45 protein-coding genes (2 of these 45 cut by a window edge) are annotated in these 57,671 nt (G+C 71.9%); 23 read left to right on the top strand and 22 right to left on the bottom strand.

Annotated elements, in window-relative coordinates:
- The 4 genes in view from ACIOC1_RS06730 to ACIOC1_RS06745 are tightly spaced (at most 36 nt apart) and all read left to right on the top strand, a layout consistent with a single transcriptional unit that may run on beyond the window.
- A protein-coding gene (locus ACIOC1_RS06730) for an ATP-binding protein (protein ID WP_401852395.1) crosses the window boundary here: on the top strand, positions 1–1,305 show its 3' end. The gene continues 1,368 nt to the left of window position 1, outside the view; the window shows 1,305 of its 2,673 coding nt (coding positions 1,369–2,673); its start codon lies off the left edge, out of view; the stop codon is at positions 1,303–1,305.
- Positions 1,302–1,793 (top strand): roadblock/LC7 domain-containing protein, encoded by a 492-nt coding sequence (locus tag ACIOC1_RS06735; protein WP_355344344.1) that lies wholly within the window; start codon positions 1,302–1,304, stop codon positions 1,791–1,793. The genes ACIOC1_RS06730 and ACIOC1_RS06735 overlap by 4 nt, the downstream gene beginning before the upstream one ends.
- A 36-nt stretch (positions 1,794–1,829) precedes the next feature.
- Positions 1,830–2,270, top strand: coding sequence for a DUF742 domain-containing protein (locus ACIOC1_RS06740; protein ID WP_188280651.1), 441 nt, complete (start codon positions 1,830–1,832; stop codon positions 2,268–2,270).
- Complete coding sequence (locus tag ACIOC1_RS06745) at positions 2,257–2,871, top strand: GTP-binding protein (RefSeq protein ID WP_401723706.1); 615 nt, start codon at positions 2,257–2,259, stop codon at positions 2,869–2,871. The genes ACIOC1_RS06740 and ACIOC1_RS06745 overlap by 14 nt, the downstream gene beginning before the upstream one ends.
- 81 nt (positions 2,872–2,952) lie before the next feature.
- Here the strand turns inward: ACIOC1_RS06745 and ACIOC1_RS06750 are convergent, their stop codons facing one another.
- Genes ACIOC1_RS06750 through ACIOC1_RS06760 form a run of 3 tightly spaced genes read right to left on the bottom strand, consistent with a single transcriptional unit; the run spans position 2,953 to position 5,581 of the window.
- Positions 2,953–3,621, bottom strand: coding sequence for an ABC transporter permease (locus ACIOC1_RS06750; RefSeq protein WP_355344351.1), 669 nt, complete (start codon positions 3,619–3,621; stop codon positions 2,953–2,955).
- A complete protein-coding gene (locus tag ACIOC1_RS06755; RefSeq protein ID WP_355344354.1) occupies positions 3,618–4,355 on the bottom strand; it encodes an ABC transporter permease in 738 nt (245 codons plus the stop codon). The genes ACIOC1_RS06750 and ACIOC1_RS06755 overlap by 4 nt, the downstream gene beginning before the upstream one ends.
- Positions 4,352–5,581 (bottom strand): ABC transporter ATP-binding protein, encoded by a 1,230-nt coding sequence (locus ACIOC1_RS06760; RefSeq protein ID WP_355344357.1) that lies wholly within the window; start codon positions 5,579–5,581, stop codon positions 4,352–4,354. The genes ACIOC1_RS06755 and ACIOC1_RS06760 overlap by 4 nt, the downstream gene beginning before the upstream one ends.
- A gap of 287 nt (positions 5,582–5,868) precedes the next feature.
- On the opposite strand from ACIOC1_RS06760, the gene ACIOC1_RS06765 reads away from it, so the two are divergent.
- Positions 5,869–7,362, top strand: coding sequence for a glycoside hydrolase family 76 protein (locus ACIOC1_RS06765; protein ID WP_391044815.1), 1,494 nt, complete (start codon positions 5,869–5,871; stop codon positions 7,360–7,362).
- A 141-nt stretch (positions 7,363–7,503) separates the two neighbouring features.
- Here the strand turns inward: ACIOC1_RS06765 and ACIOC1_RS06770 are convergent, their stop codons facing one another.
- Positions 7,504–10,923 carry a glycoside hydrolase family 3 C-terminal domain-containing protein gene (locus ACIOC1_RS06770; RefSeq protein WP_401852400.1) on the bottom strand — a complete coding sequence of 1,140 codons (3,420 nt, stop codon included), beginning with the start codon at positions 10,921–10,923 and terminating at the stop codon, positions 7,504–7,506.
- A 304-nt stretch (positions 10,924–11,227) separates the two neighbouring features.
- Here ACIOC1_RS06770 and ACIOC1_RS06775 point away from each other — a divergent pair, with 304 nt between their 5' ends.
- Positions 11,228–11,968 (top strand): glutamine amidotransferase-related protein, encoded by a 741-nt coding sequence (locus ACIOC1_RS06775; protein WP_391161574.1) that lies wholly within the window; start codon positions 11,228–11,230, stop codon positions 11,966–11,968.
- 118 nt (positions 11,969–12,086) lie between these two features.
- On the opposite strand, the gene ACIOC1_RS06780 is transcribed toward ACIOC1_RS06775, so the two are convergent.
- On the bottom strand, positions 12,087–12,359 hold the full coding sequence (locus ACIOC1_RS06780; protein WP_355344366.1) for a LuxR C-terminal-related transcriptional regulator: 273 nt from the start codon (positions 12,357–12,359) through the stop codon (positions 12,087–12,089).
- A gap of 693 nt (positions 12,360–13,052) precedes the next feature.
- On the opposite strand from ACIOC1_RS06780, the gene ACIOC1_RS06785 reads away from it, so the two are divergent.
- Positions 13,053–14,918 carry a M1 family aminopeptidase gene (locus ACIOC1_RS06785; RefSeq protein ID WP_401306402.1) on the top strand — a complete coding sequence of 622 codons (1,866 nt, stop codon included), beginning with the start codon at positions 13,053–13,055 and terminating at the stop codon, positions 14,916–14,918.
- Between the two features lie 255 nt (positions 14,919–15,173).
- Positions 15,174–18,053 (top strand): AAA family ATPase, encoded by a 2,880-nt coding sequence (locus tag ACIOC1_RS06790; RefSeq protein WP_401852404.1) that lies wholly within the window; start codon positions 15,174–15,176, stop codon positions 18,051–18,053.
- A 212-nt stretch (positions 18,054–18,265) separates the two neighbouring features.
- On the opposite strand, the gene ACIOC1_RS06795 is transcribed toward ACIOC1_RS06790, so the two are convergent.
- Positions 18,266–18,505, bottom strand: a complete 240-nt coding sequence (locus ACIOC1_RS06795) for a hypothetical protein (RefSeq protein ID WP_355344375.1) — start codon at positions 18,503–18,505, stop codon at positions 18,266–18,268.
- 191 nt (positions 18,506–18,696) lie between these two features.
- Entirely contained in the window at positions 18,697–20,022 is a 1,326-nt protein-coding gene (locus ACIOC1_RS06800; RefSeq protein WP_401852406.1) for a Gfo/Idh/MocA family protein, read from the bottom strand.
- Between the two features lie 451 nt (positions 20,023–20,473).
- Between ACIOC1_RS06800 and ACIOC1_RS06805 the strand changes: the two genes are divergently transcribed.
- The gene (locus ACIOC1_RS06805) at positions 20,474–21,481 is read left to right on the top strand and encodes a LuxR C-terminal-related transcriptional regulator (protein ID WP_188281775.1); all 1,008 of its coding nucleotides are present in this window, start codon (positions 20,474–20,476) and stop codon (positions 21,479–21,481) included.
- Between the two features lie 134 nt (positions 21,482–21,615).
- Positions 21,616–22,050, top strand: coding sequence for a hypothetical protein (locus ACIOC1_RS06810; RefSeq protein WP_391044452.1), 435 nt, complete (start codon positions 21,616–21,618; stop codon positions 22,048–22,050).
- 153 nt (positions 22,051–22,203) lie between these two features.
- On the opposite strand, the gene ACIOC1_RS06815 is transcribed toward ACIOC1_RS06810, so the two are convergent.
- From ACIOC1_RS06815 to ACIOC1_RS06825, 3 genes are all read right to left on the bottom strand, one after another.
- On the bottom strand, positions 22,204–22,650 hold the full coding sequence (locus ACIOC1_RS06815) for a hypothetical protein (RefSeq protein ID WP_188281773.1): 447 nt from the start codon (positions 22,648–22,650) through the stop codon (positions 22,204–22,206).
- A 126-nt stretch (positions 22,651–22,776) separates the two neighbouring features.
- Positions 22,777–23,277: a glutathione peroxidase gene (locus ACIOC1_RS06820; RefSeq protein ID WP_401852410.1), complete on the bottom strand. Its 501-nt coding sequence runs from the start codon at positions 23,275–23,277 to the stop codon at positions 22,777–22,779.
- A gap of 12 nt (positions 23,278–23,289) precedes the next feature.
- Positions 23,290–23,943 (bottom strand): pentapeptide repeat-containing protein, encoded by a 654-nt coding sequence (locus ACIOC1_RS06825; protein WP_401852413.1) that lies wholly within the window; start codon positions 23,941–23,943, stop codon positions 23,290–23,292.
- 107 nt (positions 23,944–24,050) lie between these two features.
- Here ACIOC1_RS06825 and ACIOC1_RS06830 point away from each other — a divergent pair, with 107 nt between their 5' ends.
- Together ACIOC1_RS06830 and ACIOC1_RS06835 are read left to right on the top strand one after the other, a co-directional pair.
- A complete protein-coding gene (locus tag ACIOC1_RS06830) occupies positions 24,051–25,445 on the top strand; it encodes an FtsW/RodA/SpoVE family cell cycle protein (protein WP_401852416.1) in 1,395 nt (464 codons plus the stop codon).
- Positions 25,442–26,902: a peptidoglycan D,D-transpeptidase FtsI family protein gene (locus tag ACIOC1_RS06835; protein ID WP_401852417.1), complete on the top strand. Its 1,461-nt coding sequence runs from the start codon at positions 25,442–25,444 to the stop codon at positions 26,900–26,902. The genes ACIOC1_RS06830 and ACIOC1_RS06835 overlap by 4 nt, the downstream gene beginning before the upstream one ends.
- 34 nt (positions 26,903–26,936) lie before the next feature.
- On the opposite strand, the gene ACIOC1_RS06840 is transcribed toward ACIOC1_RS06835, so the two are convergent.
- The 3 genes from ACIOC1_RS06840 to ACIOC1_RS06850 all read right to left on the bottom strand — a co-directional run bounded on the left by ACIOC1_RS06840 (position 26,937) and on the right by ACIOC1_RS06850 (position 30,319).
- Complete coding sequence (locus ACIOC1_RS06840) at positions 26,937–27,818, bottom strand: polysaccharide deacetylase family protein (RefSeq protein WP_391161581.1); 882 nt, start codon at positions 27,816–27,818, stop codon at positions 26,937–26,939.
- 176 nt (positions 27,819–27,994) lie between these two features.
- Positions 27,995–29,179: a CapA family protein gene (locus ACIOC1_RS06845; RefSeq protein WP_401852420.1), complete on the bottom strand. Its 1,185-nt coding sequence runs from the start codon at positions 29,177–29,179 to the stop codon at positions 27,995–27,997.
- Positions 29,180–29,209: 30 nt separating this feature from the next.
- Positions 29,210–30,319 (bottom strand): ferritin-like domain-containing protein, encoded by a 1,110-nt coding sequence (locus tag ACIOC1_RS06850; RefSeq protein WP_355344403.1) that lies wholly within the window; start codon positions 30,317–30,319, stop codon positions 29,210–29,212.
- 105 nt (positions 30,320–30,424) lie between these two features.
- Here ACIOC1_RS06850 and ACIOC1_RS06855 point away from each other — a divergent pair, with 105 nt between their 5' ends.
- From ACIOC1_RS06855 to ACIOC1_RS06875, 5 genes are all read left to right on the top strand, one after another.
- Complete coding sequence (locus tag ACIOC1_RS06855) at positions 30,425–31,318, top strand: diiron oxygenase (RefSeq protein ID WP_401852423.1); 894 nt, start codon at positions 30,425–30,427, stop codon at positions 31,316–31,318.
- A gap of 89 nt (positions 31,319–31,407) precedes the next feature.
- Positions 31,408–32,142, top strand: coding sequence for a TetR/AcrR family transcriptional regulator (locus ACIOC1_RS06860; RefSeq protein ID WP_355344409.1), 735 nt, complete (start codon positions 31,408–31,410; stop codon positions 32,140–32,142).
- A gap of 46 nt (positions 32,143–32,188) precedes the next feature.
- The gene (locus ACIOC1_RS06865) at positions 32,189–32,452 is read left to right on the top strand and encodes a hypothetical protein (RefSeq protein ID WP_355344412.1); all 264 of its coding nucleotides are present in this window, start codon (positions 32,189–32,191) and stop codon (positions 32,450–32,452) included.
- Positions 32,453–32,652: 200 nt separating this feature from the next.
- On the top strand, positions 32,653–34,329 hold the full coding sequence (locus ACIOC1_RS06870) for a chitinase (protein WP_401852426.1): 1,677 nt from the start codon (positions 32,653–32,655) through the stop codon (positions 34,327–34,329).
- 268 nt (positions 34,330–34,597) lie between these two features.
- Positions 34,598–35,956 (top strand): NlpC/P60 family protein, encoded by a 1,359-nt coding sequence (locus ACIOC1_RS06875; RefSeq protein WP_391044431.1) that lies wholly within the window; start codon positions 34,598–34,600, stop codon positions 35,954–35,956.
- 37 nt (positions 35,957–35,993) lie between these two features.
- Here the strand turns inward: ACIOC1_RS06875 and ACIOC1_RS06880 are convergent, their stop codons facing one another.
- Genes ACIOC1_RS06880 through ACIOC1_RS06900 form a run of 5 tightly spaced genes read right to left on the bottom strand, consistent with a single transcriptional unit; the run spans position 35,994 to position 41,327 of the window.
- Positions 35,994–37,250, bottom strand: a complete 1,257-nt coding sequence (locus ACIOC1_RS06880) for a styrene monooxygenase/indole monooxygenase family protein (RefSeq protein ID WP_401852429.1) — start codon at positions 37,248–37,250, stop codon at positions 35,994–35,996.
- A gap of 52 nt (positions 37,251–37,302) precedes the next feature.
- Positions 37,303–37,911, bottom strand: coding sequence for an ATP/GTP-binding protein (locus ACIOC1_RS06885; protein ID WP_355344424.1), 609 nt, complete (start codon positions 37,909–37,911; stop codon positions 37,303–37,305).
- Positions 37,892–38,284, bottom strand: a complete 393-nt coding sequence (locus ACIOC1_RS06890) for a DUF742 domain-containing protein (protein WP_188281760.1) — start codon at positions 38,282–38,284, stop codon at positions 37,892–37,894. The genes ACIOC1_RS06885 and ACIOC1_RS06890 overlap by 20 nt, the downstream gene beginning before the upstream one ends.
- Entirely contained in the window at positions 38,284–38,772 is a 489-nt protein-coding gene (locus tag ACIOC1_RS06895) for a roadblock/LC7 domain-containing protein (RefSeq protein ID WP_355344428.1), read from the bottom strand. Before ACIOC1_RS06895 ends, ACIOC1_RS06890 begins: the two co-directional genes overlap by 1 nt.
- Before the next feature lie 26 nt (positions 38,773–38,798).
- A complete protein-coding gene (locus ACIOC1_RS06900) occupies positions 38,799–41,327 on the bottom strand; it encodes a nitrate- and nitrite sensing domain-containing protein (RefSeq protein WP_401852433.1) in 2,529 nt (842 codons plus the stop codon).
- 400 nt (positions 41,328–41,727) lie between these two features.
- Between ACIOC1_RS06900 and ACIOC1_RS06905 the strand changes: the two genes are divergently transcribed.
- Entirely contained in the window at positions 41,728–42,486 is a 759-nt protein-coding gene (locus ACIOC1_RS06905; protein WP_391044423.1) for a hypothetical protein, read from the top strand.
- A 16-nt stretch (positions 42,487–42,502) separates the two neighbouring features.
- Here the strand turns inward: ACIOC1_RS06905 and ACIOC1_RS06910 are convergent, their stop codons facing one another.
- On the bottom strand, positions 42,503–42,916 hold the full coding sequence (locus tag ACIOC1_RS06910; RefSeq protein WP_355344462.1) for a MarR family transcriptional regulator: 414 nt from the start codon (positions 42,914–42,916) through the stop codon (positions 42,503–42,505).
- Between the two features lie 239 nt (positions 42,917–43,155).
- Between ACIOC1_RS06910 and ACIOC1_RS06915 the strand changes: the two genes are divergently transcribed.
- Complete coding sequence (locus ACIOC1_RS06915; protein ID WP_355344437.1) at positions 43,156–44,028, top strand: lysozyme; 873 nt, start codon at positions 43,156–43,158, stop codon at positions 44,026–44,028.
- 138 nt (positions 44,029–44,166) lie between these two features.
- Here ACIOC1_RS06915 and lon read toward each other — a convergent pair whose 3' ends face one another.
- Both lon and ACIOC1_RS06925 read right to left on the bottom strand, forming a co-directional pair.
- A complete protein-coding gene (gene lon, locus ACIOC1_RS06920; protein ID WP_401852436.1) occupies positions 44,167–46,641 on the bottom strand; it encodes an endopeptidase La in 2,475 nt (824 codons plus the stop codon).
- Positions 46,642–46,811: 170 nt separating this feature from the next.
- Positions 46,812–47,762: a class I SAM-dependent methyltransferase gene (locus ACIOC1_RS06925; RefSeq protein WP_401852438.1), complete on the bottom strand. Its 951-nt coding sequence runs from the start codon at positions 47,760–47,762 to the stop codon at positions 46,812–46,814.
- 146 nt (positions 47,763–47,908) lie between these two features.
- Here ACIOC1_RS06925 and ACIOC1_RS06930 point away from each other — a divergent pair, with 146 nt between their 5' ends.
- The 4 genes from ACIOC1_RS06930 to ACIOC1_RS06945 all read left to right on the top strand — a co-directional run bounded on the left by ACIOC1_RS06930 (position 47,909) and on the right by ACIOC1_RS06945 (position 54,651).
- On the top strand, positions 47,909–48,643 hold the full coding sequence (locus tag ACIOC1_RS06930; RefSeq protein WP_401852440.1) for a spermidine synthase: 735 nt from the start codon (positions 47,909–47,911) through the stop codon (positions 48,641–48,643).
- 60 nt (positions 48,644–48,703) lie between these two features.
- Positions 48,704–49,417 carry a response regulator transcription factor gene (locus ACIOC1_RS06935; RefSeq protein ID WP_188281597.1) on the top strand — a complete coding sequence of 238 codons (714 nt, stop codon included), beginning with the start codon at positions 48,704–48,706 and terminating at the stop codon, positions 49,415–49,417.
- On the top strand, positions 49,414–50,505 hold the full coding sequence (locus ACIOC1_RS06940; protein WP_355344450.1) for an ATP-binding protein: 1,092 nt from the start codon (positions 49,414–49,416) through the stop codon (positions 50,503–50,505). Before ACIOC1_RS06935 ends, ACIOC1_RS06940 begins: the two co-directional genes overlap by 4 nt.
- 249 nt (positions 50,506–50,754) lie before the next feature.
- Positions 50,755–54,651 carry a multifunctional oxoglutarate decarboxylase/oxoglutarate dehydrogenase thiamine pyrophosphate-binding subunit/dihydrolipoyllysine-residue succinyltransferase subunit gene (locus ACIOC1_RS06945; RefSeq protein ID WP_391044415.1) on the top strand — a complete coding sequence of 1,299 codons (3,897 nt, stop codon included), beginning with the start codon at positions 50,755–50,757 and terminating at the stop codon, positions 54,649–54,651.
- A gap of 121 nt (positions 54,652–54,772) precedes the next feature.
- Here the strand turns inward: ACIOC1_RS06945 and fxsT are convergent, their stop codons facing one another.
- Positions 54,773–57,671 carry the 3' portion of an FxSxx-COOH system tetratricopeptide repeat protein gene (fxsT, locus tag ACIOC1_RS06950; RefSeq protein WP_355347232.1) on the bottom strand. The gene runs 110 nt beyond the window's last position, so only the last 2,899 of its 3,009 coding nucleotides appear in the window; the start codon falls outside the window, past its right edge — the gene reads right to left on this strand; its stop codon occupies positions 54,773–54,775.

Here is a 57,671-nt window from a genome sequence, read left to right on the forward strand (position 1 = left end):
CGTCAACTCACCCTGATCGACGCCCTGGAGCGCGGCGAGACCGACCCCGCGCTGCTCGACCGGCTGTACCGGATCGACCACCTGGCCGTACGCCTCCAGCGCAACGCCGACAGCCTGATGCTGCTCGCCGGTATCCGCGAGGCGGGCCTGGACGCCAGCCCCACCGCGCTGACCAACGTCGTACGCGCCGCGCTCGGCCAGATCGAGGGCTACCAGCGGGTCTCGCTGCTCGCGGACACCGACGTCACGGTCGCGCCGGACATCATCGCCGACCTGACGCTGATGCTGGCCGAACTCCTGGAGAACGCCGTGGCGTTCTCCCCGGCCCGCAGCCCCGTCGAGGTGTCGGTGCGCGACGGCGCCGAGGGCGCGCTGATCGAGATCACCGACCACGGCCTGGGCATGAGCGCGGAACGGCTGGCGGAGGAGAACGCCCGGCTGATCCGCCGCGAGCGCCTCGACCTGGTGCCGACGAAGGTGCTCGGCCTGTTCGTGGTCGGCAGCCTGGCCCGGCGCTGGGGCGTACGGGTCACGCTGACGCGGACGCCCGGCGGCGGTGTCACCAGCCGGGTGACGATCCCGGCGACGCTGCTGCTGCTCATGAGCCCGTTCGCGGAGCCCGTCGCCGAGGGGGCGGCTCCGGCCGCCAAGGCCGTCGGCGGCGCGCGGGAGGCCGTCGCGGCTCCCCGCCACGTCGAGGCCGAGGAGACGGTCGCGCTGCCCGAACGCCGTACCGCGCCGTCGTGGGCCGGTACGTCCGCGGCAGGCTCCCCCACGACACCCACGACACCCACGACACCCGCGGGCCCCGCCCCGGTGCCCGCGCCGCGCGCGCCGGAACCGGCGGCAGGACGCGACGACGGACGCGACGGATCAGGATCAGCCGGACCGGACGAACCCGGCGGCTTCGGCGGACCGGGCGACGGCCGCGACGGCCTGACCCCGCTCCCCCGCCGCGTCCCGCAGCGCCAGGCGGCCGAGGAGACCCCGGCCGCCCCGGCGCCCGCGGCGGGCGGACCCACCGCCCCCCACTCCGAGCAGGACCGGCCCCCGAGCGACGGCGAGGACGGCGGCGCCCGTCCGCTGCGCCGCCGGGTGCGCGGTGCCACGCTCGCCACCACACTGACCGACGCGGGACGCGCGGCCGCGCGCCGGGCCCCCCGTCAGACAGACGCAGAAGAAGTCCGCTCGGAACTCGACGAGTTCGAGGCCGCAGTGGAGCGGGCCAACCGTGACGTCGCGAGCGGCACGGCACCCGGTACGACGAACAGCCAAGCAGGGCTTCCGGAAGGAGCGGACCAGTGACATCGCCGACAGGTGGGACCCCGGCCGGACAGGACCCGCCCGCCGATCTGCGCGCCGCCGCAGCCGACTTCACCTGGCTGCTGAACCGTTTCGCCACCGAGACCGCGGGCGTGGTCGACGCCATCGCCGTATCCTCCGACGGCCTGCTCATCGCCGTCTCGCAACTGCGCGACGCGGCCGACTCCGAGCGGCTTGCGGCCATCGTCTCCGGCATCACGAGCCTGGCGGCGGGCGCGGCGGGCAACTACGGTCTCGGCGGCCTCAACAAGGTGATCATCGATCTGGAGGACGGCCATGTGCTGGTCTCCGCGATCGGCAGCGGCGCGGTGCTCGGCGTCGTCACCTCCAAGGAAGCCAAGCTCGGCAACATCGCCTACGAGATGACGGTCTTCGCCAACCGCGCGGGCGCCGCCCTCAGCCCGCAGCTCGTCCTCGAACTCAAGAACAGCGTCGCCGTTCCGTCCCCGCGCGGCCGGTCCTGGGACTAGCAAAAGGCGAGGAGAGCAGAAGGAGGAGGCAGGCACATGGCGGCCGGTGACACGCCAGTCGGCGAGGGGTCCCGTACGGGCTCCGCCGACGACCCGGTCGGCCGGGCACCCGCGGTACGGCCGTTCCTGGTCACCGCGGGCCGGGTGGCCGGCACCAGGTCGGGACCGCCGATCCCGGTCGAGACCCAGGTGGTGACGACCGCGGCCGGTGTCGGGGCGCTCGACGGGCTCTCCTTCGAGGAGCACGACATCGTCGCGCTCTGCCGCGTGCCGCAGTCGCTGGCGGAGATCGCGGCCAAGCTCCGCCTGCATCTGAACGTGGTCCGCGTGCTGGCCGAGGACCTCCAGTCCGGCGGCCATCTGTCGGTCTACGTTCCCAGCTCCGACATCGCCCAGGACATCTCCGTACTGCGAAGGGTTATCGATGGGCTCCGCACCATCCCCGACTCCAGGGGGGCATTACGTGACACCGAGTGAGCCGGCGGGCCGGGGCGCCCGCAGGACCGACTCAGGGCTGCCGACCGCCGTCCGGCCGCCGCTGCCGGTGAAGATGGTGATCGCGGGCGGCTTCGGTGTCGGCAAGACCACCACCGTCGGGTCGATCTCCGAGATCAGGCCGCTGACCACGGAGGCGGCCATCACCGAGGTCGCCGCGGGCGTGGACGACCTCAGCCACACACCGCACAAGACGACCACCACGGTCGCCATGGACTTCGGCTGCATCACGATCGACGCGTCGCTGAAGCTGTACCTGTTCGGCACGCCGGGGCAGGACCGTTTCGGCTTCATGTGGGACGACCTGGTGGAGGGCGCGCTCGGCGGGCTCGTCATCGTCGACACCCGGCGGCTCGACGACTGCTACGCCGCCGTCGACTACTTCGAGCACAAGGCGATCCCGTTCGCCGTCGCCGTCAACGCTTTCGACGGGCACGTCGAGCACGCCATGGACGAGGTGCGCTGGGCGCTGGACATCGCCGAGCAGGTGCCGGTGTTCACCTTCGACGCGCGCGAGCGCGGTTCGGTACGGGACGCGCTGCTGGTCGTCCTGGAGCTGGCGCTGGCGCGCGCGGAGGGCTGAGCGGGGGCCGTTGTCGTACGGCCCCCGACCGTTCCCCCGCTCCCGCGTGGCTTCCCCCTGCTCCTTCGCGCTGCCCGGCGGTCAGCCGCCGCGGCGCACTCCCGGGGACACCACGAGCCGGTTGACCAGCCAGAACAGGCCGATCGTGGTGAGGGCGAGGCCCGCCACGAGGGTCGCCCCGCCGACGACCTTCTCGTAGTTGCGCTGGTACAGGCCGTCGATGATGTAGCGGCCGACACCGCCGAAGCTGACGTACGCGGCGATCGACGCGGTGGAGACCACCTGGATCGCCGCGGAGCGCAGGCCGCTGAGGATCAGCGGGAGCGCGACCGGCAGTTCGACCTGGAAGAGCACGCTCGTGGTGCTCATGCCCATGCCGCGGGCCGCGTCGACCGGCGAGGGGTCGACGGTGCGCACGGCCTCGTAGGTGGTGACCAGGATCGGCGGCACCGCGAGCGCGACCAGCGGGATCATCACCGGCGTCAGGCCGATGCCGACCCATACGGTGATCAGCACCAGCAGGCCGAAGCTGGGCAGCGCCCGCGCGGCGGTCGCGATGGCCGCCAGCGCGTTCCCGCCGCGTCCGGTGTGGCCGGTGAACATGCCGATCGGCAGTCCGATGGCGGCGGCGATGGCGAGGGCCATGAGGCTGTACTGGACGTGCTCGAACAGCCGGTGCGGGATGCCGTCGGCGCCGTGCCAGTGCGAGCCGTCGCTGAAGAAGGCGTTGACGAAGTGCAGGACGTTCATCGGGCGGCGTCCTTCAGGGTGGGCGCGGTGGGCGCGGGTCGTGAGGCGGGCTCCGCCGGTTCCGACAGCGGTACGCCCTTGCGCCTGGCCTGTCCGCCGCGCGGCATCCACGGCGTGAGCAGCATGCGGATCAGGACGAGTACGCCGTCGACCGCCATGCCCAGTACGGCGATGGAGACCACGGAGGTCACCACCAGCGGTGTGCGGTGGTAGAACATGCCGTCGGTGAGCAGATTGCCGAGCGCTCCCTGGTTGCCGATCAGGGCGCCGACGCTGACCAGGCTGATGCTGGACACGGCCGCGACCCGCAGCCCGGCGAAGATCGCGGGCACCGCGATGGGCAACTGCACCTGGAGATAACGGCGTCCGGGGCCGAGGCCCATGGCGGTCGCGGCGGCCATCGTCTCCTCGGGCACCGACCGGACGCCGTCCACGATCGCCGGGACCAGCAGCACGAGGCTGTAGACGGTCAGCGGGATCATCACGGTGGTCTCGGTCGCGCCGGTGTAGTCGATGAGGACGACGAAGAAGGCGAGCGACGGGATCGCGTACAGCACGGTCGTGACCCACAGCACGGGCGAGTAGATCCACTTGAAGCGGACGCAGAGCTGGGCGACCGGCAGCGCGATGAGCGTGCCGAAGAGCACCGGGAGCAGCGCCTCGCGCAAGTGCAGGCCGATCAGGCCGAGATAGGAGTGCTGGAGGTCGCTGGGGATGGTGAAGTACTCGCTCATCGGGCGGCCTTGGCAGCGGTCTCCGGGTCGGCGTCGGCCGGGTCCGCGGCCTTCGCGCCGGACCCGCCGTGCCCGCCGGACGCGGCGGTCTTCGCGGCGCCCCTGCCCGCGCCGCGTTCCGCGTGGGCGCCGCGGATGGCCTCGGCGATCGTCGTCTGCGAGGTGACGCCGACCACCCGCCCGGTGTCGTCCACGGCGACCGCCCAGCCGGTGGGCGAGAGCACCGCGCAGTCCAGCGCGTCGCGCAGCGACTCCTCGCCGAAGACGAACGGGCGCCCGTGCGGCAGCAGATCGGCGCGGTCCAGCCGGTCGGCGCCCTTGGCCGCGGCGGCGGGCTCGGTCCAGCCGATCGGCCTGCCGTCGGTGTCGGTGACCAGGAGATAGGGGGCGTCGGACGCCGCGGTGCGCTCGGCGACCTGGGCGGAGCTCGAGTCGACGGCGATGATCGGCGCGGTGGTGAGTTCGAGTCCCGCCGAGGTGAAGAAGGACAGCCGGCGGATGCCGCGGTCGGTGCCGAGGAAGTCCTCGACGAACGCGTCGGCGGGGGCGGTCAGCAGCTCGTCCGGCGGCGCGTACTGGGCGAGTTTCCCGCCGGTCCGCAGCACCGCGACCATGTCGCCGAGCTTGATGGCCTCGTCGATGTCGTGCGTGACGAAGACGATGGTCTTGCCCAACTCGGCCTGGATACGCAGCAGTTCGGCCTGGAGCCCCTTGCGGACGATCGGGTCGACCGCGGAGAAGGGCTCGTCCATCAGCAGGACGGGCGGGTCGGCGGCGAGCGCCCTGGCCACGCCGACGCGCTGCTGCTGGCCGCCGGAGAGCTGGTACGGGTAGCGCTTGGCCATCGAGGCGTCCAGGCCGACGCGTTCCATCAGGTCCCTGGCGCGCTTCCTGGCCCGGTTGCGGTCCCAGCCCAGCATGCGCGGCACGGTCGCGATGTTGTCCACGATGGTGCGGTGCTGGAAGAGTCCGGCGTTCTGGATCACGTAACCCATCGACCGGCGCAGCGCGTTGACCGGCTGCGCGTGGATGTCGGCGCCGTCCAGCAGGATCCGGCCACCGCTGGGCTCGACCATCCGGTTGATCATCCGCAAGGTGGTGGTCTTCCCGCAGCCGGAGGGTCCGACCAGTACGGTGATCGAGCCGTCGGGTATGTCAAGGGAGAGTTCGTCGACCGCCACAGTGCCGTCGGGGTATCGCTTGGTCACCGAATCTATCTGTATCAAGTTCCTGATCCCCTTCGGGGCTGGGCTTGGGGGGACTGTTTCCGGCCGTCGCGCGGAAAGCCTATCCCGCACATGTGTCCGTTCCGGGGAACATCCGTCCCATGGGACGCAGGGCGGCCATCTTGACATGGGCAGGACATAGGGGTGTTCTGGTCTCGACCACGGCCCGGAGGACGGCACTTGGCCGGACCCCGCGGCCCGGCCCGGTCCCCGGTCCCGGTCACCCCCCACCATCCGTCGCACAGGCGGCGTCCGAGCCGCCGGGAAGCGGAGCCATGCCCGCACACATGCCCGCGCACCTGTCCGCTCACCACGCGGTCCCCCACCGTCCGTCGCGCGTGCGTTCCTCGCGCGTCCTCGTCCTCGTGCTGTCCTGCCTGCTGCTGAGTCTGGTCCCCACGACCTTCAGGGCACAGGCCGCGACAGCGATCTGCAACACGTACTGCGACGCGCGCGATCCGGCCGCCGCGCCCTCGGAGCGCGTGCCCGTCAGCGCCTCGATCTACTCCCGCAGCATTCAACTTCATGTGGATGACAACGATGCCATGGGCTGGGCGTCCATCGGCAACGGCAGCCCGGGCGACGAGGTCTGGCTCGACCGGTCCTTCGACGGCGGCGCCACCTGGACAAACGGCAGCAAGCTCGGCGACACCGTCACGCCCGCGGCCAACAGCGGCTGGCGCACGCTGATGTACAACGTGGACGACTGGAACACCAACGGGGTCGGCGCGCTGCGCGCCTGCGGCAAGGCGGGCGACCGGCCCGAGATCGCCTGCACCCAGTGGGCCAGGTCCAACTGGAACGCCTGGAGCCAGAGCACGGCCGCCGCCACCGCGCTGATGATGAAGTGGGACCGCGGCACCGGGCTGTTCGGCGGCAACGGCTGGTGGACCGCGGCCAACGCGCTCACCTCGGTGATCGACAACATCCGCACCAGCGGCATGCCCAGCTACGGCTACGCGGTCTCGCGCACCTACGACCTCAACGTCAACGCGCGCGAGGGCCAGTTCAGGAACGACTACCTGGACGACACCGGCTGGTGGGGCCTGGCCTGGGTCGACGCGTACGACCTGACCGGCGACAGCCGCTACCTGAACACCGCCCGCGCCGACGCCGACCACATGTTCGGCTACTGGACGAGCAAGTGCGGCGGCGGAGTGCAGTGGAACGAGACGAACGCGTACAAGAACGCCATCACCAACGAGCTGTACCTCCAGCTCAACGCCGCGCTCCACAACCGGATCTCCGGTGACAGCGTCTATCTCGGGCGGGCGCGGAGCGAGTGGAGCTGGTTCCAGAGCAGCGGGATGATCAACTCCTCGCACCTGGTCAACGACGGGCTCAATGACTCCTGCGTCAACAACGGCCAGCCGACGTGGACGTACAACCAGGGCGTGATCCTCGGCGGTCTGAGCGAGCTGTACAAGGCGACCGGCGACAGCGGGCTGCTGACCACCGCGCGCACCCTCGGCAACGCCTCGACCACGTCCACCGCGGTCAACTCCGGCGGGGTGCTGCGCGAGCCGGGCGAGGGCGACTCGTGCGACAACGACGGGGCGTCGTTCAAGGGCGCGTACGTCCGGGGGCTGCGCGACCTCAACAAGCAGCTCTCCGACCGCCCGTACAGCGGCTATCTGCGCACGCAGGCGAACGCGGCGCACGCCAACGACCGCAACGCGCTGGACGTGTACGGGCCGCACTGGAACGGGCCGCTGGCCGGGACCGGTTACGGCTGCCAGCAGAGCGCGCTGGACGCACTCACCGCGTCCGAGGCGAGCTGACGTCTCCGCCGCGAGCGTCACACGCCGCCGCCCGCCCCGGAGTCCGGGACGGGCGGCGGCTCTCTGTGCGCGGGCTCGGCCTCGGATTCGGCCTCGGCCTCGGCCTCGGATTCGGCCTCGGCCTCGGCCTCGGTATCGGCCTCAGCCGACCGACAGGGCGAACACGTGGAAGCCGCTGTCGTTCGGCAGCGTCACCGTGGCGACCGTCTTGGCCGGGTCGAGCGCGCCGCCCGTGGTGTACAGGCTGACGGCGTGGTCGCCGAGCGTGTCACCGGGCGGGCGGTTCCAGTTGGCCGTGGTGACCGCCAACTGGCTGTTGCCGCTGGCCGCGTTGCTGTACCAGTCGGGCAGGACGACCGCGAGGTCCGCGCTCGTGCCGTCGGTGTAGGTCACCTTGACCGTCCCGGCGTGCGTGGAGCTGATGCCCGTGCCGAGCAGGCCCAGGCGGGTGCCCTGGCCCCGCAACCGGATCACCTGTCCGGCCGCCGCCACGTTGTCGGGCTGGCCCGGCTGCGTGTCCGGCCAGGTGTACGGCAGTCCGCCCGCGGTCACCGTGGCGCCCGGCGTGTAGCCGACCGCCGCCAGTTGGGTGGCGGAGAAGCTGTAACCGGCGGGGTCGAGGGTGCCGGTACTCGGATCGCTGTCGGCGCTGATCCCCTTGTTGTTGTACGCGGCGGCCGTCGTCGCGTACGGGACGGTGGTCGCGGCGGCCGCAGTCCTGCTCTGCCTGCCGCTGAGGTCGTACGTCGCCTTCCCCGTCAGTGTGGCCGCGCCCGGCACCGCGTTCGCGGGCGCCGTGACGACCCAGGTGGCGCTCACCGAGGAGTGCGGCGCGACCGTACGGCCGACGGCCTTGCCGGGTGCGGGCGTCGCCGTCCAGCCGGCCGGGACCTTCAGGCTCAGCGCGAGGTCGCGCACGGTCGAGTCGCCGGTGTTGGTGAAGGTCTGCTTCACCGGGTACGAGGCACCGGCGTCGGCGGTGGCGGGCACGGAGAGCGCGGTGTACTGCGCGCCGACCGTCCTGCTCACCGTCACCGCGGACGTCAGCGGGGTGTCGGCGGACGACTGGCCGACGTACAGCGGGTAACGGCCCTTGAGGACCGTCCAGTCGTGCGCGTCGGCGTCCCACGTCCGGAACGCGTCGGCGGACAGGGTCAGCCGTACGGTCTTCGTCCGGCCCGGCTTGAGCTGGACCTTGGCGAAGGTCTTCAGGGCTTTCGGCGGCTCGCCGGACCCGGCCGGGTAGCCGATGTAGAGCTGCACCACGTCGGTGCCGGTGCGGCGGCCGGTGTTGGTGACGTCCACCGAGACCCGGACCGGCTGGGTGCCGCGGGCGGTGGCCTCGACCCGGTCGTGGTCGACCGTGAGGCGGGACTGCTTGAAGGTGGTGTACGACAGGCCGTATCCGAACGGGAAGAGCGGGGTCTGGCCCTGCTGGTCGTACCAGCGGTAGCCGACGTCCAGGCGTTCGCTGTAGTCGTACACGCCGTTGACCGCGGGGTAGCGGCCTGGCGCGGCGGCGACGGCGGTCTGCGTGTCGGACTTCGGGAAGCTGACGGGCAGCCGGCCGCCGGGCTCGGCGTCGCCGGTGAGCAGCGCGGCCAGCGCGTTGCCGTCCTCCTGGCCCGGGTACCACATGTCGAGCACGGCGGGGACGTCGGCGAGCCACGGCATGAGCACCGGCGCCCCGGCCCTGACGACCACGACGGTACGGGGGTTGGCGGCGGCGACCGCGCGGATCAGGTCGTCCTCGTTGCCGGGGAGCGCCAGCGTCGTACGGTCGGAGCCCTCGCTGGAGGAGTCGCCGACCACGACGACGGCCGCGTCGGCCTTGGCGGCGGCGTCGGCCGCGGCCTGGATGGTCGGGTCGGGCAGTCCTGCCCCGGACCAGCCGATGGTCACCGAGGCGTTCTGGGCGCTGTCGTAGTACTCCACGCGCAGGCTGTGCGGCTCGCCCGCGGTGAGCTGGACGGGCGCGCTCTTGACCGTACTGGCCGCGTGGTCGGACCAGTTGTCGACGATGAGCTGTCCGTCGAGGTAGATCCGGCTGCCGTCGTCGCTGGTCGCGGAGAAGGTGTACGCGGCCGTGGCGGGCGCGGTGACCGTGCCGGTCCAGCGGGCGGAGAAGTCGTCGACGGGGATGCCGTCGGCCGGGGAGCCGAGGACCCAGTCGAAGTCGATGTCCGGGTCGTCGCGGGTGACCGCGGGCGTCCCGGAGAGCGTCTTGTTCGCGAAGTACTCGCCCTTGAGGCCGGTGAGCGCGGAGGCCGGGATCGCCGGGAAGCCGCCGGCGCCGCCCGCCTTCACCGAGGTGACGTCGACTCCGCTGCCCAGCCTGGCCTTCAGCCCCGAGACCGGGTCGACCTTCTTGTACGGGGTGACCGCGGAGCTGCCTCCGCCGCCGGTGACCGCGGTCTCGGCGTTCGGGCCGATGACGGCCAGGGACTTCAGCTTCCTGGTGTCCAGCGGCAGGGTGCTGCCGCTGTTCTTCAGCAGGACGCTGCCGTCCTCGGCCGCCTTGCGCGCGAAGGCGCTGTCGGCCTCGTAGTCGACGGTGGTGGGGGTCTTGGCCTCGAACTGCCCGGTGCGGAACTCCAGTCGCAGGATGCGGCGGGCCGCGTCGTCCAGGACGGACTGCGGCACCTGGCCGGCCGCGACGGCCGCCGGGAGCTGCTGGAAGTAGGTGGTGCCGCTGAACTCCTGGTCGAGACCGGCCAGCGCGGAGGCCACGGTGCTGTGGTTGGCCGGGTAGTCGGTGTCGACGACGCCGTCGTACTTCCAGGTGTCGATCAGGATGTCGCGCAGGATCTGCGCGTTCTCGCAGGCGTAGGTGCCGTTGACCTTGTTGTAGGCGCACATCAGGGACCAGACGTGGGCGTCCTTGACGGCCTTCTCGAAGGCGGGCAGGTAGATCTCGTGCAGCGTGCGCTCGTCGATGTTCGAGCTGGTCGTCGTGCGGCCGTTCTCCTGGTTGTTGCCCGCGTAGTGCTTGACCTGCGCGGCGACGCCCTGCTTCTGGATGCCGTCGATCTCGGACGCGCCGATGTCACCGGCCAGCGCCGGGTCCTCGCCGAAGGTCTCGAAGTCGCGCCCGCCGAGCGGGGTGCGCACGATGTTCACCATGGGGCCGTAGATGACCTGGTAGCCGCGGGACTTGGCCTCCGAGCCCATCACCGTGCCGTACTGCCTGGCGAGTTCGGTGTCGAAGGAAGCGGCCAGCGAGACCGGGGACGGCAGCGCGGTGGCGGGCTGCCCGTCGCGTACGCCGCCGGGGCCGTCGGTGAACTGCGTGCCGGGGATGCCGAGGCGGTCGATGCCCGGTATGTAGCCGGTGGCGTGCGACCCGCTCGGCACCCCCACCGCCGTCATGAGCGTGGCCTTCTCGGTGTTGGTCATCTGCCCGAGCAGCAGGTCGATCCGTTTCTCCAGCGGGAGCCGGGAGTTGAGCCAGGGTCGCTGCCCGGCTCCGGCGGGCCCGGTGCTGCCGGACGCGGGTCCTGCCAGCGCCAGCGGTACGGCGAGGGCGGTGACAGCGGCTGCTGCGACCGCGAGACGAGCCATGCGCATACGTTCTCCAAAGGGGCGTCATTGCCGGCGAATTCAGGAGGTGAACGCAAACGCCTCGAAGTCTGCGCTCACCCAGGAAGAGCGTCAAGAACATGAACACGACACGCTGTTCTGAACGCGCCGACCCTTCGGGTCCCGGCGTCCGTCCCGGTTCCGGCGGCCGGGACGGGGGCGGGGGCGGGGCCTTCCTTGGCGGCGGGGCCTTCCTTGGGGGCAGGGCCTTCCGCGGTGGCGCGGTCTTCCGCGGTGGCGGGGGTCACAGGGGGCAGGGTGGCTCCGGAGCGGGGCGCGGGGGATCATGGGTGCGGACGACGGGCGGGCGAGCGGAGGTACGGGCGTGACGGCGGCGTTGGTGGTGCAGCACGGGGCATCCGGAGGGCCCGGCCGATGGGAGGGCTGGCTCGGCGAGGGCGGCGTCGGCGTGGACGTGGTCGCCGCGTACGACGGCGAGAAGGTGCCCGAGCGGCTGGGGCGGCGCCCCCTGATCGTGCTCGGCGGCGGCTATCTGCCCGACGACGACGAGCGGGCCCCGTGGCTGGCGGCCACGCGCGAGCTGGTGCGGCAGGCGCTGGAGGCCGGCACACCGGTGTTCGGGATCTGCCTCGGCGGCCAGATGCTGGCGCAGGTCGCGGGCGGCGCGGTGCGCGGCGAGCACGGGCGGCCCGAATTCGGCAGCACGACCTTGACGCTGCGTCAGGAGGCGGCGGACGATCCGCTGTTCACCGGGCTGCCCGAGCATCCCACCGCGATCGAGAACCATGTGGACGCCATCGTCGAACTCCCCGACGGCGCGCGGTGGCTGGCCGAGAGCGAGCGCTGCCCGTACCAGGCGTTCCGGGTCGGCGAGAACGCCTGGGGCGTCCAGTTCCACCCGGAGACCACGGCGGACCGCATCCGCGGGTGGAACGTCGAACGCCTGCGGCGGCACGGCGTGGACCGCGACGAGCTGCACCGCGCCGCCGTGCGGGACGACGCGGCCGCGGCCGACGTATGGCGTCAGGTGGCGTTGCGCTTCGCCGCCGTCGCGTCGGCGGCGTGATCACCTCGCGCGGGTGAGCGCGGGGGAACGCGGTCACGCCGCGTACCGCACGACGGCCCCTGTGCCGTGCCGGGCGGCGGGCCTTGCCGCGGGGCGCTTCACAGGGTCCGTGCGGATGTCACTCCACGCGGCGTAGATCCTCGGCCCACTCCAGTGACACGAGCACCGTCTCGACCCTGGAGCGCAGCCCCAGCTTCCGGGTGATGCTCGTCAGATGCGCCTTCACGGTGCGCTCGGCGATACCGAGCCGGGAGGCGAGTGCCCTGTTGCCCTCGCCGAAGCCCATGACGCTCAGTACCTCGCGCTCGCGGGGGGTGAGGGTGCTGAGCGCCGAGCGCTCCAGTGGCGCGAGACCCGCGCCGCCACCCCGTCCCCTGTCGAACCGACTCAATCCTTGACGGTCAGTAAGAAGCTTGTCCCCGTACACGCTACTCCCCAACTCCCAATGAAGACCTTCAACGCAGAAGGTGCCGAATGGGCTGAACACGCCAATCGCCCGACCGAATTTGACCGTTCATATCGTCACTCCCTTCGCCGGGCTTCATGAGCTCGCGGTGATCGGCCGGATATTGACGCTCCGCCCACTCCCCGACAGTAAACAACGGGGGCTGTTCGCCGCCCGGTTCAGGCGAGGCAATCACGTGACCTACGCCACATACGTGACACCCTGATCCAGGTTTAGCAGCGGCGATGCGTCAACTCCCCAGGCCAGAGGGGCAGTTGTGTGACATGGTTGAAAGCCGGTCGCAATTCGCGCGGGAGCGCTCCCGCTTCTCATTGACGCTCCGTCAGCCCGGTGGACGCGCGTGCCGGCGGCACATGTCGGGTCATTCGACACGCGGGCATTCGGCACCCGCGAATCGGCGCCGCGCGCGCTCATACGATTGCGCGTGGCACCGAAGCCGCTTCGAGCCCGCTTCGATGTCGCTTCGAAGCCGCGCGCATAGGGATATCCCTACGGATTTCCGGCGGGCCTTACTTCCTGTGAGCGCACTGTGCAGACTCCCACCCGGGGTGCCACCCACGCCACCCGCCTTCCGACCTTCCGCCGTCGGCTCATCCGCCTACCCCACAAGAGGATCCGATGAGAAACAGACTTCTGTCCCTGGTCGCCGCCGCGGGCGTCCTCGTCGCGGGCGGCGCGGTCGCCGCGGCGCCCGCGCAGGCCGCACCACCCCCACGGACCGCCCCCCACGCCGCCCCGGCCGCCTGCACCCCCACCCAGGTGATCGCCAACGGCGGCTTCGAATCCGGCAGTTCACCCTGGACGAGCTCCACCGGAGTGATCACCACCGGCGGCGGGCAGAGCGCGCACGCGGGCACCCAGTTCGCCTGGCTGAACGGGTACGGCTCCACGCACACCGAGAGCCTGTCGCAGGCCGTCACGATCCCCGCCGGGTGCTCGGCCGCCAGCCTGACCTTCTGGCTGCACATCGACACCGCGGAGACCACGACCACCACCGCCTACGACAAGCTGACCGCGAAGATCGGCAGCACCACGCTGGCGACGTACTCCAACCTCGACGCGGCCACCGGCTATGTGCAGCGGACCGTCGACGTGTCCGCGTTCGTCGGGCAGAGCGTCACCCTGGCCTTCACCGGCACCGAGGACTCCGGCCTCCAGACCAGCTTCGTCTTGGACGACATCGCGCTGAACACCTCGGGCGACACCACACCGCCCCCGGCGGCCGACGCGACCCGTACGCCCGCGGCGCCCGCGTACACCGTCAGCCTGACCAGCGACACGACCGGCGGCACCTGGAACGGCCACGAGAGCGTGAACTTCACCAACGCCTCGGCCACGCCGCTCACCGAGGTGTACCTGCGGCTGTGGGACAACTACCACGGCAGTTGCCCGACGACGCCGATCACCGTCACCAACGTGACCGGCGGCACCGCGTCCGCCCTGACGGTCAACTGCACCGCGCTGAAGGTGACGCTGCCCGCGGCGCTGGCCCAGGGGCAGAGCGGCACGGTCGGGTTCGACCTGAAGATCGTGGTGCCCAGCGGGGCCGACCGGTTCGGTAAGGACGGCTCCTTCAGCTTCATCGGCAACGCGCTGCCGGTGCTGGCGATCCGGGACGCGGCGGGCTGGCACCTCGACCCGTACACCAACAACGGCGAGGCGTTCTACTCGCTGGCCGCCGACTTCTCGGTGACGCTCGACCACCCGACGGGCATCTCCGTCCCGGCGACCGGCACCTCGGTGGACACCCCCGGCGCCTCCGGCCGCACCGTCACCAAGGCGACGGCGAGCAAGGTCCGCGACTTCGCCTGGGCCGCGGGCCCGTTCAGCAAGGTCTCCGGTACGTCGCCGGGCGGCGTGAAGGTGAACGTGTACGCGGTGAGCGGCATCAGCACCGCCAACTCCAACTCCATGCTGACCGTTTCGGAGAACGCGGTGGACGCGCACGCGGGCCGCTTCGGCGCCTACCCGTACAGCGAGATCGACGCGGTGCTGGACAACAACTTCTGGTTCGGCGGGATGGAGTACCCGGGCTTCGTGCTCGACCTGGTCGACACCACCGCGCTGACCCACGAGATCGGGCACCAGTGGTGGTACGGGATCGTCGGCGACGACGAGTACAACAGCCCGTGGCTGGACGAGTCGTTCGCGGACTACTCCACCGACCTGGCGCTCGGCAAGACCGGCGCGAGCTGCTGGAACAGCGTCTCCTGGGCGTCCTCCGCCGAGAAGATCACCAACTCGATGGCGTACTGGGACGCGCACTCCTCGCGCTACGGCACGGTCGTCTACAACTACGGCAAGTGCGCCCTGCACGACCTGCGGCGCCTCATCGGTGACACCGCGATGACCCAACTCCTGCGCGGCTACGCGCAGTCGCACTGGTACGGCGTCTCCACCACCGCGGAGTTCAAGGCCGCGGCCCAGGCGGCGACCACGGTCGACCTGACGTCCTTCTGGACGCAGCACCGGATCGACGGCTAGGGCCTGTCCGGCGGATCGACGGCTGGGGCCGCGCCACGGGCCCCGGGCCGCCGGCCCTCAAGGCCGAGGGGCCGGGTCCGGGTCCAGGCCCGGCCGGGACCCGGCCCCTCACTTCTCGCCCCCGTCCGGGAGCCGCGGCGGTTCCCGGACGGGGTGCCCCACACGCGACGCCTCCGACGACCGTCACGCCTTCTTGACAGGTGCACGATCGAAGCTGATGATCGGGGCCCACGCCGTGTCGGGAGGGCCCCGGGCATGACAGAAGCGACGCGTTCCGCAGGCAGGACCGCCGCCCGCCCCACCCCCACGAGGCGGGCTGCGGTCCGCAGCCGCGCCGCGCTGATGACCGCCGCGCGGGCCGCACTCGGCGGCGGCGCCGGTGTCCTGCTCACCGGCCCCGCCGGAATCGGCCGCAGCACCCTGCTGACGGCGCTGGCCGACGAACACGCCGCGGCCGGCCACCGCGTCCTGCGCTGCGCGCCCTCCCCCGCCGAGCGGCACCTGCCGTACGTCGGCCTCATCGACCTGCTGTCCGACGTCGGGGACACCGCCTTCGCCGACCTCCCGCCGCCGGAACGCGACGCGCTGCGCGCCGCCCTGCGCCGCCCGCCCGCAGCGGCCGGGGCCGCTCCCCCCGACCCGCTCACCCTGCGTCTGGCCCTGCTCCGCCTGCTCACCGCGCTCTGCGCCCGCTCCCCCGTCCTGCTGGCCGTGGACGACGTCCAGTGGCTCGACGCACCGACCGCCGCCCTCCTCGCCTTCGCCACCCGCCGCGCCGCCCGCCTGCCGCTGACCACCGCCGTCGCCCTCCGCGCGGACGGCGCCGCGTGGACGGGAGCCGAAGGGGCCGCGGTGCTGGACGTGCCGCCGATGACCGAGCGGGAGGTGGCCGAACTGCTCGGCGGGCGCGCGGTGGCGGCCCGCGTGCACGCCGAGAGCGGCGGAAACCCTTACGTGGCGCTGGAGTTGACCCGCGCGCTCGGCGAGGGCGAGACCGCGGGGCCGCTCCCCGTACCCCGTTCACTGCGCGAGTCGCTGCTCGGCCGGGTGTCAGGTCTCACGGCCGGGGCGCGGACCACGGTGCTCGCCGCGAGCGCCGCCGAGCGGCCCACCGTACGGCTGTTGCGCCGGGCGGGGCGGGAGAACGCGGTGGCCGAACTGGCCGAGGCGGTACGGCAGGGGGTCGTGGAGCCGGTGCCGGACGGCGGGGCGGTGCGCTTCGTACCGCCGCTGCTGGCGCGGGTGGTGTACGAGGACGCGGAGCCCGACGAGCGGCGGCGGGTGCACACGGCGCTCGCGGCGGCGGCCGGTGATCCGGTCGAACGGGCCCACCACCTGGCGTCGTTGACGCCCGGCTGGGACGCGGAGGTGGCCGCCGCGCTGTCGGCGGCGGCGACCGCGGCGCGCCGCCGGGGCTCCCCCGCGACCGCGGCGAGACTCGGGCGGCTCGCGGCCGACCGCACTCCGCCGGGGGACGCGGCGGCCGAGACCGACCGGCTGCTGACGGCGGCGGAGGACGCGGTCGCGGCGGGCGACTACCCGCTGGCCCGCCGTATCGCGCACGAAGTGCTGCACGAACCGCCGGCCGAACCGGGCAGGCCCGCGGACCGGGTCAGGGCGTGGATGGTCATCGTGGACTCGTGCGGCCAGGCGATGGCCGAAGTGGCGGACGTCTTCCCGCAGGCGCTCGAGGACGCGCGGGACGACCCGCGGCTGCTGGCCCAGTTGCACCACCGGATGAGCTGGCGGGCCTGGATGGTGGAGGGCACGGCGGTCAAGGCCCATACGCACGCGGCGCGTTCGGCCGTACTGGCCAGGAGCGCGGGCGACCGCCGCACCGAACTGTCGGCGCTCAGCCAGCAGGCGGCCGTCGAGTTCTACCTCGGCCGCCCGGAGGCCGAGGACACCCTGGCCGCCGCGCTGGCGGGGCCGCAGGACCCGCGCGTGCTCTTCGACCACAACGGCCCGGTCTTCCTCAAGCACCGCCGCCATCTGCTGCACGACCGGCTGGACGACGCGCGGACCGAACTGCGGGCGCTGGTCTACACGGTACGGCGGCGCGGCTCGGCCGAGAGCCTGTGCCAGTGCCTGTCGGGCCTCGCCCAGGTGGAGATCCTGCGGGGCCGCTGCGAAAGCGCCCTCGACCTGGCACACCAGAGCCTGCGGATCGCGGAACAGGGCGGGCTGAGCCAGGGCCCCGCCTGGTACGCGGTCGCGCTCGCGGAGGCGGCGGGCGGCAGTACGGAACGGGCGCTGGCCGCCGCCGACCGGGCCAGACGGCACAGCGAGGACGACGACGACCAGCTCTTCCTGCCCAGGGCGCTGCACGCGGAGGGCCATGTGCGGCTGCTGCGCGGCGAGACGGCCGCGGCCGTGCACGCGCTCCAGCGGGCCAGGCTGCTGGAGACGGGACAGGGGCAGGGCGATCCGGCGATGCGCCGCTGGCAGGCGGATCTCGCCGAAGCACTGGTCAGGTCGGGCGCCACCGACGAGGCCGCCGACCTGGTCGCCGCGACCCGCGCGCAGGCCGCCCGGCTCGGCCGCCGCGGGCTGCTCGCCGTGCTCGACAGGGCCGCCGCGCTGGTCACCGAGGCGCGCGGCGACTCGGACGCGGCGGTGGCCCAACTCGGCGCGGCCGTCACCACGTTGACCGCGCTGCCGTATCCGCTGGAGGAGGGCAGGGCGCGGCTGGCGCTGGGCCGGCTGCACGCCAGGCGCGGCGATCCGCGGGCGGCGCGGGCCGCGCTCGACGCGGCGGCGCGGGTCTTCCGCGCGGCCCGCGCGCACCCGTGGCTGGCGCTGACCGACGCCGAGGCCGACCGCGTCGACCGCGATGACCGGCTCGACCGGTTCGGCGGGTACGACGGGTTCGGCGGGTACGATCGCGTCGACCCGCCGGGCCGTGCGCACGACCGAGCCGCGCCGCTCACCGCGCTCAGCGACGCCGAGCGCCGGGTCGCCGCGCTGGCGGCGCGCGGCGCGAGCAACCGGGAGATCGCCGCGACCCTGGTGATCAGCGTCAAGACCGTCGAGGCCGCCCTCACCCGCGCCTACCGCAAGCTCAGCGTCCGCTCCCGCGTCGATCTGGCCAGGGTCGCCCTCGACCACCCGGCCGCCGACCGCCACGAGGTCTGACGGCGAGCGTGCGTACGTGACGCGGACACGGCCTCGCGGCACGTACGGAGGTACCGACGTACCGACGTACGGCCCTACGGACCCGCGGACCCGCGGACTTGGGGGAGAACGCCGAGGGGCGCCCCGCCCGGTCGGCGGAACACCCCTTCGTACGAGCGAGTCGGCCGCCCCCGTGAACGACCGGCCCGCCTCGCCCTGTGCCTGACGCGAGGTCAGTGCATCCAGAGCAGGTAGAAGTTGTTGGTGCCCAACTCACAGATGTAGACCGGGCCGTGGATGGGCGCGTTGGCCTGTGCCTGGGCGACACACGACGCGTAGGTCGGGAAGTAGCCCATGAACATGAAGCCGCTGCCGGGCGGCGGGGAAGCCTGGGCCGCGCCGGCGAAGACGCCGAGGCCGAGCAGGGCGGTGGCCACCAGTGTTCCGGTGCGGGCCATCAGTCGCTTGGTCATGTGCACAACTCCTTTCCGGGCAGGCGAAAGCGCCTGCGGGGGGAGGGAAGGGGGCTTGCGTGTGCGGATCAGACGTCCAGATCAGAGCTGTTCGGGCCGCGCGCCGTGATCGAACGTTAGCCGTTGACTACAGGCCGCAGCAATAGGTCTAGGCCAATGTGTGACAGCAGCCGACGGATGGCCCTCGTGGGTCAGGTGAGGCGCAGCGCCGCCTCGCGGACGGCCAGCGTGTCCTGCCTGACCTCGCGCAGACCGGGCAGCGCGGCACCACCCCCGACGCCGCCCTCGACACCCCCGCCGACCCCGATCCCGGCACCGACCCCGACCCCGGCCCCGCCGCTGCCGTCCCCGCGCAGGCTCCCCGCCCACGCCACCAGCTGCCGACGGAAACCCGTACGCCCCGGCTCCGCCGTGTACGTGCGCCGCGTCCCGAGGCCCGGCCCGGCGTCCCAGGTGTCGACGTGCAGAGTGGCCGCCTCGTCGCGGGCGTACGGCGAGGGCAGGGTGAGCGTGGCCACCGAGTCCTCCGCCACGCACTCCAGCGTCTCCCGGTAGCGGCGGTGCCCGGGCAGCCGTACATGGGTGAGGTCGACCAGCAGGCCGTCGGCCGGGCGCCAGCGCGCGCTCACCGCGCTCGTACCCGCCCAGCCGGTGGCGTCGAGCAGCCGCCCGTGCAGCCGCAGGTCCCCGCCCGCCAGGATCGCGTGCACCAGATTGACCTGGTGGATCAGCGAGCCGCCGAGGCCGCGGGCGTACGCCTCACGCCGCCGCGCCGCCACCGCCGCGCCCGCCGTCGCCTCCGTCGCCTCCGTCGCCTCCGCCACCGCCGTCACCTCCGTCGCTCCGGGGCCGAGCGCGCGGGCCAGCGCCGCCTCGGCCGGCGGCGGCTGCGGGCCGAAGGGCGGCGGCGGATACGGCAGCAGGTGCTCGACCTGGTGCGGCGCGTTGGGGTCGTGGATGTCGGCGGTGATCCGGCGGACGGCGGGCAGGTGCTCCCGGCAGTGGTCGAGGAAGCGGGCCACGACCGGGTCGTGCCGCTTCATGTAACCCGCCGCCACCGGCACCCCCGAGCGCCGCTCGGCCGCCGCCAGCTCGTCGATCTCCGCGAGGTCGAGGCTGACCGGTTTCTCGCAGAGCACCGGCAGGCCCCGTTCCAGACACCCCAGGACCACGTCCCGGTGCGTCCACCACGGCGTGCAGACCAGCGCGGCCCGCGCCCCGGCCCGTACCGCCTCGTCCAGCGTCCGGCAGACGGCGACACCGTCCGCCGGGCGCACGCCACCGACCGGGCTCCCGGTTCCGGCCGGTGTCACCCCACCGGCCCCGTCCGCCGCACAGGACCCGGCGCCCGCCCGCGTACCGGGAAACCAGGCCCGTACGGCCGCGGTGTGCGCCGGATCGGGGTCGATGACGGCGACCGGGCGCAGCAGCTCCGGGAGGTCGCGCATCTCGCGCAGATGCGCCGCGTGCGCCACCTTGCCCGCGCCGATCAACGCCACGGGAACCGGTTGTCCCATCGGTCCGCACCCCTTTTCCGTCTCTCTCCCAGCGCATCACACGGCGGGCGGCGCGCGCCCGCCGGGGTGAGGGTCACTGGCGTGGCGACCGATGGTGCCCGACCATGTATGCGTGGAGGTGCGACGATGCGGTGGCCAGTGTCAAAAACAGGTATTGACATGCCGACGTGTGCCCAAGAGGATGTTTCCCACGTTGGCGCCCTGCGCCTCCGCACCCATTCGACGCGGGCGACGAATAGGCGATGTGCAACCGGAAAAGTCGCACTTGCGGGCTTCCGGTCGCCGGGCCGCGCCGGTAATACCCCTCACTCCTGGAAGCACTCATGGAACCGGCGGCGAACACTCGTCCGCCGGCTTAGGACAGAACCGTTGCTAGAGTCGCTTCGGGTGCTGTCGGCACGCCGCGGGCCGACCCACGGGACCGGTCCGCGGTGACGAGAGGGGGCTAGCCGTGGCGGGAGTTGTTCGCAGTGGCGGGGCGGATGCCGAGGACATCGGTCTCGCTCTGTACCAGACGCTGCGCACCAACGGATCCATAGCCCCGGAGAAGGCGGCCGCGGGCATCGGGCTGACCGACGCCGAGGCCAGGGCCGGTTGGTCGGAGCTGCGGGAGCTGGGGCTCATACGCGCCGGTCGGGTGCCGGAGGAGGTCGATTCGGTGGAGCCCGACACCGCCCTGATCGGCCTGCTGGCCCGGCAGCGCGAGGCGCTCCAGGCCCAGCGCGACGAGTTGTCCTCGATCGTGCGGGCGGCCGAGTCGCTGATGGAGCGCTACCGCCCCGCGGTGTTGCGCGACGCGGCGGAGATCGAGGTGGAACTCCTCATCGGGGAAAACCGTAAGCGGCAGTCCATCGGCGATTTCAATGCGCGCATCACGGAATCCACCGGTTCGATGCATCCGGGACCGCTGCCGCCCGCCGAAGTTCTCGTGCATTCCATCGCCGCGGACAGCGCGCTTATCGAGCGGGGCGTGAAAGTCCGCGCCGTATACGGGCAGAGCATTAATTCCGCGCCACGTCAACGTAAATACCTGACGGAACTCTCGGCGGTCGGAGTCGAGGTCAGGCTGGCGACCCAGGTCCCCTTCGACCTCCTGATAGCGGATTCGCACAGCGCGCTTGTCTCGGCCAATCCCGACAACCCTTCGGGCCCCGCGGTCATCGTCCGCGGCGCGGCCCTGGTCCGGTCGTACGTGGCGCTCTACGAGGACTGCTGGCTGCGCGCGGTGCCGTACTCGGCGAAGTCGGCGGGGAGCTTCGACTCGGGGGGCGAGCTGACCGAACAGCACCGCACGACGATGCGACTTCTGGCCAACGGGCTGACAGATGAGCGGATCGCGCGCAAACTAGGGGTGTCCCTGCGCACTGTGAGTCGCCTGGTATCAGAGATCATGCGATATCTCCAGGCGGACAGCCGGTTCCAGGCGGGAGTCCTCGCTGCGGCCCATGGGCTAATTTGACCTGCGCATTCGCGCCATTGCGCACTTACGCACAACCGGAATCTGGCCTGGCCCTGTCCGATTTTGACATCATCGGCAGGGCTACGCGTACCTATCACCCCCTTGAGCGCCTGCCCTCCCAACGAAGGATCACGATGTCGCGCATCCGGCACACGACCAAGATTTCCGCCGTCGCCGCCCTGGTGCTCGCTCTGTCGTCGGCTATCGGAACAACCGTCGCCTTCGCCGACGCCGGTTCGGATTCCGCTCCGGCGCCCAGTGCACCCGCGGACACGTCGGTGGCCCCGGACAACTGGTTCCCCGGTGCTCAGCCCGCGAACTGGTTCCCCGGTGCCAGCGCGGACACCGGCCCGGACAACTGGTTCCCGAACGCCGTACCGGCGAACTGGTTCCCCACCGCGAGCGCCGTATCCCCCGACAACTGGTTCCCGGGTGCCGTACCCGTGAACTGGTTCCCCAGCGCCGTGGCCGTCTCCCCCGACAACTGGTTCCCGAACGCCGTCCCCGCCGGGAACTGGTTCCCGAATATCGCCCCGACCGATGTGACCGTGTCATCACTGTCGGTTTAGTTTCCCCGAGCTCTCCGCGCCACCAGGTCCTGGTTTCCCCGCCGGACCCCGGCACCGCAAGACCCGCCAAGACCCGCACAGCGCTGTACGGCCCGTGAGCGATATTCACGGGCCGTACAGCGTTTCCTGCATTGTGGGGGGAATCCTGGGGGCTCAGGGAGCCGATGTCACTTCCTGACAGGGGCGGGCGATCCGCAGGGACCGCCGCACCAGTTCATCGATGTCCGTGGCCGCGTCCTCGGCTGCCGGATGTACGGCGAGCCAGCCGAGGTGGCGGCGCAGGAAGGCCGCGAGGGCCGGCACCGTCCGTAGGGGGAGACGGACGGTGCGGCCCTCGACAATCAGATCGGCCCAGGAGGCGAGTGTGCCTCGTATGGCGGCGCGCGCCTCGACAGCCGGCCCGTTCAGGGGGATGCCGGGCCGGGCAGTGCCGGTCAGTCGGTCGCCGGAGTTCGGCGCCGGTACGAGTGCCACCTCCAACTCGCCGTATACCCGGGGAAGCAAGGCGAGTTGCCGATCCAACCGCTCCTGGCAAGGAACGCACAGGGCAGGGTCCGTCTCGACACAAAGGTGTCCGCTACGGAAATCAATCTCCTGCACTGCCGCTGTCCCTTCCTCGCTTGGGGCGGTAAGAAGAGCGAACCAGGAACAGGGTGATCCGGACAATGTCCACGGACCGGCCGGATTCTGCCATGGCGCAATCGCGCATCTAAGCACGTGGCAAGGTCACGACGGAAGCTGTGCCTCAATCGCCCCAACGACCTCCGCAGCCTCGGGCTCGGTCCGCGGCCGAAAACGCCCGACGATTTCTCCCGAGGCGCTGACCAGGAACTTCTCGAAGTTCCAGGTGATGTCACCGGCTTCTCCGGCCGCGTCGGGCACATCGGTCAGCCTGGCGTAGAGCGGATGCCGGTTCGCGCCATTGACATCCGCCTTCTCCAGCAGCGGGAAGGTGACGCCGTAGGTCGTGGAGCAGAAGGTCTGGATCTCCTCGGCGGTGCCGGGCTCCTGTCCGCCGAACTGGTTGCACGGCACGCCGAGGACGGTGAAGCCGCGGTCGGCGTAGCGCTTCTGCAACCTCTCCAGGCCCTCGTACTGCGGGGTCAGGCCGCACTTGGAGGCGACGTTGACCACCAGGACGGCCTTGCCCGCGTGGGCGCCGAGGGTGGTGGGGTCGCCGTCGATGGTGTTCAGGGGGATGTCGTAGAGGCTTACGGGGTTGCTCATGAGTGAATTCTCCTATCGGTCCGTGACCGTGATGCCCAGGGTCTGGGCGAGCGCGGGGGCGAGGTCGAGAAGCTGCGAGGAGCTGATGACGGCGCCGCGCAGCGACTCGTATCCGTCGGCGAGGTCGATGGTGACCGCGCCGCGCAGGTCGGCCTTCTTCAGCGTCGCGCGGCCGAGCCGGGCGCGCTCGATGCTGCTGCCGGGGAAGGTCACCCCGTTCAGCTTGGCCTCGCCGAAGTCGACGTCGCGCAGGACGCAGTCCTCGAAGGCCACGTCGTGCAGGGCGGTGGCGCGCAGATTCACGGAGTCCAGTTTGCAGCGCCGGAAGGTGACCCGGCGCAGGACGGCTCCGAACGCCTCCACGCCCGCCAGCGAGCAGGCGGTGAGCGAGGAGTCCAGCCAGTCGCTCTCGGCGAGCGAGACGCCCGTGAAGCGGCTGCCGGTGGCCCACAGGTCGTTGATCCGGGACCGGCGCAGGGTGGTGTCCGTGAAGGTGCAGTCGGTGACCGCGCACTCCAGGAAGCGGGAGCCGTTGGCCGCGTCGTCCTCGAAGGCGAGGCGGTCGAAGTGGACCGTGTCGTAGTCCCCTTCGACGGCCAGCGGGCCGGTGTGAGGACGCAGCAGATCGGCGTACGGAAGGTCGGCGAGTTCGTCCGGGGGTGTCACTCGGCCAGCGTACGCGGCACCTCCGACAGCGCCCCGTGAGGCATCGGCGGCCCACCGGGAAGCCGACTTAAGGGACATACACCCCACCCCTTGCTAGGTTGCAGCCCATGAGCGCAACCAGCGCCGCGGCGGCGGACGCTCCCCCGGCCGCCCTGCGGATGCCCCGCCGCCGCGGTGTGGAGCTGTCGCTGATCGTCGCCGCGGTACTGATCTCGGTGTACGGCTACGCCGAGGTCGGCCTGGCCAGGAACGGCGCGGTGCCGCCCGACGCCGCGGCCTACGGGGCGGGCCTGGGCGTGCTCGCGCTCCTGGCGCACCTCGCGGTCCGGGCCCGCGCCCCCTACGCAGATCCGCTGCTGCTGCCGATCGCCGTGCTGCTCAACGGCTTCGGCCTGGTGCTGATCTACCGCCTCGACCTGGAGCCGGTGCTCGGCGGCCGGGCGGCGCCCACCCAGCTGATCTGGTCCACGCTCGGGGTGGCGCTGTTCATCGCGGTGGTGCTGGCGCTGCGCGACCACAGGACACCGGCCCGCTACGCGTACATCAGCGTGACCGCCGCACTGCTGCTCATGGTGCTGCCGATCTTCTTCCCCGCGATCAACGGCGCGAAGATCTGGATCAGGGTCGCCGGATTCTCCTTCCAGCCGGGCGAGTTCGCCAAGGTGCTGCTCGCGGTCTTCTTCGCCGCCTACCTGTCGGCCAACCGCGCGGCGCTGGCGTACGCGGGCCGCCGGGTGTGGCGGCTGCAACTGCCCACCGGCCGCGTGCTGGGCCCGGTGGTGGCGATCTGGCTGCTCAGCGTCGGTGTCCTGGTGGTCGAGCGCGACCTGGGCACCTCGCTGCTCTTCTTCGGCCTGTTCGTGATCATGCTGTACGTGGCGACCGGGCGGACCGGCTGGATCGCCGTGGGGCTGCTGCTCGCCGGGGTGGGCGCGTGCGCGGTCGGCGCGCTGGAGCCGCATGTGCACAGCAGGGTGCAGGACTGGCTGCGCCCCTTCGCGACCATCGACGCGGGCATCGGCCCCAACCAGATCTCGCAGTCGCTGTTCGCCTTCGCCAACGGCGGGGTGCTCGGCACCGGGCTCGGCCAGGGCCACTCCGCGCTGATCGGCTTCGCCGCGAAGTCGGACTTCATCCTGGCCACCGCGGGCGAGGAGCTGGGCCTGTTCGGACTGACCGCGCTGCTCCTGCTGTACGCGCTGCTGGTGGCGCGCGGCTTCCGGGCCGGGCTCGCGCTGCGCGACCCCTTCGGGCGGCTGCTCGCGGTCGGCCTGGCCTCGATCCTGGCGCTCCAGGTCTTCGTGATCACCGGCGGGGTGATGGACCTGATCCCGATGACGGGCATGGCGATGCCGTTCCTCGCGCAGGGCGGCTCGTCGGTCGTGACCAACTGGATCATCGTGGCGCTGCTGATCCGGCTCAGCGACAGCGCCCGCCGTCCGGCGCCCGATCTGCCCGAGGGGCCGCCGGACCAGCTCGCGCCGCTGGAGCGGACCCGGTGATCCGCTGTGTGCGGCACGCCGCCGCCTTCTGCTTCCTGCTGCTGGTCGCGCTGCTGCTCAACGCGGCGCGGGTGCAGGTCGTCAAGGCGTCCGCGTACGACGGCAACCCGGCCAACCGGCGGATCGCGATCACCCGTTACCACCAGCCGCGCGGCGACATCCTCGTCGGCGGCTCCCCGGTGACCGGATCACGCGACGCGGGCGGCCAGTTGAGGTACCAGCGGACGTACGCCGACGGGCCGCTGTACGCGCCGGTGACCGGCTTCGCCTCGCAGACGTACGGCACGACGCTGCTGGAGGGCACCGAGGACGGCGTGCTGTCGGGCACGGCCTCGCAGTTGGCGTCGGTGCCGCTGTGGAACGAGATCACCCGGGCGCGGCAGCGCGGCGGCGATGTGCACACCACGATCGACGCGGCGGCGCAGCGGGCGGCGTACACCGGCCTCGCGGGCCGCAGGGGCGCGGTGGCCGCGGTGGATCCGGCGACCGGGCGGATTCTGGCGCTGGTGTCGTCGCCGTCCTACGACCCGGCGGCGCTGTCGGGCACCGGCGCGGCGGTGAACGACGCGTGGACGCGGATGAACACGGACACAAGTCAGCCGATGCTGGACCGGGCGATCCGGCAGACGTATCCGCCGGGTTCGACGTTCAAGGTCGTCACGGCCGCCGCCGCGCTCCAGAGCGGCAAGGTCACCGATCTGCTGGCGCCGACGCGCTCCCCCGATCCGTACCGGCTGCCGGGTTCGACGGCCACGCTCACCAACGAGGGCGGCGGCTGCGCCGACGCCAGCATGTACGACGCCTTCCGGGTGTCGTGCAACACCGTCTTCGCCAAGCTGGGCGCCGACGTGGGGCTGGCCGGGATGCGGGCGCAGGCGCAGGCGTTCGGCTTCAACGACACGCGGCTGCGGATTCCGCCGTCCGTCGCGAAGAGCAACTTCGACACGCGGATGAGCCCCGACCAGGTGGCGCTCTCCTCGATCGGGCAGTTCGACACGACCGCGACGCCGTTGCAGATGGCGATGGTGGCGGCGGCGGTCGGCAACGGCGGGGTGCTGATGGCGCCGTACCTGGTGGACTCGGTGACCAACCACAGCGGGGCGACGGTCTCCGCCGACGGGCCGCGGACGCTGCACCGGGCGATGAGCGAGGGCACCGCGCGGCAGCTCCAGCAGCTGATGGAGGCGGTGGTCACCGACGGCACCGGCACCAACGCGGCGATCCCCGGTGTCGTCGTCGGCGGCAAGACCGGCACCGCGCAGCACGGTGTGGACAACACCGGGACGCCGTACGCCTGGTTCATCTCCTACGCGAAGCCGCCGGGCGGTACGCAGGCGTCGGTGGCGGTGGCGGTGGTCGTCGAGGACGCGGAGGCGGTGCGGGCGGACATCTCCGGCGGCGGGAACGCGGCGCCCATCGCGCGGGCGGTCATGCAGGCGGTGCTGAACGCGCGCTGACGTGCCGTCGGGGACAAGCGCCGTGCGACGGCGGTCACTTCACCTTGGGGAAGCTGAAGGCGTAGCCCTGCCCCTTGAGCCAGGGCAGGATCTGCTCCAGCGCGTCCACGGTCTGCTCACGGTCGCCGCCGCCGTCGTGGAAGAGGATCGTCGGGCCGTTGCTCAGCTCGTACTTGATGGTCTGCACGATCGTGCCGACGCCGGGCTTGGTGTAGTCCTTGGTGTCGACGTTCCAGCCGAGCGGGCGCATGCCGTGCTGGGCGGCGAGCGCGCGGCTGGCCGGGGTGAAGGCGCCGCCGGGGGCGCGGTAGTACTGCACGGGCGCGCCTCCCGAGGCTTCCTCGATCATGGCGTAGGCGTCCATGATCTCCTTCTGCTGGTACGCGAAGGGCTTGTGGTCCATCGACTCGTCGTGGGTCACGGTGTGGTCGCACAGCCGGTGTCCCGCGGCGACGACGGCGCGTACGAGGTCGGGGTGGGCCTTGGCCTGCGGGCCGATCATGCAGAAGGTGGCGTGGACGCCGTGCTGCTTGAGGACGTCGAGCACCTTGGGCGTCCAGACCGGGTCGGGGCCGTCGTCGATGGTGATGTTGACGGCCTTGCCCGCGGCTTCCGGCGCGTGCACGATCGTGTCGGGCACCGCGGCCACGGTGGGTATGTGGCTGGTGGGCGTACCGGACGGGCCGGTCGAACCCGCGCCCGTACCGCCGCCGTCGCTCCCGTTGCCGCCGCCCTTGCCGCCGCCGTTCACCCCGCCGATGACGCCGGTGCCGTTGTTCGCCGACGCCTTGCCGTGCCCGTGTGCCAGGACCGCGGTGGCCACCGACGCGATCACCACCACCAGGACCGCCATCGTGATGGCCGCCGCCTGCGGCATCGTCCTCAGTCGCCCCACCGAGAATCGCCCTCCGGTCATCGTCTGTACCCGCCCGCCTCGTTGATTCCATCGACCCGGTCCGCGCCGTGTTCCACGCGCTGTCCGCACGGCCGGCCGTCCCCCCGGCTCCGCGACCGAATAGATGCTGCTGCCTCCGCGTCGGTTCCGCCATGGGCACGTCGGCGACACTGCCGTTACAGAACCCGGACGTCCGGCTAACTCCCTGGTGGCGACGTCAGCCCGGTGCACCGGCGCAACTGCTCGTACCGGTGGGTGATCCGCTGCCCCGCCGCGCCGGTCCGCGGCTGCGGTACGCCCGCGCCGTCGACGAGGGCGGGCGCGAAGACGGCGCGGGTGACCTTGCCGCGGCGGACGGTCAGTGTGGTGACGCCGGTCTCGTCGGAGTGCGGGTACGGCGAGGAGCCGTACCAGAGGAAGTTGCCGAACCCGTAGGCCACATAGGTCGGGCCGAGCATGCCGGAGCCGAGCATCACATGGGCGTGGGTGCCGACGACCGCGGTGGCCCCGGCCGCCGACAGGTCGGCCGCGATCGACTTCTGCTCGGGCCCCGGGCAGCTCTGGCCCTCGGTGCCCCAGTGCAGATAGACCACCACGACGTCGGCGTGCGCCTTGGCGTCCCTGACCGCCTTCAGCAGCCGGGGGCGGTCGAGCGCGGAGGCGATGCCGGGGGCGGTGGCGGTGGCCCGGAAGTTCTCGTTGGTGATGTCGTAGACCTGGCTGGCGGCGACGACCGCGAGGCGTACGCCGTTGACCGTCTCGGTGTACGGGCGGTACGCCTCCGCCGCGTCGGCGCCGATGCCGACCACGGGGACCGGCGCCACGCGCTTGGCCGCGAGGCTGTCGGCCAGGCCCTGGGCGCCGTAGTCCACGGCGTGGTTGTTGGCCATGGTGACGGCGTCGACGCCGGACCGCTGGAGCGCGGCGAGCGCGTCGGGGCCGGTCCTGAAGTGGTACTTCTTCGGCTGCGGGGTGCCGCGCGTGGTGATCGCGGACTCCAGGTTGACCATCGAGAAGTCGGCGGCGGCCAGCGCCGTCGACATCGGCCCGAGCGCCGGGTCGATGCCGAGCCGGTTCGCCGTCCGCTCGGTGAAGTGCACGTCCCCGGCGAAGGCGAGGGTCACGGTGCCGGCGGGCTCGGCCGGGCGCGCGGCGGCGTCCGCCGTCGGCGTCGAGGAGGGCGCGGCGCCGCCGGTCGTGGCGGTGCGCGAGTCCGGTGCGGGTCCGGCCTCGGTGGAGCCGCCGCGGCCGTAGGCCACGTACAGGGAACCGGCGGCGACGAGCAGCAGCGCCGTACCGCCGACGACGGTGTTTCTGCGTCGGCGGCGTGCTCTGGCCCGGCGTGTCTCGCGCCGCGATTCCGGTCCGGCTCCCTCGTTCATCGGACAAGCGTACGATCCGCTCGCCGTGGGTCAGTGCGGGGCCGCCCCCTGCGCGATGGCGTCGGTGACCTCGGCCACGCGGGCCTGCTCCTCGGCGGCGAAGCGTTCCGCGTCGAGTTTCTCCGCGATCTCCTCGTCCTCGTCCATGAGCTGGTCGAGGTTGGAGTCACCGAGGTCGAAGACGCCCATGTCGAGGTACGCCTTCTGGAGCCGGGGTCCCCACAGGCCGATGTCCTTCACGCACGGCACGATGCGGCTGAAGAGCAGCTTGCGGAACAGGTGCAGGAATTCGGAGCGTTCGGTCATCTCGGCGGCCTCGGCGGTGGGGATGCCGAAGTTCTCCAGGACTTCGAGGCCGCGCAGCCGGTCGCGCATCAGGTAGCAGCCCTCGATGACGAAGTCCTCACGCTCGCGCAGTTCGGCGTCGGTGAGCTGCTTGTAGTAGTCGCGCAGCGCCATCCGTCCGAAGGCGACGTGCCGGGCCTCGTCCTGCATGACGTAGGCCAGGATCTGCTTGGGCAGCGGCTTGGTGGTGGTGTCGCGGATCATGCCGAAGGCGGCGAGCGCCAGGCCCTCGATGAGCACCTGCATGCCGAGGTAGGGCATGTCCCAGCGCGCGTCGCGCAGGGTGTCGCCGAGCAGCGCCTGGAGGTTGTCGTTGATCGGGTAGACCATCCCGACCTTGTCCTGGAGGAAGCGGCCGTAGATCTCGGCGTGCCGGGCCTCGTCCATGGTCTGGGTGGCGGAGTAGAACTTCGCGTCGAGGTCGGGGACGGACTCCACGATCCGGGCGGCGCAGATCATCGCACCCTGCTCGCCGTGGAGGAACTGGCTGAACTGCCAGGAGGTGTAGTGCTGCCGCAGCAGCCCGCGGTCGCGGGCGTTCATCGCGTCCCAGTAGCGGCTGCCGTAGATGGACATGGCCTCGTCGGGGGTGCCGAGCGGGTCGTACGGGTCGACCTCCAGGTCCCAGGCGATGCGCTTGGCCGCGTCCCACTGCTTGTCCTTGCCCTTCTGGTAGAGGGCGAGCAGGCGTTCGCGGCCGTCGCCGTACTCCCAGGAGAAGCGGGCGGCGCCCTGGGCCGGGACCTGCCAGATCCACTCGGTGGGCGGTTGCGTGTACAGGGCTTCCGTCGACATCGGCGGCTCCATTCCACGTGCGCGGGGTCTTGACGGGCTTGTTGACACAGAGTCTCATAAGAGTCGTACCGCAGGTAACCCTCATGCGCCGGAGGCCACTTCACGATGGACACCAGCCTGATCGACCGCGAGAAGACCGCGGAGCGGCTGCTGGCCGCGTCCGCCAAGCACTCGTTCGACCCGGACACCGAGCTGGACTGGGACGCGCCCTTCGAGGAAGGCAAGTGGTTCTGGCCGCCGGAGCTGGTGTCGCTGTACGACACCCCGCTGTGGAAGCGGATGTCGCAGGAGCAGCGCGTCGAGCTGAGCCGCCATGAGGCGGCGTCGCTGTGCTCGATCGGCGTCTGGTTCGAGACGATCCTGATGCAGCTCCTGCTGCGGCACACCTACGACCTGGACCCGACCAGCAACCATGTGCGGTACGCGCTGACGGAGATCGCCGACGAGTGCCGGCACTCGAAGATGTTCGCGCGGGCCGTGACGAAGATGGGCACGCCCACCTACCGCCCCAGCAGGCTCGACCACAATCTCGGCCGGCTGATCAAGACGGTGTCCACCACGCCCGGCGCCTTCACCGGCACGCTGCTGGCCGAGGAGATCCTGGACTGGATGCAGCGGCTGACCTTCCCCGACGACCGCGTGCAGCCCTTCGTCCAGGGTGTGACCCGGATTCACGTGGTCGAGGAGGCCCGGCACATCCGCTACGCCCGCGAGGAGCTGCGCCGCCAGATGGTGACGGCGCCGCGCTGGGAGGTCGAATTCACCCGGCTGACCTCCGCGCAGGCCGCCAGGACCATCGCCCGTTCGCTGATCAGCCCGCAGGTCTACGCGTCGGTGGGCCTCGACCCCGCCCAGGCGGCCGAGGCGGCCCGCACCAGCCCGCACCGCCGCGAGGTGATGCGGCAGTCGGCGAAGCGGCTGATGGACTTCCTGGACGAGATCGGGCTGATCAAGGGCCCGAGCCGCAAGCTGTGGCGCTCGTCCGGACTGCTCGGCTGACCCGGCCGCGCCCGCGGACCCGGACACCCGTGCGAAGCCCCGCGCCCGGGCCGACCCGTTCACGTGTGCGGGCGGATAGTCTGCTGGACATGACCAGCAGCGCGGCGCCCGCATACCGCCGGATGAGCGTCGAGCAGCGCCGTACGCAGTTGCTGGCCGCCGCCGTCGACCTGTTCGGCCACCGGCGGCCGGAGGACGTGTCGGTCGACGACGTCGCGGCGGCGGCCGGGGTCTCCCGGCCGCTGGTCTACCGCTACTTCCCCGGCGGCAAGCAGCAGTTGTACGAGGCCGCGGTGCACGACGCGGCGCAGGAGCTGATCGGCCGCTTCGGCGTCCCCTCGCAGGGGCCGCCGACCGAACGGCTCGCGGACGCGCTGGACCGCTACCTGGCGTATGTGGACGAGCACGACGCGGCGTACGGGGCGCTGCTGCGCGGCGGCAGCGTCGCCGAGACCAGCCGTACGGACGCGATCGTGGACGACGTACGGCGCAGGGCCGCGGAGCAGGTGCTGCACCACCTCGGGGTGACGGCGCCGGGGCCGCGGCTGGCGATGATGGTCAGGTCGTGGATCGCCTGCGTGGAGGCGATATCGCTGATCTGGCTGGACGAGGGCAAGCAGCCGCCGGTCGCGGAGCTGCGGGCGTGGCTGGTGGACCACTTCATCGGGCTGCTGCTGGTGACCGCGACGACCGACCCGGAGGCCGCGGAGGCCGCCGCCCGCGCGCTGGCGCTGGAGACCCCGAGCAGCCCGGCCGGCGGGCTGGCGCGGCGGCTCGCGCCGATCGCGGACGCGGTCGCACATCTGCTCCCCGACCCCTCCTGACCCCGACCGGGGAACCCCGCGCCGCCCGCCGTGCCATCCTGAGCGGGTGAGACACGAGGACACGGAATTCGTCGGGGGCCCGCTGGACGGGCGGGTGCTCGGCGTGCTCGCCGGGATGACCGGGCAACCGCCGCGCGTCTACACCGTGCCCGTACCCACGCCCGAGGGCGGTCCGCCGGTGGTGCACGTCTACCACCGCGAGCCCAGCCCCGGCCCGCGCGGCTCCCGCCGTACCCGCTGGGTCTTCGTGTACGACCCGGAGGGCAACCGCCCGGACGGCCCCAAGTGGCCCTGGCGCAAAGGCGCCTGACGCCCCGCCGGACGGGCCCGCGCGGCCACGCGGGACATCGCGTCGGACCGGGCCGCGCGGCGCGCGGCGCAAAGGCGGCCGAACCGGACGGTTCCACAGGTCAAAGGGCCGGGTATTGGTCCGGACCATTGACACGCATTGGTCTGGACCTGTTTGCTGCGCGGTGACATGCGCCGTCCTCACCGAAGGAGCATCCCCCCATGCTCTCCACCGCACCGCGCAACAGACGCAGAACCTTCATCGCCGCCTCCGCCACCCTCGCGGGCGCCGTCGCGCTCGGCGGGCTCGTGGCGCTCGCCCCGTCCGCCAGCGCGGGCGAGTTCCTGACCAACGGCGGCTTCGAGACCGGCGGCCTGTCCGGCTGGAGCTGCGACGCGGGCACCGCCGCCGTCGTCAGCGGCCAGGCGCACAGCGGCACTTACGCCCTCCAGGGCACGCCGAGCGCGAGCGGCACCGCGCAGTGCAAGCAGAACGTGTCCGTCGCGCCGAACACCACGTACACCCTGACCGCCCAGGTCAAGGGCGCGTACGTCTACCTCGGCGTGGACGGCGGCACCAGTACGTGGACGCCCGGCACGGGCAGCGGCTACGCGGCGCTGAGCGTGTCCTTCACCACCGGCGCGAGCCAGACCAGCGCGGCGGTCTACGTGCACGGCTGGTACGGCCAGCCCGCGTACCTCGCCGACGACGTCTCGCTCCAGGGCCCAGGCAGCGGCACGACCACGCCGCCCACGACGCCCCCGACCACCCCGCCCACGACCCCGCCGACGACGCACCCGACCACTCCCCCCACCACCCCGCCGACGACGCCTCCCACGACGCCGCCGACCACTCCCCCGACCTCGCCCCCGCCCTCCGGCGGACTGCCCACCCACGCGCTGGTCGGCTATCTGCACGAGACGTTCGCCAACGGCTCCGGCTACACCAAGCTGGCGGACGTGCCCGACAGTTGGAACATCATCGACCTGGCGTTCGGCGAGACCAGCTCGCCGACCTCGGGCAGCATCCACTTCACCCGCTGCTCGGCCAGCGAGTGCCCGGGAGTGGAGTCCGACGCGGACTTCAAGGCCGCGATCAAGGCCAAGCAGGCCAAGGGCAAGAAGGTGCTGCTGTCCATCGGCGGCGCGAACGGCGAGGTGCAGCTCACCACGACGGCCGCCCGCGACGCCTTCGTCTCCTCGGTGAGCGGCATCATCGACACCTGGGGCCTGAACGGCATCGACATCGACTTCGAGGGCCACTCGCTGTCCCTGAACACCGGTGACACCGACTTCAAGAACCCGACCACCCCGGTGATCGTCAACCTGATCTCGGCGCTGAAGACGCTCAAGGCCAAGTACGGCAGCGGCTTCGTGCTGACGATGGCGCCCGAGACGTTCTTCGTCCAGATGGGCTACCAGTACTACGGCTCGGGCCCGTGGGGCGGCCAGGACCCGCGCTGCGGCGCGTACCTGCCGGTGATCTACGCGATGCGCAACGACCTGACGCTGCTGCACGTCCAGGACTACAACTCCGGCTCGATCATGGGCCTGGACAACCAGTACCACTCCATGGGCGGCGCGGACTTCCACATCGCGATGACCGACATGCTCCTCACCGGCTTCCCGGTGGCGGGCAACACCGCCAACATGTTCCCGGCGCTCGCCCCCTCGCAGGTCGCGATCGGCCTGCCCGCCTCGGTCAACGCGGGCAACGGCTACACCGCCCCGGCCGCCGTCGACCAGGCGCTCGACTGCCTGACCAAGAAGACCAACTGCGGCGGCTACACCACCCACGGCACCTGGCCCGCGCTGCGCGGCCTGATGACGTGGTCGGTGAACTGGGACAAGTTCAGCAACTGGGAGTTCCAGAAGAACTTCACCAGCTACTTCGGCTGAACCGCCCGAAGATCCCCCGCCGATCCGTCGGCGGCCTTCGACCGAGCCGGTGACGGCTCCTGAAACGCGTACGGCCCGGCCGCCGAGGGCGGTGACCGGGCCGTACGCTTTTTATGTCCGGAAGGTGATCGCACGGCGAAGATCACCTGTGAGAGTGACCGGGTTGCGCGGAATCGCCTATTCCCTCTGTCGAACATATGACAATTCGTGGCAGGATGCGGATCGCGTAGCGTGTTACCGACCGGTTACGGGAGATGAGGGGTAGTCAGTGGCCCGAGGTACCAGGAGGTGGCTGCGTTCGGCCGCGGTCTGCGGCACTCTGCTCGCCGCCGCGGCACTCGCCCTGCCGGCCCAGCAGGCGGCGGCGCGACCCTACGACCCACCGCCCGCGGCGGAGGTCTCGCTGCCCGATCTGCTGACCAGGCTCCAGACCCTCTACGCGCAGACGGAGACGGCGACCGAGTCGTTCAACAAGGCCAAGGAGACCGCCGACCGGCAGCGCGCCCAGGCCGACCAGGTCGACGCACAACTCGCCGACCAGCGGGTCTCGGTCGCGGACAAGCGCGACGAGGTGGGTCTGATGGCCCGCCAGATGTACAAGGACGGCAGCGTGTCGCCGTACCTGTCGATGCTGACCGGCCAGACCCCGCAGGACTTCTTCGGGCAGCGGCACGTCCTGGACCGGGCCGCCGACCACCAGCAGGACGTACTGGCCGAGCTGACCAGCGGCGAGCAGCGGCTGAACGAGCTGAACACCCAGGCGCAGCAGGCGCTGGACAAGGCGCAGTCCGCGCTGGCCGTCCAGCAGGCGCAGAAGAACACGGTGGAAAAGCGCCTCCAGGAGGTCGAGTCGATACTGGCCGGGCTCACCGGCGTGCAGATCAGCGAATTGCAGTCGCTGGAGGAAAAGGGCGTCAACAAGGCGCAGCAGGAGTTCCTCGACTCCAAGGCGCTGGGTTCCGACGCCGACAGCCGCCTGCCGTCCGACGCGGGGAAGCGGGCCATCAGCTACGCCTTCATGCAGCTCGGCAAGCCGTATGTGTGGGGCGCGCAGGGTCCGGACTCCTTCGACTGCTCGGGGCTGACCTCGCAGGCGTGGTCGCACGCCGGGGTGACCATCCCGCGCACCAGCCAGGAGCAGTGGGCGCGGCTCCCGCACGTGCCGCTCGAACTGCTGCGCCCCGGCGACCTGGTGATCTACTTCTCCGGCGCCACCCATGTGGCGATCTACATCGGCGACGGCCTGGTGGTCCAGGCGCCGCGCCCCGGCTCGGTGGTGAAGGTCTCGCCGATCGCCGCCAACCCGATACTGGGCGCCGTCCGCCCGGACCTCGGCAGCGCCCCGGCCGGGGACTACACCCTGCCGAAGATCCCCAAGCAGGCCGAGCAGCCGACGCCGTTCAGCCCGCAGGTGACGCCCCCGGCGCCCAAGCCCAGGACCTCCGGCGGGTCGACCGGCACCGCGCCGGCCACGCCGCCGCCGCACTCCACGGGTCCCGTCACCCGGCCGACCCCGGGCGAGAGCACGCCGCCGCCGAGGATCACCCCGACGCCGACGCCCTCGGACACCCCGTCCGGCGGCCCGACGCCCACGCCCTCCGCCACCGAGAGCGGGGGCGCGAGCTAGGGCCTGTCCGGCGGTCCGTGGGAGCCGGGTCCGACGCCTAGGCGGAGGGCCCGGCGCCCGCCGCGGCCTGCGCCTCGGCGAGATACGCCCCGGCGCGCTCCGGGTCGAAGAACCACTCCTCGTAGTCGGCCGGGTCGTCGAAGCCGTTGGCGAAGCGGTCGGCGACCGGCTGGAGCCCGCCCGCCGCGCCGATCAGGCCGAGGACGTGCTCCGGCGGCGGCGCGAGCATCGCGTTGGTCCACTTGGTGACCGGCGCCGCGTGGTCCCAGTAGCGGTCGAAGGCGCTCTGCATCCACGCGCGGTCGAAGGGCAGCTCGCCGCGCTCGACGATGCTCGCCAGATACGAGGCCGCGCACTTGGCGGCGTTGTTGGAACCCTGGCCGGTGATCGGGTCGTTGGCCACCACGACGTCCGCGACGCCCAGAACCAGCCCGCCCGAGGGCAGTTCACCGACCGGCTCGCGCACGGTCGGCGCGTACCGCCCGGCGAGCGTGCCGCCCGCGTCGGTCAGCTCGACCGAGCCCGCCCGGTCGTACTCCCACGGCGTGAAGCGGCGCATCAGGTCAAGTGTGAGGCGGAGCTGCTCCGCGGGGTCCTTGACGCCCTGGAAGACGTCGACCGGGCCGCCGGGCACGCCCTCCCAGAAGAGTATGTCGGCCGGGCCCGAGGTGGTCAGCGTCGGCATCACGAACAACTCGCCGACGCCCGGCACCAGATTGCAGCGCACCGCGAAGAAGTCGGGGTGCTCGGGGCGGGGCCCGAGGCCGTGCACATACGACACCGCGAGCGCCCGCTGGGGGGCGTCGTAGGGCGAACGGGCGGCGTCCCGGCGGAACATGGAGACGATCTCGCCCTTGCCCGCGGCCACCAGCACCAGGTCGTAGGCGCGGGAGAAGTAGTCCAGATCCGATACGGCCACACCGTGGATGACGAGCTTGCCGCCGCGCTCGGCGAAGGTCTCCATCCAGCCTGCCATCTTCACCCGCTGGTCGACGGACTGCGCGTGACCGCGCAGCCTGCCCACCCAGTCGATCGGCCGTGAGGCGTCGGGCGCGGAGACGGAGACACCCACTCCCTCGATGCGCGGCGCCTGGTCCTCCCAGAAGTTCAGCCCGAGGTCGCGTTCGTGCTGGAGCGCGGTGGCGAACATGCACTGGGTGGACATCACCCGGCCGCCGCGTATCTCGTCGGCGGTCCGGTTGGACATCACGGTGACGTCATAGCCCTGGGACTGGAGGCCCAGGGCGAGTTGGAGCCCGGCCTGCCCGGCTCCGACGATGAGTATCTTGCGCACAACGGCTCGCTTCAGGTCGATGGACTTCGTAAGGCGGCGGCAACCGCGGCCACTACATGGGCTGTTCGGACAGCGCGTGCCCGACCAGCGCCAGCAGCGCCTCCACCACTGAATACCGCTTGCGAGCGTCGATCACCAATACGGGGATGTGGGCGGGTACGGCCAGTGCCTCACGGACGTCGTCCGGGGTGTACTGCGCCGTGCCCTCGAACTGGTTGACGGCGACCGTGTAGGGCAGACCGGTGCCCTCGAAGTAGTCCAACGCCGGGAAGCAGTCGGCCAGTCGGCGGGTGTCGGCGAGCACGACCGCGCCTATCGCGCCGCGCACGAGGTCGTCCCACATGAACCAGAAGCGCTGCTGTCCCGGCGTGCCGAAGACGTACAGCACCAGGTCCTGGTCCAGGGTGATCCGGCCGAAGTCCATGGCCACCGTGGTGGTGGTCTTGTCGGGAGTGGCGGCGAGGTCGTCGACGGCCTCGCTGGCCTGGGTCATCACCGCCTCGGTGGTGAGCGGTGCGATCTCGGAGACGGCGCCGACGAAGGTGGTCTTGCCCACGCCGAAGCCGCCCGCCACCACGATCTTCGTGGAGACCGGCGCCCTGCCGCGTTCCTTCTGCCACTCTTGCAGGCCGTCCTGCTGGTCAGAGCCTGCGAAGTCCACTGAGCACCCTTTCGAGCAGCGCGCGGTCGGGGCTGCCGGGCCCGTGCCCGGTTCCGTACACGCGGATCCTTCCCTGGTCCGCCAGGTCACTGATCAGGACACGGACGACGCCGAGCGGCATCCGCAGGAGTGCGGAGATCTCGGCCACCGACCGCATTCTGCGGCACAGTTCGACGATCGCCCGCAGCTCGGGCATCACGCGCTCGGCCCAGTCGCCCCTGGTGAGGGCGAGTTGTTCGCCCGGACCGTCAACGGTGGCCACGAACGTCTCGACCATGAGCACATGGCCGAACCGCGTGCGACCGCCGGTCAAAGCGTACGGGCGTACGCGCGCGGTGCGCCGGTCGGCTCCGCGTTGGGGCAGCGACGGCATCAGCGGGCACTCTCCAGGGCGTGGCGCAGCTCACTGCGCAGTGCGGGGGTCAGGACGTGTCCGGCCCGTCCGACGAACAGGGCCATGTGGTAGGCGATGACGCTCATGTCGCAGTCGGCGCCCGCGTGCACGCCCAGCAGCGAGCCGTCGCTGATCGACATGACGAACAACGCGCCGTCGCTCATCGCGACGGTGGTCTGCCGGACCTTGCCGCCGTCCATGAGCTTCGCCGCGCCGACGGTGAGGGAGGCCAGGCCCGACACGACGGCGGCGAGGTCGCCGCGGTCCCCCGCGGGGTTCTTCCGCGGGGCGGGGACCGCCGGGTCCTCGTCGGCCGGCGGCGCGGGGGGCGGCGACGCGTCGGCCTCGGCGTGCGAGGTGATCAGCAGCAGGCCGTCGGAGGAGACCACGGCGACCGAGCGGACGCCGTGCACCTCCTCGACGAAGCTCTGCAACAGCCACTGGAGATTGCGCGCCTCATGACTCAAGTCCTTCGTTTGCGTGCCGACCGCGTTCAACGGGTCGCCTCCTCAACGGTTTCGGCTGGGCCTGCGTCCCCCTGGTCGTCCCCTCGCACGTCCGTGGTCGTGACCGCGGTGCCCTCCACCGCTCCCGGTCCCGCTCCGGCTCCCTGCTCCGGTATCACCACTCCTGCCCCGGCGACCGGTCCTGATCCGCTGGTGATCTCCTCCTCGACGTCCCGCCGTCCGGCCTGCAATCCCCTTTGCAGACCGCCCAGTTTGCGCCGCAGCGCCTCGGCGTCGACCGGTCCCCCGCGCTGCGGCTCGCGCGTCGCGGGCTCTCCGGTCAGACCGGTGCTGCGCGGGGTCCGCTGCGGCAGCCCCTTGCCGGTGAGGCTGCCGCCGACGGGCGCGGCAGGCGTGTCGGCTGCGGACACCCTACGGTGCCTGGGCCGGGAGGCGCCCTGTCCTGGCGCGGTCCCGCCGTCCGGAGCCGGGCGGGTGTGCTCGGTCTGGCGCGGTACGGCCGGGTCGGCGGCGGGCGCGGGCGCCCGGCCGAACTCCGGTGCGGCGGTGGCGGTTTCGGCGGCCGGTTCCGGGGCTGACGGGGCGTCGGCCCCGGCGCCGGTCGGCGTCGTGGCCGCGGGCATCGGCTCGCCCGCCAGCGCGGCCTCCACCGGCGTGGCGGGCTGCTCGTCGGGCTGCGCGGCCGGAAGCAGGACCCGCGGCAGCACGACGACGGCGGCGGTGCCGCCGAGCTTCTGCGGGCGCAACTGCACCCGGACGCCGTGCCGGTGGGCGAGCCGGGAGACCACGTACAGGCCCATGCCGGAGACCGTGCCGGGCGGGGCCGGGTCGGGGTCGGCGAGTACCGCGTTGAGCTCGCCGAGGCGTTCCGGCGGTACGCCGATGCCCGCGTCCTCGACCGACAGCATGACCTCGCCGCTCTCCAGCAGCCAGCCGGACAGGTGCACTTCGGCGTGCGGGGCGGAGAAGGAGGTGGCGTTGTCGAGGAGTTCGGCCAGCAGGTGGCTGATGTCGTCGGCGGCGCGGCCCGCGATCCGGGCGACGGCGAGCGCCTGGATGCGTACCCGGTCGTACCGCTCGATCTCGGAGATCGCGGCGCGTGCCACGTCGACCAGCGGGACCGGGCGGGCGGCGGCGCCGTGGCTGTGCTCGGTGCCGGTGAGGACCAGCAGATTCTCGCTGTTGCGCCGCATGCGGGTGGCGAGGTGGTCCAGCTTGAACAGGGTCTCCAGCCGGTCCGGCTCCTGCTCCTGGTCCTCCAGGCCCTCGATCAGGGTGAGTTGACGCTCCACCAGGCCGAGGGTGCGCAGGCTGAGGTTGACGTAGGTGAGCTGCGCGGCGCCCTGCGTGGTGGCGGCGGCGAGCTGGCGGGTCAGCTCGTCCTGGCGGCGCAGCAGCGTGTCCCGCTCGGCGGAGAGCGCGCCGTGCACGCCGAGCGCGCGGATGCGGTCGGCGGCCAGGTCGGCGGAGCGCGAGCGCAGCGCCTGGGCCTCCTGCGTCAGCGCGTTGGCCCGGCGGGCGACGGCGGCGAATTCGTCGGTGCCGGTCACCTCGGCGCCCTGGCCGCTCTCGGCGTCGGCGCGGGACCAGCGGTGCAGCGCGGCCAGCGGGCGGGTGAGGCTGCGGAAGACGGTGACGAGGACGCCCACCACGAGCAGCAGGCAGAGCGCGGCGAGCGCGGCCCGCAGCTCCAGCGCGGTGACGTCGTCGTCGCGGTCGTGGGCGGCGGCGCGGGCCTCGTCGGTGGCGGCGGACGCCTCGACCGTACGCATCAGGCCGATCCTGGCGGTCAGCGCCGCGTTGACCGGCTTCGCGCCCAGCGCCCGGTCGGAGCGGGTGAGTTGCCCGCCGTCGAGGAGCTGGGCGAGGTCGCGGTCAGCCTGCGCGGTGTCGGCGCCGGTGACGGTCTGGTCGTACTGGCCGCGCAGGTCGGCGGGGGCCGTGGCGCGGAATTCGGCGAGCGCGGCCTGTTCCTGGACGTGGGCGACCTGGGCCGCGGCGGTCAGCTCCGGCTGGGTGCCGCCCGCGGTGAGCGCGGCGACCAGCAGGCCGCGCTGGACGGCGGCGGCGGTGACGGCGCGGGTCAGCGGCGCGGTGACCGGGCCCGCGGTCCTGCCGAGGGCGTCGAGCAGCGGCTGGTAGGCGCTGATGACGCTCTGCGGGCCGCCGTCGCCGCCGAGGGCGCCCTGCCGGACGCGGGGCAGCGCGGCGAGCGCGGTCCGCAGGCCGGCGGGGGCGTCGGCGGCGACGTCCTGGACCTGGCGGTCGACGCGGGAGCGGCTGTCCTCCGGCAGGCCGTCGCCGCTGGCCGCGTCACGGCCGTCGGCGGCGAAGGCGGCGAGGTCGTCGCGCTCGTCGGCGAGGGAGTGGGCGAGCACGGTGGCGCGGGTGGTGAGCTGGGCCGCGTCCGCCCGGTCCTGGGCCCGCGACAGGTCGCGGACCGCGAGGGCGACGCCTGGAGCGGCGGCGGCCAGGACGGTCACGGCGCAGACGAGCAGGGCGGCGAGCAGACGCTGCCGGACCCTCCGCTCTCGCGGTTGACGTCGTTCACGCAACTTCGGTGCTCGCAATCACGTATCGCCGGCGGGCCCGGGAGTGTCCCCGGGGAATATGCAGAAGTCCCTCCGACCCTTGCAGCCCCGCCCGGAGAGGTGCCACGCGTCGCTCCCCCGGACACTCGAACGAGTGAATCGCAACGAGGAGTTGACCGACAAGTCCGGCGTGCGCGGGGACACTTCGCCCGGCGTGGACGGCACTGGCGCGGTGCTGCGACCTTTGGCAGGATGCCCGCGCGCATATGCCCATGCGCCCCGGTCCGTACCAATGGGGCCGTCCGCGGGGGGCGCGGTTTCGAACGCCGGGCCGCCGCGCGGGGTGCCGGGGAGCCGCCGTCCGGCCACCGCCGGGACACCCGCGGGCCGCCGTCCGTACCCGCGGGTCCCGCACACTGGTCCCATGCGCATCGAGACGGCCACCGCGCCCGGCACCCCCGACCGTCCGAACGAGGACTTCGTCTCCGTGGCCCTGCCCGCTTCCGGGCAGGGCGGCGCCGTGGTCCTGCTGGACGGGGTGACGCCGCCGCCGGACAACGGAGATTGCGTGCACTCGGTGCCGTGGTTCACCGCCCGGGTCGGCGGCGCGCTGCTCGAACTGTCCGTTTCCCGGCCGGAGATGACGCTTCCCGACGCTCTGTCCGCCGCGATCGGCAGGACGGCCGCGGCACACCGTGACACCTGTGATCTTTCTCACCCGCTCACCCCGCAGGCCACGGTGGTCGCCGTCCGCTGGGACGAGGAGTACGTCGAGCACCTGGTGCTGTCGGACTCGGCGCTGCTGCTGGAGTCGCCGGACGGCGAGGTGACCGCGGTGCTGGACGACCGGATCGACCGGCTGCGCGCCGCGGGCGTACGGGTCGGGCCGCTGCGCAATCTGGAGGGCGGTTTCTTCACCGCCGCCGCCGATCCCGCGGTCGTCTCGCGGGCCGTCACCGGCCGCACCCCGCGCTCCCGGGTCCGCGCGCTGGCCGCGCTCACCGACGGCGCCGCCCGTACCGTCGAGGTCTTCGGCGACGACGCCTGGTCCGATGTCCTCACCCTGCTCCGCAAGGCGGGCCCCGAGGCCCTGATCGCCCGCGTGCGCGCCCGCGAGGCCGCCGAGGAGTCCCCCGGCGGAAAGCGCCACGACGACGCGACAGCGGTCCTGGTGGAGCTGTAGCCGCGCGGGGCGCGCGCTACTCCTCGTTGTTCAGGCGCTGGAGCAGGCGGGCCAGCTCCGCGACGTCCGTGCGGTCCCAGGCCATGAGCTGGCGCAGGTAGCGCTCGCGGCGGGCGGTGCGGACGCGGGAGAAGCGCTCGCGGCCCTCGGCGGTCAGGCGCATCAGGAAGGCGCGGCCGTCGGCGGGGTCGGGCTCGCGGGTGACCAGGCCCAGTTCCTCCATGGCCCGCAACTGGCGGCTCATGGTGGCCTTTCCGACCCCGAAGTACGCCGCGAGTTCGGTGGCGCGCTCGGGTTCCGTCTCCTCCAGCCGGACCAGCAGGCCGTACGCGGCGGGTTCCAGTTCCGGGTGGACGGCGCGGGCGAGGTCGCCCGAGGTGGCGCGGGCGCGCCGGAACAGCACGGTCAGTTCGCGCTCCAGCGCGTCCATGTCGCTGTCGTCGGATCCGGCCGCTTCCGCCGCCTGTCTCGCCTCGTTCACACCGTTCCCGCTTTCAACGCCTGAAAGTTTCCTTCACTCACGGTTGTTTCCGCAGCACGTCAAGTATTTCGCAGGAGTAGACCATCGGCGGTTTCCTGACCCCCTTTCACGCCCGGAGTCGCGCCTCTACCTTCAAATCTGTCATGGCCACTGCAAGGCCATGCCGAGTCCCCACCATGGAGGCACGAATGTCCCACGGAGATCTCTCCGTCGTGCACGGCCCCGGCTCGGTCCGGAAGAGGCTCGGCCTGCTGGCCGGTCTGTTCGTCACCATGCTCGCGATGGTGTTCGTCCTGCCCGGCTCCGCCAGCGCGGCGAGCGGCACGGGGCACCTCACGCACCCCGAACTCGACTGGATGGGCTCCACCATCAAGGCGCACGAGGGCTCCAGCGCCTCCTCGTCGTCGTCCGCCGGGACCGTCACCCCGATGGCGACGCAGACGCTCGGCATGGACGTCTCCGGCTACCAGGGGAACGTCAACTGGGCCACCGCGTGGGCGAACGGCGGCAAGTTCGCCTACGTCAAGGCGACCGAGAGCACGTCGTACACCAACCCGTACTTCACGCAGCAGTACAACGGGTCGTACAACGTGGGCATGATCCGCGGCTCGTACCACTTCGCCACCCCCGACACCTCCGGCGGCGCCGCGCAGGCCGACTACTTCATCGCCCACGGCGGCGGCTGGTCCGGCGACGGCAAGACGCTGCCGGGCGCGCTGGACATCGAGTACAACCCCTACGGCGCGACCTGCTACGGCCTGAGCCAGGCCAGCATGGTGAGCTGGATCCACGCCTTCGCCAACCAGTACCACGCGCGTGAGGGTGTCTACCCGGTCATCTACACCACCTTCGACTGGTGGAACACCTGCACGGGGAACAACAGCGGCTTCGCCACCACCAGCCCGATCTGGATCGCGAAGTACACCAGCACGGTCGGCACCCTGCCCGCGGGCTACGGCTTCTACACCTTCTGGCAGTACGGCGACGCCGGCACCTTCCCCGGTGACCAGGACCGCTTCAACGGAGACCTGTCCCGTCTCCAGGCCCTCGCCCTGGGCTAGTCACCTCGCGGCGGCTCCCGCACGCACGAGTTCCCCGCACCCTCGTCCCAAGGGTGCGGGGAACTCGCGTGTTCAGGGCCGGGCCACGGCCTTCACGGCCGGACCGCGGCCTTCGACCGGACCCGCGGCCGGAGGCCGTCAGGCGGCCAGCGGCACCTCCGCCTCGGCGGCCTCGGCGGAGGCCGACTCCAGCGCCAGCGCCAGGACTTGGCGGACATCGCTGACCGGGTGGACGTCGAGGGCCGACAGGATCTCGGCCGGGACGTCGTCCAGGTCCGCCTCGTTCCGCTTCGGGATGACGATGGTCGTGATCCCGGCGCGGTGCGCGGCGAGCAGCTTCTGCTTGACGCCGCCGATCGGCAGCACCCGTCCGGTCAGGGACACCTCGCCGGTCATGGCGACGTCGGTACGGACCCGGCGCCCGCTGAGCAGCGACGCCAGCGCGGTGGTCATGGTGACACCGGCGCTCGGCCCGTCCTTCGGCACCGCGCCCGCGGGCACGTGCAGGTGGACGCCGCGCTCCTTGAGGTCGCCGACCGGCAGTTCCAGCTCCGCGCCGTGCGACCGCAGGAAGGACAGCGCGATCTGCGCCGACTCCTTCATGACGTCGCCCAGTTGGCCGGTGAGCTGGAGTCCCGATCCGCCGGTCTCCGGGTCGGCCAGCGACGCCTCGATGTAGAGGACGTCACCGCCCGCGCCGGTCACCGCGAGCCCGGTGGCCACGCCCGGCACCGCCGTGCGCCGCTCCTCCGGGTCCTGCGCGGACTCCGGTACGTGGTGCGGCCGTCCGATCAGCGCCCGCAGGTCGTCGGGGCCGACGGTGAACGGCAGTTCCTGGTCGCCCAGTTCGTGCCGCGCCGCGATCTTGCGCAATATCCGGGCGACGGTGCGCTCCAGATTGCGGACGCCCGCCTCGCGGGTGTACTCGCCCGCCAGCCTGCGCAGCGTCTCCTCCTCCAGCGCCACCTCGTCCTCGGCCAGGCCCGCCCGCTCCAACTGGCGCGGGAGCAGGTGGTCGCGGGCGATGACGACCTTCTCGTCCTCGGTGTAGCCGTCGAGCCTGACCAGCTCCATCCGGTCGAGCAGCGGCTCGGGGATGGTCTCCAGGACGTTGGCGGTGGCCAGGAACACCACGTCGGACAGGTCGAGTTCGACCTCCAGGTAGTGGTCCCTGAACGTGTGGTTCTGCGCCGGGTCGAGGACTTCGAGCAGCGCCGCCGCCGGGTCGCCCCGGTAGTCGGAGCCGACCTTGTCGATCTCGTCGAGCAGCACCACCGGGTTCATCGACCCGGCCTCCTTGATGGCCCGCACGATTCGGCCGGGCAGCGCGCCGACGTACGTACGCCGGTGGCCGCGGATCTCCGCCTCGTCGCGGACGCCGCCCAGCGACACCCGGACGAAGGTACGGCCCATGGCGCGCGCGACGGATTCGCCGAGGGAGGTCTTGCCGACTCCGGGCGGCCCGACCAGGGCCAGCACCGCGCCGCCCGCCCGCCGCCCGCCGCCGCTCTTGCCGGAAGCAGCGTCCGTCTGGCCGCCGACGACACCGAGGCCGCGGTCCGCGCGCCGCTTGCGCACGGCCAGGTACTCGGTGATGCGTTCCTTGACGTCGTCCAGGCCCGAGTGGTCGGCGTCCAGCACCGCGCGGGCGCCCGGGACGTCGTAGGTGTCCTCGGTCGTGGTGTTCCACGGCAGTTCCAGGACGGTGTCCAGCCAGGTGCGGATCCAGGAGCCCTCGGGGGAGGCGTCCGAGGAGCGCTCCAGCTTCTCGACCTCCTTCAGGGCGGCCTCGCGGACCTTCTCCGGCAGTTCGGCGGCCTCGACGCGGGCGCGGTAGTCCTCGCTCTCGTTCTCCGGGTCGCCGTTCAGCTCCGCCAGTTCCTTGCGGACCGCTTCGAGCTGCTGGCGCAGCAGGAACTCGCGCTGCTGCTTCTCCATGCCCTCCTGCACGTCCTTGCGCAGGCTCTCGGCCACGTCCTGCTCGGCGAGGTGGTCGCGCAGCCACTGGACGGCCAGCTTGAGCCGGGCCATCGGGTCGAGGGTCTCCAGCAGCTCCACGCGCTGCTCGGTGGTGAGGTAAGGGGAGTAGCCGGAATTGTCGGCGAGCTGGGACAGGTCGTCGATCTGCTGGACCCGGTCCACCACCTGCCAGGCGCCGCGCTTGCGCAGCCAGCTCGTGGCCAGTGCCTTGTACTCCTTCATCAGCTCGGCGACCGTGCCGGGCGACTCCGCGGGCGCCGGTTCCTCCACCGGCGTGCCCTCCACCCACAAAGCGGCGCCGGGCCCGGTCGTACCGGCCCCGATCCGCACGCGTGAGCGGCCCCGGATCACGGCGCCGGGGTCGCCGTCGGACAGCCGGCCGACCTGCTCGACGGTGCCGAGCACCCCGATCCCCGCGTAGGTCCCGTCCACGCGGGGAACGAGCAGCACCTTCGGCTTGTTGTCGCCGCTGTCACCGGCGAGGCCGCCGGTTCCGGCGGCGGCGTGCGCGGCTTCCACCGCGGCCCGCGCCTCCGTGTCCGACAGGTCGACCGGCACGACCATGCCGGGCAGGACGACCTCGTCGGACAGGGGCAGCACGGGCAGAGTGAGCGTTGTGGGCGTCGAAGCCATGATCTCCCCTTCGGCAATCAAGTTGAGCTATGTCGACTCAATGCGTGGGGCACTTCGAATGTTCCCCGGGGTGCGTTCGCTCTCAGCGATCCCCGGCCTCGGCGGTCCTGACCTGCGCGATCCAACTCCCGGCGATCCCCGCTCCCGGCGGTCCCCCGCAGCTCCCCCGGTCAGCTCCTGGCGCGCAGGAAGGCCGAGGTGGAGACCCGGCCCAGCATCTCGAACCGGGACTCCCCGGTCTCCAGGTACTTGTCCGCCGCCTCCTGGACACCGGTCCATGCGGCGTCCCCGTAGTCGTCGAGCACCACGATGCCGCCGGGCGCCGCGATCTTCTCTGCCCACTCCAGGTCGGCCATGACGCCCTCGGCCGAGTGGTCGCCGTCGACGATGATCACGCCGTACTTCCGGTCGGAGACCGCGGCCCGGGTGTCCGGGTCGCCGGAGAAGCCCTGCTCGATCCTGGCCCGCTCCCCTGCCTTGCCGCCGAGCGCCAGATTCGCGCGCACCACGTCCATCCGCACCGGCGTGCCGGTGGGCTCGCCGACCGGCCGGGCGCCCGGCTGGAGCTGCGTCCCGGCCAGCGGGTCGACGATGGTCAGCCGCGCCTCGACACCGGCCCGGTGCAGCATCCGCATCAGCGCGGCGGAGAACAGGCCGTGCAGCGTGCCGATCTCCAGCACGTCCTCGTTGGGCGGGTCGAGCAGCGGGACCGTGGCCAGCTTCCCGCAGATGTTGTAGGTGGAACCGGCCAGGCGGCCGACGGCCAGGGCTTCGAGCGCGATCACATTGCGGAAGGCGATCGTCACATTGCGCCGCGCGTCGGCCTCGTCGCGGCCCGAGACGGCGACCATCTCCCGCACCAGGGTGTCGATCCGGTCCGGGGTGGGCAGCCGGGGACCGCTGCGTCCGGTCTTGTCGAAGAGCAGACCGATCGCGAACTGCTGGTCGCCCAGCTCCGCGACCTTCTTGCGCATCGAGTCGAGATCGGCGACCTGCGACCTGCGGTCGCTCTCGATCTCCTTGCGGAGCTTGGAGGCGGAGCTCTGCACGCGACGGTCGACCAGTGCGGCAGCGGGGGCGAGCACCCGCCTGGTCAGTCGATTCTTCAGTAGGGAGGACATGCGCGGAATTTACGCCGCCGGTTCGCCGCCCAGGTCATGCCCCGATGCAGAGGAAATGAAGTTCTCACGACCGAGCAGTTAACGCCCGATGGAAAGGTGGCCGACATAAGGTCATGACCTCGTGCGGCATACGCCAAACTGGCCGTATGACCCTCCAACACCCATCCTCCTACAGCGGAACCCGCGCCTTCGACCACACCGCTCCCGTGGTGCTCGACCGGCAGGAAGGCCCGTACGGGGAGGTGGTGCTGCGACGGCACGGCGACCTGCTCCAGATCATCGCGAACGGGTGTTTCCTCATGGACACCTCCGACGGGCGGTCCGAACGCCTTCTGGTCGACGCGGCATTGGAATACCTGGACGAAGAACCGGCGAACAGCGCGGACCGGCCCGGCCGCTCGGTGCTCATCGGCGGTCTCGGCGTCGGATTCTCCCTCGCGCGCGCCGCCGCGCGGCCGGGCTGGTCCCGGATCACCGTCGTCGAACGCGAGTCCGCGGTCGTCGGCTGGCACCGCGACGGGCGGCTCGCGCCGTTCTCCGCGGGCGCGCTGGACGACCCGCGGGTGACCGTGGTCGAGCGGGACCTGGTGGCGTACGTGGCGGAGCCCGGCGAGCGGTACGACGCGCTCTGCCTGGACATCGACAACGGCCCGGACTGGACGGTCACCGACGACAACGGCGGTCTGTACGGCCCCGCGGGCCTCGCGGCCTGCCGGAACCGGCTGACGGCCGGCGGCGTCCTTGCCGTGTGGTCGGCGAGCCCGTCGGCCGGTTTCGAGGACGCGCTGCGGACCGCGGGCTTCTCCGGAGTACGCACTCTGGAGGTGGAAGTGACGCGTGGGGTTCCGGATGTCGTGCACCTGGCGATCAACGCCGCGTAGTCAGGGCGCCCACCTGCCCCGTAGGCTCCCCCGTAACCAGGACGACCTTGTGGGGCGGAATTGGACAGCGCGCAGACGACGGGCACGCAGCGCCGGGTGCTGGTGGTCGAGGACGACCAGACCATCACGGAGGCCATCGCGGCCAGGCTGCAGGCCGAGGGATTCCAGGTGCGGACGGCGGGGGACGGTCCCTCCGCGGTGGAGTCCGCGCACACCTGGCAGCCCGACCTGCTGGTTCTCGATGTCATGCTGCCCGGCTACGACGGCCTCGAGGTCTGCCGCCGGGTGCAGGCCGACCGGCCGGTGCCGGTGCTGATGCTCACCGCGCGCGACGACGAGACGGACATGCTGGTCGGGCTCGGCGTCGGCGCCGACGACTACATGACCAAGCCGTTCTCGATGCGCGAGCTGGCCGCCCGCGTGCACGTCCTGCTGCGCCGGGTCGAGCGGGCCTCGATCGCCGCGCACGACCCGCGCGGCGCCAGCATGCAGCTCGGCGACCTGGAGATCGACCACGCGCAGCGCCGGGTCCGGGTCAGGGGCGCCGACGTGCACCTGACCCCGACCGAGTTCGAGCTGCTGGTCTGCCTGGCGCAGCAACCGCGCGCCGTGCTCTCCCGCGAGCAGTTGCTCGCCGAGGTGTGGGACTGGGCCGACGCGTCGGGCACCAGGACCGTCGACAGCCACGTCAAGGCGCTGCGCCGCAAGATCGGCGCCGAGCGCATCCGTACCGTGCACGGCGTCGGGTACGCGCTGGAGACCCCGGCGCCATGACCCGGTGGTGGCGCCGGCTGTGGCGGCGCGTGTGGGACGCGCTGCGGCCCTGGGACCCGTACCGCTCCATCAAGGCCGCGCTCCAGCTCCTGGTGATCATCTCGGTGCTGATCACCACCCTGCTGGTGATCGTCGCCATCCACTCGGCGACCGAGCTGCGGGTCATCACGATCTTCTCGATCATCGCCTCGCTGCTGCTGACCCAGATCGTCGCCAACGGCCTGACCGCGCCGCTGCGCGAGATGACGGCCGTCGCCAAGGCGATGGCGGGCGGCGACTACAGCCGCCGGGTGGCGCGGGTGCGCAGGGACGAGGTCGGCGAGCTGGCCGAGACCTTCAACCAGATGGCGGCCGATCTGGCCGCCGTCGACCGGCACCGCAAGGAACTCGTGGCGAATGTCTCGCACGAGCTGCGCACCCCCATCGCCGCGCTGCGGGCCGTGCTGGAGAACGTGGTGGACGGGGTGTCGGCCGCCGACCCCGAGACCATGCGGCTGGCGCTCCAGCAGACCGAACGGCTCGGCAAGCTGGTCACCCAGCTGCTGGACCTCTCGCGACTGGACAGCGGCGCGGTCCGGCTGGAGGCCAAGCGCTTCGAGGTGTGGCCGTACCTGTCGGCGGTGCTGCGCACCGCGAGCCTGGGCATGGAGGGCTCCTCCGCGACCGGCTCCCGCTCCCGGCCGCGCGCCGACGTCCACCTGCACCTGGACGTGTCACCCCCGGAACTGACGGCCTACGCCGACGGCGAGCGGCTGCACCAGGTGGTGGCCAACCTGGTCGACAACGCGGTCAAGCACAGCCCGCCGGGCGGCCGGGTGACGGTACGGGCCAGGCGCGGCGGCGCGCCGGGCAGCCTCGACCTGGACGTGCGCGACGAGGGGCCCGGCATCCCCGAGGCCGACCGCACTCGCGTCTTCGACCGCTTCCACCGCGGCGCGCATCCGGGCGGCGACGGCGGGACGGGGCTCGGTCTGGCCATCGCGCGCTGGGCGGTGGACCTGCACGGCGGGCGGATAGAAGTGGCCGAATCCCCTCGCGGCTGCCGGATCCACGTCACCCTTCCGGGTGTCTCCACGGCGCAACCTTGACCTAAAGTTGGGGCGAGCCGCTCGCGGCCGCCCCCCAGCCGCCCTCCGCCGCACCGACGCCGTGCGAGCGCGGCTGATCGAACGACCCCCAAGAGGGATCAATTTCCCGCCAGGAACAGCACTGAAACCAGTCTTCGGGTGTGACATGCGCGACGTAAGGGCCCCGGGCCTGCATCGACCCCTCCAGTAGGCGTAGCCTTTATTTCCGCTGTCCACCATCTTGTGAAGCGGAAGAGGGCGGTTGCCGCCGTGTCGTCACAGTCCCCCAATAGCTCTAGTGTCTCGACCGACCACGAAGCGCAGGGCGAAGGCCCCGCAGCGGGCTTCGGCCCCAATGAGTGGCTGGTCGATGAGATCTACCAGCAGTACCTCCAGGATCGGGACTCGGTAGACCGAGCCTGGTGGGACTTCTTCGCCGACTACAAGCCGGACGGCTCCGCCGATTCGGCGGCCGCCCCCGGCCAGGGCGGCGCCTCCGGCGCCGCCGCTCGCGCGACGTCCCCCGACGAGGGCAGCGCCGTAGGCGCCGCGCAGCCGGTCCCCGCGGGCGCGACGGACGCCCCGGCGCCCGCCGCCCCTCCCGCTCCCGCGCAGCCGGTCGCCAACGGCACCCCCGTGGCCTCCCCCGCCGCGCCTGCCGCCCCCGTGGCGCCCGCGGCGGCCCCCGCGCCCGTCCCGGCGCCTGCGGCCCAGGCACCGGCGGCTCCGGCCGCTCCCGCGCCCGCGCCCGCCCCGAAGCAGGCGGCGCCCCGGCAGGCCGCCCCCGCGCCGGAGCCCCAGGGCACCGAGTACGTGACGCTGCGCGGCCCGGCCGCCGCGGTCGCCAAGAACATGAACGCCTCGCTGGAGCTGCCGACCGCCACCTCGGTCCGCGCCATCCCGGTGAAGCTGCTGTTCGACAACCGCATCGTCATCAACAACCACCTCAAGCGCGCCCGCGGCGGCAAGGTCTCCTTCACGCACCTGATCGGGTACGCGATGGTGCAGGCGCTCAAGGCGATGCCGGCGATGAACCACTCCTTCGCGGAGAAGGACGGCAAGCCGACGCTGGTCAAGCCCGACCACGTCAACCTGGGTCTGGCCATCGACCTGGTGAAGCCCAACGGCGACCGCCAGCTCGTCGTCGCGGCCATCAAGAAGGCCGAGACGCTGAACTTCTTCGAGTTCTGGCAGGCCTACGAGGACATCGTCCGCCGCGCCCGCAACGGCAAGCTGACGATGGACGACTTCACCGGCGTCACCGCATCGCTGACCAACCCCGGCGGCCTGGGCACCGTGCACTCCGTGCCGCGGCTGATGCCCGGCCAGAGCATGATCCTCGGCGTCGGCTCGATGGACTACCCGGCCGAGTTCCAGGGCACCTCGCAGGACACCCTGAACAAGCTGGGCATCTCCAAGGTCATGACGCTGACCAGCACGTACGACCACCGGGTGATCCAGGGCGCCGCCTCCGGCGAGTTCCTGCGGATCATGAACCAGCTCCTGCTCGGCGAGAACGACTTCTTCGACGACATCTTCGCCGCGCTGCGCATCCCGTACGAGCCGGTCCGCTGGCGCACCGACATCGACACCGCGCACGACGACGACGTCACCAAGGCCGCGCGGGTCTTCGAGCTGATCCACTCCTACCGGGTCCGGGGCCACGTCATGGCCGACACCGACCCGCTGGAGTACCGCCAGCGCAAGCACCCCGACCTGGACGTGCTGGAGCACGGACTGACCCTGTGGGACCTGGAGCGCGAGTTCGCGGTCGGTGGCTTCGCGGGGAAGTCACTGATGAAGCTGCGCGACATCCTCGGGGTGCTGCGCGACTCGTACTGCCGCACCGTCGGCGTCGAGTTCATGCACATCCAGGACCCCAAGCAGCGCAAGTGGATCCAGGACCGGATCGAGCGCCCGCACGCCAAGCCCGAGCGCGAGGAGCAGCTCCGCATCCTGCGCAGGCTCAACGCGGCCGAGGCGTTCGAGACCTTCCTCCAGACGAAGTACGTCGGCCAGAAGCGCTTCTCGCTGGAGGGCGGCGAGTCCGTCATCCCGCTGCTCGACGCGGTCATCGACGCGGCGGCCGAGTCGCGGCTGGACGAGGCCGTGATCGGCATGGCCCACCGCGGGCGGCTCAATGTGCTGGCGAACATCGTCGGCAAGTCGTACGCGCAGATCTTCCGCGAGTTCGAGGGCAACCTCGACCCGAAGTCGATGCACGGCTCCGGCGACGTGAAGTACCACCTGGGCGCCGAGGGCACCTTCACCGGTCTCGACGGCGAGCAGATCACCGTCTCGCTGGCCGCGAACCCCTCGCACCTGGAGACGGTCGACCCGGTCATCGAGGGCATCGCCCGCGCCAAGCAGGACATCATCAACAAGGCGGGCACCGACTTCACGGTGCTGCCGATCGCGCTGCACGGCGACGCGGCCTTCGCGGGCCAGGGCGTCGTCGCGGAGACGCTCAACATGTCGCAACTGCGCGGCTACCGCACCGGCGGCACCGTGCACGTGGTGATCAACAACCAGGTCGGCTTCACCGCCGCCCCGGAGTCCGCGCGCTCGTCGATGTACTGCACCGACGTGGCCCGGATGATCGAGGCGCCGATCTTCCACGTCAACGGCGACGACCCGGAGGCCGTGGTCCGCGTGGCGCGGCTGGCCTTCGAGTTCCGGCAGGCGTTCAACAAGGACGTCGTGATCGACCTGATCTGCTACCGCCGCCGCGGGCACAACGAGTCGGACAACCCGGCGTTCACCCAGCCGCTGATGTACGACCTGATCGACAAGAAGCGCTCGGTGCGCAAGCTCTACACCGAGTCGCTGATCGGCCGCGGCGACATCACCCTGGAAGAGGCGGAGCAGGCGCTCCAGGACTACCAGGGGCAGTTGGAGAAGGTCTTCACCGAGGTCCGCGAGGCGGCGTCCGCGCCGCCCGCGAGCCACGAGACGCCCGTGCAGCCGGAGTTCCCGGTCGCGATGCCCACGGCGGTCTCCGCCGAGGTCGTCAAGCGGATCGCCGAGTCGCAGGTCAACATCCCCGAGCACGTCACCGTCCACCCGCGGCTGCTGCCGCAGCTCCAGCGCCGCGCGGCGATGGTCGAGGACGGCACGATCGACTGGGGCATGGGCGAGACGCTGGCGATCGGTTCGCTGCTCCTGGAGGGCACGCCGGTCCGGCTCGCGGGCCAGGACTCGCGGCGCGGCACCTTCGGCCAGCGGCACGCGGTGCTGATCGACCGGGAGACCGGCGAGGACTTCACCCCGCTGCTGTACCTGTCCGAGGACCAGGCCCGTTACAACGTCTACGACTCGCTGCTCAGCGAGTACGCGGCGATGGGCTTCGAGTACGGCTACTCGCTGGCCAGGCCCGAGGCGCTGGTGCTGTGGGAGGCGCAGTTCGGCGACTTCGTCAACGGCGCCCAGACCGTGGTGGACGAGTACATCACCGCGGCCGAGCAGAAGTGGGGCCAGACGTCCGGCGTCACCCTGCTGCTGCCGCACGGCTACGAGGGCCAGGGCCCGGACCACTCCTCGGCCCGGATCGAGCGCTTCCTCCAGCTCTGCGCGCAGAACAACATGACGGTCGCCACCCCGACCACCCCGGCCAACTACTTCCACCTGCTGCGCTGGCAGGTGCACAACCCGCACCACAAGCCGCTGATCGTCTTCACCCCGAAGTCGATGCTCCGGCTGAAGGCGGCGGCGTCGAAGGCCGAGGACTTCACCACCGGGCAGTTCCAGCCGGTGATGGGCGACACCTCGGTGCAGCCCGAGGCGGTCCGCAAGGTCGTCTTCTGCTCCGGCAAGGTCTACTACGACCTGATCGCCGAGCGGGAGCGGCGCGGGGCGACCGACGTGGCCTTCATCCGCATCGAGCGGCTGTACCCGCTGCCGGGTGTGGAGATCCAGGCGGCCATCGCGCCGTACACCAAGGCGCAGAAGTTCGTGTGGGCGCAGGACGAGCCCGCGAACCAGGGCGCGTGGCCGTTCATCGCGCTCAATCTGATCGACCACCTGGACCTGCTGCTCGGCGCGGCCCCGGACAACGCGGACCGGCTCCGCCGGGTGTCCCGCCCGGCGTCGTCCTCGCCCGCGGTGGGCTCCGCCAAGCGGCACCAGGAGCAGCAGCAGCAGTTGATCGAAGAGGTCTTCTCGATCTGACCTCCCGCCCGTCGCGAACGGCCGCCGGCCCCGCACCCTCTCAAGGGGTACGGGGCCGGCGGCCGTTCGCGCGGGGCGCGTGCCAGGCGCCGCCAGCCAGACGAGACTTTACGGACACGCCCTAGGAGCTGATGGGCTCGAAGTCCCAGTAGGGGCGGGTGCGGGAGCGGGCCGTCACCGTGTGCGGGTGCTGCGGGCCGAGGGTGGCCGAGAGCGCGGCCAGCGCCTCCTCCTCGATCTTGTCGGCCTCCTGCCGCTTGCGCATGTTGCGCAGGTCGGTGGCGAGCGCGATCCGGCAGGACAGCGTCAGCGGGTGGTCCTTGCCGAGCCGGGCGGTGGCCCGCTCGGCGGTGGCGCGGGAGAGTTCGGCCGCGCTCTCCGGGTCGCCCGCGAAGTTGCGGGCGCCGCTGGCGTTGAGCGCGCAGCCCAGCGTCCACGGGTGGTCGTCGCCGACCGCGCGGGACATGCCGGTCAGCGCGTCCTCGATCTCGATCTGCGACTGCTGCCGCTCGCCGGCCGCCCGCAGCAGCAGGCCGTGGTTGGCGAGCGCGCCGGCGACGAACGCGTGCCGGGCGTTGAACTGCCAGCGGTAGTGCCGCAGTACGAACTCCGACAGCTCCCTGGCCCGGTCGAGGTCGCCGTGCTCCCGCTCGAAACTGGAATACGTGACCGCGACCCGCAGCGACAGCGGGTCGGTGCTGCCTAGCACCCGCTCGCAGCGCTCCAGCAGCCGGCCCATCAGATGGGCGGCACGCGGCCGGTCGCCCGCCCGGTAGTAGCACTGCGCCAGATTGTGCTCGGCGCGCAGCGTCTGGGGGTTGTCGGCGCCCAGCACGGTGCGGTGGGTCTCGGCGTTGCGCTCCTGCACCGAGGTGGCCTGGTCGTAGCGGCCGAGCAGCCGCAGGTCGTACGCGTAGGAGTTCTCCGAGGAGAGCGTGACGATGTTGCGGGCGCGCAGCAGTTCGCGGCGCGCCTCCAGGATCTCGCCGTCGAGGTCGAGGGCTTCCTGGTAGCGGCCGAGCAGCCGGTAGGTGACGGCCAGGTTGTTCTTGGCGAGCAGGGTGCGGGGGTCCTGCTCCCCGACGAGTCGGGCGTAGCCGCGCTCGACGAACCGGGCCGTCTCCAGGCCCTCGTCGTAGCGGCCGAGGTTGCGCAGGTCCGCGGCGAGACCGTTGGCGGCGCGCAGGGTCAGCAGGTCCTGTTCGCCGCGGTCGGCGCGCAGGGTCTCGAAGGCGTCGCGGTCCAGGGCCTCGGTGGCGACGTAGTCGCCCATGGCGCGCATCATGTTGGCCCGGTTGTTCACCAGGTCCCACAGCCGCGGGTGACCGGGCTCCAGCAGCTCGGGCCAGTGCTTGGCCGTGGCCTCGGCGAGCCGCAGTCCGGCCCGGTACTCGCCCGACAGGTGCAGGTAGCGCAGGCAGTTGACGATCATGAGCTGGATGTCGGGGTTGGTGCTGCGCAGCGCGCCGGACGCCTCCAGGTGCGGGACGATCTCGGCGTAGCGCGGCCACAGCCGGGTGTCGGTGGGGCGGCCGGGGTCGGCGGCGGCCAGGATCTTGCGGACCACCTGGGAGTACAGGTTCTGCTCGGCGGCGGGCATGTCAGCCCGCACCGCCTGGTAGACCAGCCGGTGCATCTGGACGACCTCGGCGCTGCCCGCGGCCTCGTCGTCCTCGGCCTCCGGCGGGTCGGACTGCACGACGGCCCACTGGGCGAGCTTGCTGATCGCCGAGTTCCACAGCAGCGGGTCTTCCATCAGCCCGGTGAGCTGTTCCGGCAGGTCGCGCACGGGCAGGTCGCGCAGCAGCCGGACCGGGATCGGCCCCGGCGCGAAGAAGACGCACAGCCGCAGCAGGTCGACGGCCTCCGGCTTGTCCTCGCGGAGCCGGTTGAGCAGTATCGAGAAGGCGGTGTAGTACGTCATCTGGAAGTCGGCGGCGACCTTGAGGCCGGGTTCGACGTCCGCGCCGTGCCGCAGCAGCTCGATGTAGTCGTCCACCGGCATGGACGAGTCGTTGAGCGCGCCCGCGTTCTGGTCCAGGGCCAGCGCGAGGTCGCCGAGGGCGTCGGCCAGCTTGTCGGCGTCGGCGTCGTCCAGCCGCGGCGCGCGCCGCCGTACGAAGGCGACGCTCTCCGCCCTGCTGTAGACGGGCACTTCGATCAGGGCGCTGTTGTGCTCGGCCCACTCGCGGTTCTGCGAGGTGATCAGTACGTGGCCGGGCCCGGTGGGCACCAGGTCGTGGATGTCCTCGGGCTGGTCGGCGCCGTCGAGGACCACCAGCCAGCGGAAGTAGGGCTCGCCCCGGCGCAGCGCGTCGCGTACCGCGCGCAGCCGTTCGCCGTACTCGCGGCCGGTGACCAGGCCGAGCGCGGGCGCCAGGCCCGCCAGCTTCTCGCGCAGGGTGCCGCGCTCGCTGGCGCGCACCCACCACACGACGTCGTACTCCGGGCCGAAGCGGTAGACGTACTCGGTCGCGATGTGGGTCTTGCCGACCCCGGACAGGCCGTGCAGGGTGGCGACGCCCGCGCCGGGCTCGGCCTGGGTGAAGTGGTTGTGCAGGTCGCCGAGGAGCTCCTCGCGGCCGGTGAAGCGGGTGTTGCGGCGCGGGACACCGCCCCAGACGTCGGGCTGTTCCAGCGGGAAGCGCGGGCCGCCGGAGCCGCTGAGGGTGTCGCTGGAGGAGGCGCGGGAGGGGGTGATGCCGAGCCTGCCGAGCAGTCGCCGCTCGGCCTCGGCCGCGCCCAGGCCCCACAGGTCGGCGGCGCCGAGTGAGGCGACGGCGCTGGGCAGCGCGGCCGGGGTGACGGAGACCGCGGCGAAGCGCTCGCTGTGGTCGGGGACGACCGCGCGCAGCGCCACGTTCCACTCCTCGTGGGTGCGCGGGCCGAGCCGGAAGTACCACTCGCTGAGCACGATCAGCACGCGGCCCTCGGACAGCAGCAGGTCACGTAACATCCGCTCGATGGAGTCCGTGGGGTCGGCGTCCCAGCGTTGCAGCGCCACCTGCTGGCCGTGCCGT

Source organism: Streptomyces sp. NPDC088197, assembly GCF_044741185.1.
Lineage (GTDB): Bacteria > Actinomycetota > Actinomycetes > Streptomycetales > Streptomycetaceae > Actinacidiphila.

What these genes read in the sequence shown, in the direction of transcription:
- ACIOC1_RS06870 (WP_401852426.1), top strand. Translation starts at nt 32,653, where the DNA reads ATGCTCTCCACCGCACCGCGCAACAGACGCAGAACCTTCATCGCCGCC.
- ACIOC1_RS06930 (WP_401852440.1), top strand. Translation starts at nt 47,909, where the DNA reads ATGACCCTCCAACACCCATCCTCCTACAGCGGAACCCGCGCCTTCGAC.
- ACIOC1_RS06820 (WP_401852410.1), bottom strand. Translation starts at nt 23,277, where the DNA reads ATGAGCAACCCCGTAAGCCTCTACGACATCCCCCTGAACACCATCGAC.
- ACIOC1_RS06765 (WP_391044815.1), top strand. Translation starts at nt 5,869, where the DNA reads ATGCCCGCGCACCTGTCCGCTCACCACGCGGTCCCCCACCGTCCGTCG.
- ACIOC1_RS06905 (WP_391044423.1), top strand. Translation starts at nt 41,728, where the DNA reads ATGCGCATCGAGACGGCCACCGCGCCCGGCACCCCCGACCGTCCGAAC.
- ACIOC1_RS06840 (WP_391161581.1), bottom strand. Translation starts at nt 27,818, where the DNA reads ATGACCGGAGGGCGATTCTCGGTGGGGCGACTGAGGACGATGCCGCAG.
- ACIOC1_RS06755 (WP_355344354.1), bottom strand. Translation starts at nt 4,355, where the DNA reads ATGAGCGAGTACTTCACCATCCCCAGCGACCTCCAGCACTCCTATCTC.
- ACIOC1_RS06830 (WP_401852416.1), top strand. Translation starts at nt 24,051, where the DNA reads ATGAGCGCAACCAGCGCCGCGGCGGCGGACGCTCCCCCGGCCGCCCTG.
- ACIOC1_RS06925 (WP_401852438.1), bottom strand. Translation starts at nt 47,762, where the DNA reads ATGTCCTCCCTACTGAAGAATCGACTGACCAGGCGGGTGCTCGCCCCC.
- ACIOC1_RS06800 (WP_401852406.1), bottom strand. Translation starts at nt 20,022, where the DNA reads ATGGGACAACCGGTTCCCGTGGCGTTGATCGGCGCGGGCAAGGTGGCG.
- ACIOC1_RS06845 (WP_401852420.1), bottom strand. Translation starts at nt 29,179, where the DNA reads ATGAACGAGGGAGCCGGACCGGAATCGCGGCGCGAGACACGCCGGGCC.
- ACIOC1_RS06850 (WP_355344403.1), bottom strand. Translation starts at nt 30,319, where the DNA reads ATGTCGACGGAAGCCCTGTACACGCAACCGCCCACCGAGTGGATCTGG.
- ACIOC1_RS06785 (WP_401306402.1), top strand. Translation starts at nt 13,053, where the DNA reads ATGAGAAACAGACTTCTGTCCCTGGTCGCCGCCGCGGGCGTCCTCGTC.
- ACIOC1_RS06750 (WP_355344351.1), bottom strand. Translation starts at nt 3,621, where the DNA reads ATGAACGTCCTGCACTTCGTCAACGCCTTCTTCAGCGACGGCTCGCAC.
- ACIOC1_RS06770 (WP_401852400.1), bottom strand. Translation starts at nt 10,923, where the DNA reads ATGGCTCGTCTCGCGGTCGCAGCAGCCGCTGTCACCGCCCTCGCCGTA.
- lon (WP_401852436.1), bottom strand. Translation starts at nt 46,641, where the DNA reads ATGGCTTCGACGCCCACAACGCTCACTCTGCCCGTGCTGCCCCTGTCC.
- ACIOC1_RS06775 (WP_391161574.1), top strand. Translation starts at nt 11,228, where the DNA reads ATGGGTGCGGACGACGGGCGGGCGAGCGGAGGTACGGGCGTGACGGCG.
- ACIOC1_RS06810 (WP_391044452.1), top strand. Translation starts at nt 21,616, where the DNA reads ATGTCGCGCATCCGGCACACGACCAAGATTTCCGCCGTCGCCGCCCTG.
- ACIOC1_RS06740 (WP_188280651.1), top strand. Translation starts at nt 1,830, where the DNA reads ATGGCGGCCGGTGACACGCCAGTCGGCGAGGGGTCCCGTACGGGCTCC.
- ACIOC1_RS06940 (WP_355344450.1), top strand. Translation starts at nt 49,414, where the DNA reads ATGACCCGGTGGTGGCGCCGGCTGTGGCGGCGCGTGTGGGACGCGCTG.
- ACIOC1_RS06890 (WP_188281760.1), bottom strand. Translation starts at nt 38,284, where the DNA reads ATGCCGTCGCTGCCCCAACGCGGAGCCGACCGGCGCACCGCGCGCGTA.
- ACIOC1_RS06915 (WP_355344437.1), top strand. Translation starts at nt 43,156, where the DNA reads ATGTCCCACGGAGATCTCTCCGTCGTGCACGGCCCCGGCTCGGTCCGG.
- ACIOC1_RS06790 (WP_401852404.1), top strand. Translation starts at nt 15,174, where the DNA reads ATGACAGAAGCGACGCGTTCCGCAGGCAGGACCGCCGCCCGCCCCACC.
- ACIOC1_RS06860 (WP_355344409.1), top strand. Translation starts at nt 31,408, where the DNA reads ATGACCAGCAGCGCGGCGCCCGCATACCGCCGGATGAGCGTCGAGCAG.
- ACIOC1_RS06910 (WP_355344462.1), bottom strand. Translation starts at nt 42,916, where the DNA reads ATGGACGCGCTGGAGCGCGAACTGACCGTGCTGTTCCGGCGCGCCCGC.
- ACIOC1_RS06795 (WP_355344375.1), bottom strand. Translation starts at nt 18,505, where the DNA reads ATGACCAAGCGACTGATGGCCCGCACCGGAACACTGGTGGCCACCGCC.
- ACIOC1_RS06855 (WP_401852423.1), top strand. Translation starts at nt 30,425, where the DNA reads ATGGACACCAGCCTGATCGACCGCGAGAAGACCGCGGAGCGGCTGCTG.